We start from the raw sequence: 42,826 nt of genomic DNA, 5'->3' as shown, positions 1-42,826 counted from the left end.
GTTCCGGGGGGAACTGCGCCGTCCGGCCCGTGCCTCTCAGCGCACGCCCGCCGCCTTCAGGACCTTCAACGTACCGGTCATAAGGGTGGCCCAGGTCTCGGGTGCGATGCCGGCCGGCGGGGTGAACCCTTGGATGCGTTGGTGGGCGACGGTCTGGGGTTCGGTGTACTTGAGGATCCCGTCGGCGCCGTGGCGGCGCCCGAGTCCGGAGTCGCCCATGCCGCCCATCGGCGCGTCGATGCTTCCCCAGGCCGCGGCGAACGCCTCGTTGACGTTGACGGTGCCGGCGTGCACGCGGGCGGCCACGGCCCGCCCCCGCGCCCCGTCGCGGCTCCAGACACTGGCATTCAGCCCGTACGACGAGGAGTTGGCCAACTCGATGGCCTCCTCGACGTCACGGTAGGAGTAGACCGAGACGACGGGGCCGAACGTCTCGTGGTCGTGCAGCATCATGTCCGGGGTGACGTCGGTGAGGATCGTCGGCTCGTAGAACAGCGGCCCCAGATCCGGCCGAGCCTTCCCGCCCGCGAGCACCGTGGCCCCCTTGGACGCGGCGTCCTGCACGTGTGCGGTGACCGTGTCCAGTTGGGCCTGGTTGGTGAGGCTGCCGACGTCGCAGCTGTAGTCGTAGGCACCGCCGATCTTGAGCTGCCTGGTGCGGGCGACGAACGCGTCGACGAACCGGTCCCGGATCTCCTCGGCCACGTACAGCCGCTCGATGGACACGCACAATTGGCCGGCCGAGGGGAAGCAGGCGGCGACGGCGCCGTCGGCGGCCTTGTCGATGTCGGCGTCGTCGAGGACGATCATGGCGTTCTTGCCGCCGAGTTCGAGAGAGGCGCCGATGAGGCGTTCGCCGGCGTCGCGGGCGATCCTGCGCCCGGTGGCGGTGGAACCGGTGAACATCATGTAGTCGGCGTTGTCCATCAGCGCGCCGCCGATGGAACTGCCCCGGCCGACCACCATCTGCCACACCCCGGCCGGCAGGCCCGCCTCGTGCATCAGGCCCATGGCCCACAATGCGGTGAGCGCGGTCTGGGTGTCGGGCTTCTGCACGACGGCGTTGCCGGCCATGAGTGCCGCGAGGGCGTCACCGGCGGCCATGCTCAGCGGGTAGTTCCACGGGGAGATGATGGCCACGACGCCCTTGGGGTGGCGCAGTTCGGTGGTGTGGGTCAGCACCGGGATCGCGCCGCGGCGGCGCTTGGGTTTGAGGTACTTGGCGGCGCTGCGCGCGTAGTAGCGGGACGTGATCCCGGTGTCGAGCACTTCGAGGTAGGCGTCGCGGCGGGTCTTGCCGTTCTCGGCCTGCATCAGGTCCAGCGCCTCGTCCTGTCGGGCAAGGACGAGGTCGTGGAACCGCAGCATGATCTTCTTGCGCCGGCTCAGCGGGGTGGCGGCCCAGAACTTCTGGGCGATACGGGCACGGGCGAAGGCGCTCTCCACGTCCTCGGGGGTGGAGACCGGCAGGTCGGCCAGCGGGGCACCGGTGTACGGGGCCTTTGTGGTGACCCGCTCGGCGTTGGCTGCGGCCGTGACGCGCGCTGCCAGCTGCTCGATCCGGCCCGGAGTCAGGGAGTCGGGCAGGCCGGAGCCGCGCGCAGCGGAGGGAAGGGTGGCGTGGTCGGTGACCATGGCAGGAGGCTCCTCGTTCGTGTTACCGGCTTCGGACCGAGGTGGGCACCGGCATGTGCAGCGCGAGCTGGCCCTCGGTCACGACGTCGAGCTGGACGGTCCGCATCGGGTTGAGCGAGCGCACGTCGTCGGCCATGCGGCCCTTGCCGAGCTGGAGGTCGACGCCGCGCGGAAGGCGCGCGGTCCCCGCCGACAGGACGTTGGTCTGGCTCAGGGTCGAGTGCCAGGCGCCGTTGATCGTCGTGTACGAGGTGAGCGAGGAGACACGCTCACCACTGCGATGGACGTTCTGCGCCGGTGTGGGCACCGAGAGGGACAGGTCGGTGCCGCCGGAGTCGTTGGCCACGCGGGCGGTGGTGCGGCGGGAGTCGATGTCGACGTCGAGTGCGGTGACCCACTTGGGGAAGCCGTAGCCGTCGTGCCCGCGCACCTGGGCGATCTGCGTGCTCACCGGGAGGGACAGCACGTAGGAGTCCAGGTGCTCGTTCTTGAGGCCGGCGACCAGGTCGACGAAGCCGAGCTTGCCGTGGCGGGCCGGCTTCACCGCGATCCCGACGGCGGCTTCGGTGTAAAAGTCGATGTCGCACACGTCGTAGCGGAAGAACATCACCGAGACCAGGCCGAGTCCGGGCGCGACCTCCAGTGGCGCAAGCTCCTTGGGCAGACGACTGCGGATCGCCCGCGATCGGGCGAGCATCGTCAGCCGGGCCGTCGAGATGCGGTAGTAGAAGTTCGGGGTGAGCGTGGTTCCGATCGGGGAGTCGACCTTGGTCTTTGGCAGCCGGCGGAAGAAGTCCACGCCCCTGACCCGAGGATCGCGGGCGACCTCGTCGAGATCGGTGTCCATCCGGAACCGGTCGTACAGGCCGCCCTTCGGGACGGCGACCGCACGGCCACCCAAGTCGACCTCGATCGTTTCCTGCTGGGACGTAGACATCGCACGGCTCCCTTGCTTGGATGTTAACGGTGGAAACATGAGGCTAGCCATAGATGTAAGCACCGTCAACACTGTGGTGGGCGGGCCGTCTGTGCTGGCCACGAAATGGGCTTGCGGAATCGCCGGCCGAGACCCCGGGTTGGCGGCAACGGGGGAGCCGGGCGGCTCACGCGACGTGGATGGCCTGGCTCCGGCTCTGGGTGCGCCGTGCGCCGCCACGGCATGGATGCGCGCTGGTGCGAGGTGCTCAGGTGTCGTGGAGTGCCGGCTTGAGGGCGTCGACGGCGAGCTTGCGGGCGACATTGGCGGCGTGGGTGCCGCGAAGAGTGGGGCAGCGTGCGTACGCACATGATCCGGCCCCAGGGGTCGGCCGGGCACTGCCGGTGCTGTCCTGCAGCCACGGCGCCGACTGGCTCTTCGGCGACGACGAGACCCGCGACCGCCTCTTCCGCGAACTCGCCGCCGACGCCGGCGCCGTGTGCCTTCCCCTCTGCGGCCGGGACGTCACCGCGGTCCGGGGGCGCCGGCATGGCTCGCGGCTTCCTCGTCCTGGACGGCTGCGTCGAGTGCCGCCACGGCGTACGTGATGTGGCTGTTGTCTGTAAGGCCTGGGCCTGATCCGCTGACGTCACGTCCGCCGGGGTCAGCCGGGTGAGGGCTGGCCGTGGGCGTCGGTCCCGGATGGCCATATGGCCTCTTTCCGGGTCTGGCAGATCGACTGTTGCGGTGCAGCGGTCAGCGGTAGGCGGCGAGGAAGACGCGAGTGCCGGCGGCGGCGTAGTGGTCCAGGTCGGCGTCGGTGTGCTGGACGCTGCCGGTGAACATGGCCTTGTTCACCGGGATCCACAGCAGCAGGCCGGAGAAGTGGTTCGCGGCCAGGAGCGTGTCGTCGATGCGAAGCAGTCCCTGGTCGGCCAGGCGCTGGAAGGTCGCCGCCAGCGTGGCGAGTCCTCGCTCGAAGCCCCGCTCGTACCACTCGGTCCCCAGATCGGGGAAGACGTCGGCGTTGGCGATGATGAGGCGCCGCAGCTGGATCACTTGAGGGTCCGTGAGCGGGGTGAGGAACTGACGGGCGAGCCGGGTCAGGTTCTCTTCCAGATTGCCGTCGGTGGTCGGGAAGTCGGCCAGTAGGTCGATCGTGGCGTCGAGCCGGTCGGTCGTGGCCAGAACGATCTCGGCGAACAGCTTCTCCTTGTCGGAGAAGTGCTTGTAGACGGTCTGTTTGGACACCGCGGCCAGCTTGGCGATGTCATCCATGCTGGTCCCGGAGTACCCCTTGTCCAGGAAGACGCTGGTCGCGGCCTCCAGGATTGCTGCGTGCTTGCGCGCTGAACGGCTGTCCATCATCGACACCTTTTCCCATCTATCGCGTCCTTCGCCGAAGAGTACTGGACTGACTAGTACTCGAGCGAGTACTGTACGGTCTAGTTCCGAAGGGGGCGAGGGCACTGGCCCCCGCGTACCGCGAGTTGAGATTTGGAGTGATTCCTCATGGACAAGGTGCTCTCCGCCGACGGCACGGTCATCGCCTACGAGCGGCAGGGCTCGGGCCCCGTGGTGGTGCTCGTAGGTGGCGCTTTCATGGCGCGTGGTGATTCCGCTGAACTCGCCGGCCTGCTGGCCGAGCACTGCACCGTGATCACCTACGACCGGCGGGGCCGCGGTGACAGCGGGGACAACCCGGCCTACGACGTGCAGCGTGAAGTCGAGGATCTGGACGCGCTCATCGAGGGCGCGGGCGGGGAGGCGATGGTCTTCGGGATGTCCTCTGGTGCCGTTCTGGCACTGGAGGCCGTGGCCCGGGGTAGCGCCGTGACCCGACTCGCCCTGTATGAGCCGCCGTTCATCACCGACGACAGTCGGCCTCCGTTGCCGGCCGACTACGTCGCCCACCTGAACGACCTCGTGAAGCAAGGGGCGTACGGCGATGCGGCCGCCTACTTCATGACCGCGGCCGTGGGGATGCCTGCCGAGGCCGTCGCAGGGATGCGGCAGGCCCCCTTCTGGGCGGGCATGGAAGCCGCCGCCCGCACCCTGCCCTACGACGGCCAGGTCATGGGCGACACCATGTCGGGCCGACCGCTGCCGGCCGACCGTTGGGAGTCCGTGAAGGTGCCCGTGTTCGTCGGCAGCGGGGACGCGGGCGCGCCCCACATGCTCACTGGCGCTCGGGAACTCGCCGCCCTCGCGGACAACTTCACCTTGCACGTCTTCCCGGGCCAGGAGCACGCCATCACCCCGGAGCTCCTCGCCCCCGTCTTGACCGACTTCTTCACCAACACAGATCAGGCATAAACGCGGTCTTCGCCAGCCGGAGGATGTCCCTGGCCGGCTTCACTGCCAGCCCGAGCCCGAGCCCGAGCCCGACCCACAACCCGCACGGTGACGGCGGGACATGCATCCACGAATAGGTCTTCGGCGTCGAGAGCTGGGGCGAGCGCCAGAGCATCGGTGGCGGGCAGAGCAACAGGACGACGACATCGTCCAGGAGAACTTCGCCCGCACGGCGCCTACATCGTGCGACGGCAGATGTTCGACGAAGGGGAGGCCGGCTGGTCTGCTGACCTTGCCGCCTCCCTGAATCGCGAGACCGCCGGGTGACGACGAGTGGGAGGTGACCGACAGGGAGCCGGGTTTCCCGGGACGCAGGGCGGAGCGCTCAGCCCCCCACCCGGAGGTGAGGTCACCGCCAGGCAGGCGGGATGGCGCCGAGCTGCTCGAGAACGTCCCAGCCAGCCGGGCGAGCCGTGGGGTCGGTCCACGGGGCTCCAAGCCCGACCCAGTAACCGCGGCGGGTACGGATGGCCCGCATCGCCTCCCAATTTCCCGGGAGCCCCAGGTCGTCGATGCCGGACTCGCAGCCGCAGGACGGGCAGAGCGTCTCGGAGGGCACGCCGTCGCGCCAGAACAAAGGCCCGGCCAGACCGCAGATCCGGCACAGGCTCTCCGTACCCAGCGACCCGGACTCGGCCCGTTCAAGGACGCGCTGCTCGCGGTCGGCCGGGGGCGGCGGAGGGGTGCGCCACGGTGCGGGGATGTTCATCACTTGCCGGAGTACGTCCCAGTCCCGCGGCTTGCTGCGCGGCCACCACCACTGGGCACCGTGGCCGATCCACCACCCCCGGAAGTCGTGCAGGCCTCGAACACCACTCCATGAACCGGGCTCCGCTCCCATGTCCCCGATCCCGGACTCGCTTCCGCAGCAGTAACAGATGGCGGAGGTCGGCCAGCCGTTCTCCCAGAAGGTGTCGTCGTCCCACCCGCACATGCGGCAGAACTCCTCGGGGGGAACCGGTGTGCCCGACGTCGTGTCACTGTCCGGCATTTTCAGCGCCACTCCTCGGGGATGTTCTGTATCTGTCGCAGGAGGTCCCAGTCCTTCGGGCAGCGGTGGGGCTCTGCCCAGGGGGCACCGCGCCCGACCCAGTAGCCGCGAAGTTCGCGGCCTGGGTGAGGTTGTCGTCACCGATGCCAGATTCGGTGTAACAGCAGCTGCAGATGACATACAGGGGGAAGCCGTGGGCCCCCCACAGGATCTCGCCCTCGTCGTAGCCGCGGACGCGGCATGCGGTCTCATCTCTCTTGTCGGGCATACCGCGATTCTCCGCTCCGTCGCGCCGGCGGTCCGCAGCGGGCCGGACGATCGCTCATGCCTCATGCCTCATGCCTCATGCCAGTTCTCCGGCAGCCGGGGCCGCCGCGCAACAGGCCGACAGCAGACGCTTCCACTTCATGGGATGTTGATACACCGTCAATCCGGGACGCTTAGGTTCCCGAAGCGCCCCTCGCGCCCCCGCCGCCCGACCGGTGCGGCAGGGACGGTCACGAACCCCTGGAGTGATCAAGTGGAACGTCGTGGTTTCCTGCGTGGAGCAGTCGTCGGCGGCACAGCAGCGGCATTCGGCTACACGCTCATGCAGGGCGCGGCCTATGCGGCGCCGGCACAGAAGGGCCCTGGTCCGTACGGAGCGCTCGGCACGGCCGACGCCAACGGCGTCCAGCTGCCCAGCGGCTTCACCAGTCGGGTGATCGCCCGGTCCGGTCAGAAGGTCGGTTCCACCACCTACACCTGGCACGACGCCCCTGACGGCGGTGCCTGTTTCGCCGACGGCACGGGCTGGATCTACGTTTCCAACTCGGAGATCTCCTCCACCGGCGGCGCGGGCGCGATCAAGTTCAACTCGACGGGCTCCATCACCGGCTCGTACCGGATCCTGTCCAACACCAACCGCAACTGCGCCGGCGGGGCGACCCCCTGGAACACCTGGCTGTCCTGCGAGGAGGTCAGCACCGGCTACGTCTACGAGACCGACCCGTGGGGCGTGAAGGCCGCCGTACGCCGCGATGCCATGGGCCGCTTCAACCACGAGGCGGCCGCCGCCGACCCGGTCCGCAAGGTGATCTACCTGACGGAGGACGCCTCGGACGGCTGCTTCTATCGGTTCGTTCCGTCCACGTGGGGCAACCTGTCGGCGGGCACGCTCCAGGTACTCAAGGCCGGAACGGCCACCTCCGGCAGCTTCACCTGGGCGACTGTGCCCGACCCGGACGGCTCGCCCACCCCGACCCGCGACCAGGTCTCCGGCGCCAAACTGTTCAACGGCGGAGAGGGCTGCCACTACGCCAACGACACGGTCTGGTTCACCACCAAGGGCGATGGCCGCGTCTGGCAGCTCAACGTGGCCGCCAACACCTTTGAGCTGGCTTACGACGACTCCCTGGTCGTCGGTGGCGGAGCCCCGCTGACCGGCGTCGACAACGTCACCGGCTCGTCCTCCGGCGACCTGTACGTCGCGGAGGACGGCGGGAACATGGAGATCTGCATCATCACGCCGGACGACGTGGTCGCGACGTTCCTGCGGATCAACGGCCAGTCCTCCTCGGAGATCTGCGGCCCGGCCTTCTCGCCGGATGGCAAGCGCCTGTACTTCTCCAGCCAGCGTGGTACGAGCGGCAGCTCGTCCGGCGGCATCACCTACGAAGTCACAGGTCCTTTCCGCAGCTGATTGACCCAGTGTCACGAGCCGCGCAAGCCTGCCTCTATGAGCTCACCGCAGATGTTGACCAGGCGGCGTCGTTCCAGGCCGCGTTGAACGTCTCGGCGGGCACCCGCTCGCGCGTACGGATCACCGGGTCAGCCGACCGCCGGGGGAGGGGCAGGCACGCTTCGCACCACGTGTCGTCAGTCGGCGGCGTCCAGTGCGTGCATCGCGTGCTGTCTTATCCCTTGCTGTGCCACCAGCGTGGTGTGGTGGCACAGCTTGAACGGCAAGGGCCGCAACGCTTGGGACCACGCCGGGCGTTGGGGCCCACTCCCTGGGTCGAAACATCTGTGGAGGCAAGGCACACTCCGGGCTACTCATGACGCCGTGTAGCGACGATGATGGCGGCATGGCTGCCAGCGAAGAGCTGCTCTGGGACGCGGACGACAAGAGCACGCAGATGACTCCGCGGCTTCGGCGTATGGGGATTACGGCTGGCTGCCTCGGCTTCCTGGCTCTGCTGCTGTGGACGGGTACCAACGCCATATGGGCTCTCTACGCAGGTGCCTTCTACCTGTTCGGGGAGTTCGTGTACTGGGCGTGGGACCGACGGCGTCTGGTGGAGGCGCGCGTCGACCCGGGCGCAGCCGACGGCGAGGCCAGGCTCTGCCTGCGCCGCGTCGGAGGACAGATCACCGAATACGACCCCCACCAGGTGGTCCGGGTCCTGCTCATCCACGACAACGTCCACGACCTGGCGAGACTCCGCCTGAGCTTGCGCGGCAGGCTGCTCCTCTTCGGGCGTCCGGGCTGCCCTGTGGGGCTCACGGCGTGGCGCCATCTGTGTCCGAAAGCTGAAGTCGGCGACAGAGCAGCCCGATGGGGCATGCCAGGAATCCCCGACTGACGCCTGTCTGAGACCTCCGACCGGCTGACCACCGGCATCCGGCCTGTCTGCGTGCCGTAGCCCCAGTGGCATCCCGTAATTCAGGGACATCGCGGTGAACATCGGGCGTGCAGCGGGCTGCCACGGTCCGCGACGCTACACACACCTTGCAGGTCTGACAGTTCGTCCAGGCGTGACGGGCTTTGGCTGGCCGGGGTAGGGCGCGGTCACGCCTCGACCGGGCGGCGTGACCGCGCCGTTCACCTGCGCCGTTAGGACGCGTGCTGCTCCTGCTCCATGTGCCGCGCCGCGCTGCACAGTTGAGGCGTCGGCGAGGCGACGTGGTTGCTTCGGGTGGAGCCGACCGTTCGTGTTCGGGCAGGTCAGGCTGGGTCGCTCACTCGACGCCGGTCTCGTGACTGCGCTGGTCTCAGACCTCTACGATCACTCAAGCCGCAGCAGGGAAGATCGGCGAGACGGGGGAGTTAATGGGTGCACTTGAGCGAGTGTTTTGGGCGGTCGACCGTTACGTAGGAGTGGCTACGGCCCCGGGCCCGATGCCCCTCACTGCAGGGCTCCTGCGCGGCGGCCCTCGGTGAGCAGCGCTTTCACCAGTTGCGATTTCACGCCCGGTGCCACGAACGTGAGGGGTTTGGCGGTCTGGTTCCGGTGGATCTCCATGCGGTGCGCTCCCATGTAAAGATCCACGACCGTTGTCTGTTGGATACCGGTCACGTCGCTCCAGGCCACGGAATCGGTCACCCGGCCGAAGCGGTTGGTCACGGCCACCCCCTGCGCCAGGAGGTAGCACCGGTTCATGCCGAGCCGGGCGCTCAGCAGACGCCATCCGAACGTCACGGTGTAGACAGCGATCACCACCGCCGTCATCCAGACGAGGTTCCCGTCGACCTGGTCGGGGGTGAACACGGTTAAACCGGCCATGACGACCCAGAAGATCAGCAGGAATCCTCGATGTATCTGCAGCAGGGTCCCCGCGAGCGGGGTCATGAGGGCATAGTCCCCTCGGCTCGGACCGAGGCCCAGTCCGGACACGCGAGTGCGCACGATTCCCCCTCAGCCAGATCCGGTCCGAGCCCTGACGTGCGGTCGGCAAGGCAGGGCATACCCCTGCGCACGAGGGATCGAACAGGCTTGACCTGGATCGTGCCGGCTGGTCCCAGCTCAGGGGCACGGAGGCGGGACTGGCCGACGCGGTCGTCGCGGGCACACCATGTACGAGGCCGCCGTCTTCCCGCTCACGCCCATCCGGCGAAGGGGAGCCTTCACGTCTAGGCGCGGCGGAGCTCACGGTTTGTGGGTTACCCAGAGCAGTTCCGCCGGCCAGCGGTGTGCCCAGTCGGGTGGGTCGGTTTCGTTGTAGCCGTTGAGTGTTCCGGGTTCGGGCCGCGGCTCGATGAGGTCGTCGATGATGAGGCCCGCGCCGCGCAAGATCTTGACCCAACCGCCGTAGGTGAGCTGATAGCTGATCGCGCCGTCGTCTTCGGCGATGGTGTTCAGCCCGAAGTAGTCCTGCTGCAGTGTCGTGGTCACGCGGCTGGCGGCTTCGTCGTAGCAGGCTTCGAACCATGGGCTGGCGACGTTGAACACCAGGCGGCCGCCTTCGACCAAGACGCGTGCGGCCTGCGGGACGGCCAGCTGCGGGGGTGCCCAGCTGAGCCCGCCGAAGTCGCAGAACACCAGGTCGAAGCTGGCGGCGGCGAAGGGGAGTTGTTCGGCGGCGCCTTGCACGAGCGGGTAGCGGGCTGCTCCCATCGCGCTGGCCGCTGCGGCGAGTTGGGCTTCGGACAGGTCGAGCCCGATCACGGTGGCGCCTTCGGCGGCGAGCGCCCTGGACCACTGGCCGGCACCGCAGCCGAGTTCGAGGACGCGCTTGCCGGTGACGTCGCCCAGGGCGTGCAGGTGCGCGTCGGGGATGGAGTACATGCCCCACAGCCGGGGGGTGGCGCCGATTTGCGGGTCGTGCTTGTGCTGGTAGGCGCTGCTGATCTGGTTCCAGAGCCGCCGGTTGGCGGGGATGCTGTCCACGTGCCGACTCCAGCACTGCCTGCCGGGGGTGGTCAACACGATTAGGGCACTGGATGCCCTTGCCTCGGTCCGGCCCTGCCGAGGCCCCACGGTCCGGCCGGACGAGTAGCTAGTCGTGCAGAGGCGTATCCAGCCGTGTGGCGTAGGGAAGATGCGCAGGCGTTCACCCCTTCGATGTCCCTGGGTGCAGGAGGGTGGAGGGTAGGGCGTACCGCCCGCGATGAGCTCCCCTCCACGGTCGGTGCTGCCCGCCCGTGGGTGCCGGTGTTGCGGGTATGCGCCGGCACCCATGGTGGGGGTGGTGGTGGCGCTGAGGTCTGGATTGGTGCGCCCGGCCAGCATCCACCAGGATCCTTTCGGGTTACGGCACTTGGGGCTTGGCGCCGCCCGGTGCCGGATTGCGGGGCCTCGAAGTCGGTGTGCTGGAACGCTTTCCTCATCTTGCTCTGGGTGTCGGACAGCGGGCATGTCGCACTGCGTGGGGTTCGTTCACGCCCGTGTCTATCTCGACCACGCCTCGGCGCGGTTGAACGAAGCCCGTCGGCTGATGGAGCGCGGCCGCAGCCTGCCGCCCTCGTGTGCCGCCGTCTCACGCTCTTGGGGCCAAAGGGGGGGCTACTGTCCTGGTCTGCTTCTTCGTCTGCCCGCGGGCCGTGAACAGCCCGCCACCCCGAGGCCGCGGGATGGGCTTCTGTCGCTCCGCACCGGCAACCACTCACTTGCCGGGCGTGTTCCGGCCGGTAGGTGACCGGCTGCCGGTGGCCGAGGGCTGGGTCACGGGGCCGGGCGTGGTCTTGACGGGTGGCCTGCCGCGCGGTCGGTCAAGGACCGGCGATTCGGCCTCCTTTACCGTAATTGTGGCGTGATTAAGCATCTATTTCCCTTGTTTACCGGCCAGGTTGCATAAGGAATGGATGACCGTAAGTGCCTGTTACGGGGCAGCTGCAAGGCATTTAGGGTGAAGGTGCTCGATCAGAACGGACCCCCGCATACCCGCCCTCACCAGGAGAATTCCATGGCAGTTCTGCCCGACGGCGAGTACTTGATCAAGAACCCCGAGACGGACCTCTACATCGATCTGTTCAACGGCAGCCCTGAGCACAACACCCCGATCGTTGGGCTCCCGCTGACCAAGGAGCCCAACCAGAAGTGGAAGGTCACCACCACCAACGGCGTCAACGAGTTCATCATCAAGAGCTCGGTGAGCGGCGAGGCCTTCCTGGGGCTGAGCATCATCAGGATCTTCCCGCCCAGGATCGCGGCCGAGCCGATCCCGGTGCGCTGGTCGATCGAGCCGGTGGGCGATGGCCAGTACCGCATCGCGTTCCCGTTCGCGGACGGAGTGGTCTCGCTGCCCGAGTCTCGCCCGGGCAGCCAGCTGTTCAACGAGCCGTTCCACGGCAGCCCGATGCAGTTCTGGCACTTCGTCCAGGCCTGACCGGCTTGACCGGCCCTTGAGGCAGGGGCGCGCTCACCCCCCCCAACCGGGAGGCGTGAGCGCGCCGCATGCTTGCTGGACGGAGAGGGCTGACCGCCCGGTGACGGCCGATACGTTCGTCAGGCGGGTACGTCGACTGGATCAGACTCCCGAACGCGCTTTGGTCCCGTTCCGTTGAACGCCAGATTCAACCCGAAGGCCACCAACGTTGCACTCGTGACCGGCGAGCCCAGCACGATGCCCACCCCCTCGGGGAGTTTGCTGTACAGATCTGGGGCTACCTCGGGGGCCATTCCGGCACCGATCGAGACGGCCACGATCAACAGATTGTGCGTGCCGTCGAAGTCCACGGTACGGAGTGTGCCGATGCCGACGGTGGCGACCGTCGCGAACATCACCAGGCCTGCCGCGCCGACCACCGGCTGCGGCAATCCGGCGACCAGCGCGCCCAGTTTGGGGATCAGGCCGAGTACCAGCAGCATGCAGCCCGCGACGGTCGCGACGTGCCGGCTGCGGACCTTAGTCATGGTCACCAGGCCGACGTTCTGCGCGAACACGGTGTCCAGGAAGGCGTTCATGACACCGCCGAGGACACCGGAGAGGCCGTCCGCCGCCAGTCCACGTGCCATGTCCGCGGTCGTCAGCTTCCTGCCGGTCAGTTCCGCGACCGCGAGGAGGTCCGCCGTCGACTCGGCGAACAGCACCAGCATCACCACGCACATCGAGAGGACCGCGACCGCGGGGAACTGTGGTGCCCCGAAGTGGAAAGGAGCACTGACCCCGACCCAGTCCGCGGTCCGCGCGGCCGAGACGTCGACCAGACCGAACGGCACCGCGACCGCCGTACCGGCCAACACGCCCAGAAGGACGCCGGTTTGGGCGAGGAAGCCACGGCCGAAGCGGGCGACGAGGAGAATCACGATCACGACGAAGGCGGCGAGGGCGAGCCGCGAGGGCGCGGCGTAGTCGGGGGCCTTCGGGTCGCTGCCGACGACCAGGTTGACCCCGACCCCGATCAGCGCCAGCCCCACTACCGTGATCACCACGCCGCTCACCAGCGGCGGGAAGAAGCGCACCGCTTTCGCGAACGGGTAAGCGACCAGCAGGCCGAAGACGCCTGCTGCCAGCATCGACCCGTACACCGCTTGCAGGCCGTACTCCCCGGCGATCAGGATCATGGGGGTCACCGCGGTGAACGCCGCGCCCGCCATCACCGGCATCCGCACACCCAGGATCCGGCCGACCCCGGCTCCCTGGATGATCGTGACGATGCCCGCCACGAGCAGATCGGCGTTGATGAGCACGGCGATCGTCGCGGCGTCGAGGCCGGCTGCCGCACCGAACACCAGCGGCACCGTCACACACCCCGTGTACATCACGATCACGTGCTGCAGACCGAGCACCGCGAGCCGTCCGAAACCGGGACTCTTCATGGGCATCGTCACCTCAACCACCCTCTCTAGCGTGCGAAGTTGGCGGCTATGCGCTGCTGGATGTAGTCCGCGGCCGTGATCGGCGGATAGCGGCCGGTGGGCCCCTCGATCACCACATCACGGTCGGCCTGCGCGAAGAACGCGATGCTGTGGCGGGCCGACCGGTCGTCACCGGGGCCCGGCGACTTGGCCCGGTGGAAGTTCGACGGCAGCCGGTCGTCGCTCCACCGCATGAGCATGTCCCCGATGTTGCAGGTGATCACGGTGTCGGCCGGCTCCACCGGCGTCCACTCCTGCGCCTCGGCCTCCTTGCCGGGGCACACTTGCAGCCCGCCCTGCCCGTCGCGCTGGAACAGCAGCGTCAGACAGTCGAAGTCGGTGTGTGCGCCCGCCCGCCAGACGTTCGCCGGGATCTCGACGTCCTCGGGTACGGCGAAGTAGTGCAGCATCCGCAGCGTCGACTGGTACTGCTCACTGGCCGGGTCATGGGCGCGCGCGAAGAACCCGTCGGGCAGCCCCAGTTTGTCGGCGAAGCAGGAAAGGACACGCATCGCCAGCTCCCGGCAGTGCGCCTCGAACGCGAGCATGCGGTCCCGGAAACCGGGCAAGGCGTCGTCCGGCCACAGCCCGTCCATGTGCGGCCGGGTCAGCTGGTAGGACTCCTTCTGGTCGGGCGTCCCGATCGACGGACGGACCTGGGTCATGGACTCCCAGCCTGAGTTGAGCCCCTTCTTCAGGGCGTGGCGCGCCTTGGTCTCCTGTGGCAGGGCGAAGAACCGCCCTGCGTCGGCGAACGCCTCGTTCACGACGCCCTGTTCGATGCCGTGGTGCACGAGCTGGAAGAAGCCGATGTCGGTGGCGGCTGCCCACAGCTCCTCGGCGATCTCGGCCTTGCGGGCGTCGAAGTCGCTGAGGTCGATCCGGCGGATCTCCCGGGTGGAGGTCTCGGTGCCGGCCCCGCCCATGCGCGTCTCCTTGGCCAACTCGGCCAGGCCGTACGTCATTTCAGTCATCGCGGCTTTCGCTCCTCGAAGCGATCGTGGGTTTTTGGGGCGCAGTCACCGCCCCTGCGCTCCCCACCGCGGACACTCACAGGCCTGCGGGCACGGTCGCGGCGGACCCCTCAGGCCCGGCGCCGTGGGCTGGCGCGGGACCCAGCGACCCGGGTCCCGCACGCGATGCGTTCAGCCTGCCCGGGGCGTGTTACCACCGGCGATCACGGTGTTACGCGGCAGTAAATCCGAGCCCGGCCGCCAACTCCCGCGACGGCAAACGCACATGCTCCCCATCCCGTATCAGGACCTCGCCACCGACCATGACCACGGCTACGGTCCGGTTGCTTGCGCACGTCAGCAGCGTGGCCCCCGGATCGCGTACGGGAAGGCAGGCGTAGTCCTTCTCGAAGCGGTGCAGGACGAGGTCGGCCTGCATGCCCACCTGGATGCCGTCCGGGCGCTCCTGCAGGCCGAGAACCTGGTTCGCGCCGTTCGCGGCCAGCGCGAACATCTCGGCGAACCCGAGCAGATCGGCCTTGCGGTTCGCTGCCCGCTGCAGGTACGCGCCGATGCGCAGCGCCTCCAGTATGTCCTGGGTGTCGTTGCTGGCCGCGCCGTCGACGCCGAGCCCGACCCGCAACCCGGCGGCCAGCATGTCCGGCACCGGCGCGATTCCGCTGCCGAGGCGCATGTTGCTGAGCGGGTTGTACGAGATACCTACCCCGTGCCGGGCGAGCGTCGCGCGTCCCGCCGCGTCGAGCTCCACACAGTACACGGCGAGCAGCCGCTCCCACAGGAAATCGGCCCGCTCCAGATACTCCACGGCGCCGACCCCCGTGTGTGCGCGGCACATGATGTCGTCCGTCGTCGTCTCCAGGAGGTGGAGCGAGACGGGTAGCCCGCGCTCATCGGCGTAGGCGCGCACGGCCGCCATCCCCGCGGGGGTCAGGCATCGCGGATTGGGTACGGCGACACCGACCTCGACCCTGCTGCCGCGCGCCGCCGCGATCAGCTCGTCGGTGTGCGCGAGCGCGTCCTTCAGGGGCTGCATCAGACGCGGGTCGAAGCCCCACTTGCGGCCGCCGTCCGCGCGGTCGGCCACGCCCCGGCACAACACCGCGCGCACGCCACTGTCGCGCAGCGCACGCAGCACCGCGGCATGCACCTCTGGAGACGGATGCGGCCACATGTGCTCGACGAGCGTGGTGGTGCCGCTCCGCAGCGCCTCCGCTGCCGCGGCTGCCGCGGTCGCGTAGGCCCGCTCGGGAGTGAGCAGCGTGGCTTCCTCGCCGACCGCACTGAGCCACGCGAGCAGCGGCAGGCCCTCGCCGATGCCGCGCAGGCCTGCCTGGAAGAGGTGCGTGTGCGTGTTCACCAAGCCGGGGGTGAGATGGCCGCCGGAACCGTCCAGAACCCGCGGCCCACGGGGGAGTTGGCCAGCTGGTACGACGGCGCTGATCCGGCCGTCGGCCAGGTGGACGTCCGTCCCGGCGTGCCAGCTGTTCGCACGAAAGACGGTGACGTCGGAGATCGTGTCGATGTCGGGCGTCGTCATCAGGCGTGGTCCTTCCGGAGGCGGGGCGCGTGGTGGAACAGCAGGTTGAGGGCGAAGGCGACGATGCCGGCGACCGCGATGCCGCTGTCCAGGACCGTGCGTGCGTAGGAGGGGAGCGGCGCGTAGAAGTCCGGGGCGCCGACCGGAATCATCCCGAGACCGAAGGCGAGCGCCGCGGTCAGCAGATTGCGGGAGTCGGTGAGGTCGGCACGGGCCAGGATGCGCAGACCGACGGCGCCGACCATGGAGAACATGACGAGCGAGACTCCGCCGAGGACCGGTCCCGGCACGGCGGCGACGGCACGCCCCGAACACGGGAACGAACGCGAGCACCACCATCAACAGGCCGGACAGCGCCACGACATGACGACTGCGTACCCGCGTCACGCTGACCAGACCCACCGACTGCCCGAACGTCACGATGGGGAAGGAGGCGAGAGCTCCCGACGCGGCGGTCGCCACACCGTCCGCGCGCAGCGCCCGCACGACGGTGGGGGCGTCGTCCCCGCGCTCGACGATCTGCCCGACGGCGAGCGTGTCGCCGACGGACTCGACCATGTTCACGAGCTGTACGACGAGCATCGCCGCGATCGCCGGAACAACGAACGTGGGTGCTCCGAAAGCGGTCGGGTCCGGCGCCGTCACCGCGTGCGCGTCTGTCATGCCCGAACCGTCGAACAGACCGAGCGGCAGGGCGAGCACGGTCCCCGCGGCCATCGCGACGAGCACCGAGAACCGGGCCAGAGCGGGTGGCGCGAGACGCTCCACCACCACCACGACCAGGACGGTCGCCGCGGCGAGGGCAAGCCCGCGCCCGCCCCCGGCACCGTGGCCCCCGCTGATGAGCCCGGCCGCTGATGGCACCAGCGAGAAACCGATCACAGCGATGACGGTTCCGGTCACCAGCGGCGGAAAGAGATGCAGCCATCGTCCGAACCACGGTGCGACGGCCACGGTCACCAGACCTGACACGATCGTCGCCCCGAACACGGCGGCGAGGCCGTGCTCCTTGCCGATCAGCACGGCGGGCGTGATCGCGGTGAACGTCGACCCCATCACGATCGGCAGCCGGGCCCCGACGCGCTTCACGCCGAGCGACTGCAACAGAGTGGCCAGCCCGCTCACCAACAGATTGGCGCTGATGAGCAGTCGTATCCGGTCCTCGGGCAGATCCAGTGCGGTGCCCACCAACAACGGCATCGTCGCCATGCCCGCGTAGGCGACGAGCAGATGCTGCAGGCTCAGCGGCACCAGCTGGCGCATCGGCGGCCGGACATCGACGGGGTGCGGGCCCGGCTCGGGTGCGACGGCATGCGTGGGTACAGCCATCGTTCCTCCTGAAAGCTCGGCGGAAGACGGCTGGTTAGCGCCGAGGCCGGTGAGCGCCTTTGCGCACATCGGCCGTTGCAGCCATGACCGGTGTAGAGGAGACCGTAGGGACGGAGTGTTTCCCACTGGTTGCCGCCAGAAATCCGGTGCAGAACACGCCCCGGCGAGCAGTGCCCAAGCCTCATCGAGCAGTCCATGCAGGAGAAGCCGACGCGTACGCTCCCATCCCACTCAACGCCCGCGGTTCTCTGAGTGGTGGGCCGTGGCGGGAGACTTGCGGGATGCCGGGCGGGTGGGGCTGGGCTTGGGGTTCGCCGCCTGAGCTGCAAGGTGGTGAGCCGCGAGGTCAGAAAACAACGCCTGGCCGCCGTCGGCTATATGTGGGCATGCGTCTGACGAAGAGGTCACAAGGCCGGCCGGGTGGTGGTAGCTGCTATCACCTGCCGTCTTCCCAGCCGTCCCAGCCGTCCCAACCACCGCGCCCACCGCGGGGCCTGGTGTGCGCAGGGGCGTAGCGGTGCACGTGCGGGTGACGGGCCTTGCGCGCGCACCCCTGCGCTGCCTGATGCCGTGCTGCGCTGCGTAGAAGACGGGCGGGCCGAGGCGGGCGGGTGCACATCCCGTCCCGTCGCCGAGCGCGGTCAACGGAGCGACGACACTGCTGCGCAACGGTGGCTGCGCAGCCACCGACGCGCAGGGTGAGCGTCATGGGAAGGATGGGCCCGCCCGGCGTGCAGTGGTTCCCATGGTGCTGTGGCCTGCAGTGGTCGGGGGTTGCGGCGTGAGTGATCAGGTTGGTGTGGATGTGGTGGTCGGTATCTACCACCGGTGCGCAGGCCGGTCGGGAGCTGGCGCTGGGGCCTCTGCGCGGACGCGATGAGCCCGTACTCTCCTCGCGGCGTCGAACCCGTCGCGCGCGTGCAGCGATCCTGGCTGCGCAGGACCGCCGAGCACACCCCAGGTGATGGGCTGCCTCGGGCTGAGGTCTGACTCATGGCACGACTGACCAGCGTCCGAGCCACTCAGTGCCGGTTGTTGGCAGGGGGCAGGGGACAGTGCGTTGTCGGTGCCGGGCCGGCAGGGGCCTGGCGGTTGTTGTGGCGTCCTCACGTTTCTCACCGTCTGACGCAGCCCGGTGCCTGCAACGCGACACGTCATCGGACGGGAAGGGGAATCCGGCATGGTCGGTGCTCGCGCCGGGTCCGGGCAGTGAGTTGGCCCGCAGGCTGTGGGGGAGCAGGTGGACCGGGCGGACAGCCGGGAGGTCCTGGAGCGGGGCGTGCCCAGGTAGCGGCTACCGGAGGCGTCACTCGGCGGCGGGTTCCGTGTGCTGTGCGTCTTCGGTGGCGGCCCAGGCCGAAAGCAGCCGCAGGGTGTCGCGATCGCGGGTGTTGGGCTCGGCGCTGTATGCGGTCAGGGTCAATCCGGGCTGGGCGGGCAGCGCCATGGCGTCGAAGTCCAGGGTGAGTTCACCGACCTCGGGATGGCGGAAGGGCTTGCGGCCGGTGTGGTGCAGGCGCACGTTGTGCTTGGCCCAGGCGAGGCGGAAGGCGTCGCTACGGGTGACCAGCTCACCGATCAGGTTGGTGAGGTCGGAGTCGTGCGGGGCGCGCCCGACCTCGGTGCGCAGCAACGAGACCGTGGTGTTGAGGGCCGCGTCCCAGTCGGGGAAGAAGTCCTGCCCGGCAGGGTCCAGGACTTGGAAGCGGGCGATGTTGACCGGCTGCGGTGCCGCGTCGGTGAACAGTGGAGCATACAGGGCGCGGCCGAGCCGGTTGATGGCCAGGATGTCCAGACGCCCGTTGCGTACGAAGGCCGGGCTGTCGGTCATGGAGTCCAGGACCCGCTGGATGCTGGCCGGCACGGGAGTACGTGACCTCCTGACGCGGCGGGCGGGCCTGCTGCGCTGGGCGGCGGCCAAGTCGAAGAGGTGGGCGCGTTCGGCCTCGTCGAGCTGGAGCGCGTTGCAGACGGCGTCGAGGACCTCCTCGGAGGCGCCGGCGAGGTGGCCGCGCTCGAGGCGGACGTAGTAGTCGATGCTGACACCGGCGAGCAGGGCGACTTCCTCGCGGCGCAGTCCCGGCACGCGGCGGTTGCTGCCGAAGGCGGGCAGTCCGGCCTGCTGCGGGGTGATCTTGGCGCGGCGGCTGGCGAGGAATTCACGGATGTCGTGGGCGGTGTCCATACCGCCAGGCTAGGGCCGAAAGGTCTGATCTGGGGGGTCCTGCCAGTACCTGTAACGACAGTACCTTCCGTGCGCCGGTGACCTGCGGTTTCCTCGATATCGGTGGGACTGCGCGACGGTGGGGAACCGCTCGACCGCCACCCTCTGGGGCTGCCGGTTGGGCAGCTTCCGCAGACAGTGGTCCTACCGGAAGGCACTCGACTATTACAGGGAGTCATCACATGGCGAAGCAGTCCGCGCCCAAGGAGCTGGCGCCGATCGCGCCGAAGCTGGTCCAGATCACCGACGACGTGCTCTTTGGAGACGTGTGGGAGCGCAGCGAGCTCTCTCCACGGGACCGGAGCCTGGTGACGGTGAGCGTGCTGGCCGCGCTGTACCGCAGCGAGCAGTTGCCCTACCACCTGGGCAAGGCCCTGGAGAACGGGCTGACCGTGGAGGAGCTCTCCGAGGCCATCACCCACCTGGCGTTCTACGCGGGCTGGCCCAACGCGATGACCGCGATCAAACAGCTGAAGAAGATCGCCGACGAGAACGCGGTCTGAGGCCGCCGCACGCGTCACCGGGCCGAGCAAACCCGCCCTCATCCCCACGCAGAAGCCTCGTCGAATCCCCTCATCGGCCAAGGAACGCAGATCATGGAACACATCACCTCCACTCCCACCGCCAAGGCCCCGGCCGAGCGGTTCACCGGCGACGTCTACCTCAACCCCATCGAGATGCCCTCAAAGGCGGCCCGGTTGGCCTCCGCATTGGTCCGCTTCACGCCCGGTGCCCGTACGAACTGGCACTCGCACGCCAACGGTCAGGTCCTCTACATCACCGACGGCGTTGGCCTGGTCGGCATCCGCGACGGCAGTGTGGTGCGCGTGAGCGCCGGCCAGACCGTCAAGTGCCCTGCCGGCGAGGAGCACTGGCACGGCGCCACCCAGACGACCTTCATGGCGCATATCGCCATGGTCGTCGGCAACAGTGAAGGTGACGGCACCAGGTGGCTGGAGCCGGTCACCGACGAGCAGTACATCGCCTCCCAGGCCGCAGGCACCGGGTGACCGCCCCGGACACGGCCGTCTTCCGCATCCAGGCCGTCCGCCCGGGCAGACGCGCGCCCCGCTCAGCGGAGCGTTTATCAAGACCCTGCTGTGCCTCTGATCGCTGGCCTGGCCGCTGTCCGGGACACGAGCGGCGAGCAGCCCCCTCTGCATCCACGATTGCCCCGTCCGGCTTGCCGGAGGCAGGCAGTCGCATTCGACCCGAGCGACCTTCTCGTAAGCATTCTGGGCGGCTGCTCACCGAGCCACCCCGGCTGCATCCTGGGCCCCACCGCATCCCTACAGGAGTCGACACGAGCACCTGGGGCATCAAAGACCTTGACTAGATCGCGGCCGCGACGAGGTGCTGCACGTCACCGCGCAACGCGCCGATGGGGCCCTGCGCACCTTCCCCGCCACCTGGATGGTCAAGCTCGGCGCCATCGCCTCCGGCATCATCCGGTTCGCGGCCCCCGCCGGTGACTTTCCGGTCACCATCGACACCGCCAACTGAAACGCTCACCCAGTCCGGCCACGCCGACACGCTCGGCCGGCCGTACTGTCAGCACCCCATCCACGGCGAAGGAGACGCACTCCATGCACACACGCACACTCGGTCAGGGCCTCGTGGTCTCGGCGGTCGGTCTGGGATGCATGGGCATGTCCCAGAGCTACGGCCCCAATCCCGGCAGCCGTCAGGACATGATCCAGGTCCTGCGCTCCGCAGTCGACTCGGGTGTCACCTTCTTCGACACTGCCGAGGTCTACGGTCCCTACGTCAACGAAGAGCTCGTTGGTGAGGCCCTCGCGCCCGTACGGGACCAGGTGGTTCTGGCGACGAAGTTCGGCTGGCGCATCGAGAACGGTGCTTCTGCCGGACTCGACAGTCGCCCCGAACAGATCAGGCGTGTTGCCGAGGCTTCCCTGAGCCGTCTGCGCAGCGACACCATCGACCTGTTCTACCAACACCGCGTCGACCCCGACGTGCCCATCGAGGAAGTGGCCGGCGCAGTGGGGGAACTGGTCCAAGCCGGCAAGGTCCGCCACTTCGGGCTCTCCGAGGCATCTGCCGCCACGATCCGCCGGGCCCACGCGGTATACCCGGTGACGGCCGTGCAGAGCGAATACTCCCTGTGGACCCGCGACCCCGAGCCTGAGGTCCTGCCGGCCCTGGCCGAACTCGGCATCGGCTTCGTCCCGTTCAGCCCGCTCGGCAAAGGCTTTCTGACCGGCACGGTCGATGCAATGACACCCTTCGCCAAGGACGATATCCGCACCTCGATCCCGCGGTTCACCCAGGACAACCGGGTGGCCAACCAGACCCTGATCGACCACGTCGCCGCCCTCGCCAAGAACAAGAACGCCACCTCCGGACAGATCGCCCTGGCCTGGCTTTTGGCCCAGCACCCGTGGATCGTCCCGATTCCCGGAACCCGCCGGATTCAGCGCCTGGAGGAGAACGCCGGGGCGAGCCAGGTCGCCTTGTCGGCGGATGAGATCGCCGACCTGGACGGCGTAGCGACCCGCCTGCGCATTCACGGCGACCGCTACAACGCCCTGCACCTGGGCCTCGTTGACCGCTGAACCGGGACTCGCCAGCGCGTCGTTACCGAACCGACGCGGCTGACCGGGCTCGCCTTTGCATGAAGGCGATGTTTGTAGGGGGCCGCGGTGGGGCGGAGCCCTGGCGGGCGGCGGCATACGATGCGCCGAGATCGCCGTGCCAGGGCCCCGACGCGCAAGCTCGTCCTTGGCCGGCCAGCCGACCGACGGGCTCAGGCGTCGCGCACCGTCTTGCTCACTTGGTCGAGCAGCATCCGCAGCTGCGTGCTCTGGTCCGGTCCCAGGCCCTCGGTGATGTGATGCTCTATGTCGGCGATCACCTGGTCGGCGGCGCGCAGCGCTTCTCGTCCGACGTCGGTGAGGTGCAGTTCCTGCACGTGGCGGTGTCGCGGATGCTCGCGCCTCTCCAGCTGCCCACGGCCTTCCAGGCGTGCCACCAGCGAGGCCACGGCCTGGGGGGTCACGTTGAGGCGGCGCGCCAACTCGGCGCCGGCCAGCCCTGGTTCGCTGTGCACCGACATCAGCAAGGTGTAGTGCGCGGCGGCCATGCCCAGCGGGCGCAGTCGCTGTTCCTTGAGTGTCTGAACCGCCAACTCCGCGCGGCGCAAAGCCCAGGTCACCCGGTCGAGCGCGCCGAGCCCGACAGGCTCATCGTCATCGCGTGTCACCAGAACAAGGGTACGGCACTTCATGACTATCAAGCGTTTGACAGCTGGCTAACGCTTGAGGCATGCTCGAGGCATGACTCGTGATGCCGCTCTCATCACCGGTGCCTCTTCCGGCATCGGCGCCGAATTCGCCCGTCTCCTGGCGGACCACCACGACCTTGTCCTGGTGGCGCGCCGCGCGGACCGGCTCGCCGCCTTCGCCGGGGAGCTGCGCGCCCGGGGTGCAGCCGTGGAGGTGCTGCCCGCTGATCTCGGCACCCACGAGGGCATCACTGCTGTCGCCGGTCGCCTCGCCGCGGGGGACGTGCGCCTGTTGGTCAGCAACGCCGGCGCCGGCGGTTACGCCCCGCTCATCGACGTCGACCCCGCCGACATCGACCGCCTGCTCACCCTCAACGCCGTGGCACCCGTTCAACTGATCCGCGCCGCGCTTGCCGGAATGCTCGCCGCCGGAGAAGGCGGGATCATCACGGTGGCCTCGCTGTTGGCCTTCAGCGGTGGCCTCGACGATCCCCGCGCACCACGACGCACTCTCTACGCGGCGGCGAAGTCCGCCACCGTCGCCTTCACCCGAACCCTCGCAGGTGAGCTCGCCGACGCGCCCATCCGCACGCAACTGCTGCTGCCCGGCGTCGTGGCCACGGAGTGGAACCAAGGGGCCGGCCGCGACATCCCCTGGGCGATGACCCCGCAGGACGTCGCCTCGGCCAGCCTTGCCGGCCTGCGCCTCGGGGAGACCGTGTGCACACCTGGTCTGGAGGACCAGGACGCAGCCCTTGACGCCCTGCTGGCCGCGGAGTCCGCTCTGCTCACCGGCGGCAATCAGCCCACCCCCGCAACCCGCTACCGCGGCCCGCAGGCGTAGCAGCGGGCAGGCCCCCGTGAGTACGACGGGTGGACGCGCTCAACCCCAGCGTGGCATGGCCGTTGGGGGATCCCCCAGGGTGCGCCTGGATAGAAACCAACCACCGCCAGATCCGGTCGGCGTCACTCGCTGTCATCAATGCCGGTTGGTACCTCGATCCCGACGACTTCACCGGCTCCGATCATGCCATCAGGGTGTGGGACCTCCTCACCCTGAGCAGCACGGTGATCGACCTGCCGGCGGGCTGCACAGGCGTTGCCGCCGCCGGGCAACTCTTGGTGTGCACGTTCGGCAAGGACATCGCTACGTTCGAGCTCCGCTCGGGCAAGGCGCATCCGAGCGTGTGATGGAGTGTCATGCCCCTCCCTGATCTCCTCCGCCGAGCTGCTGCGCGAACCCAAGCGCACCACCACTGAGGCGCAGAGGTACGGGCATGCGCGCTTGCAGTTCTCGGGCCGGGAGCCTCCTTATGACTTTGGTGAGGGCCTGAGGGTGCCTTGACCGAGGGTCGGTGAGAGCGGACGACTTGCTGTGGTGGTGGCTGTGGTACGCCGTGGGGTCAGCGCCGCGCGCAGCGCGGGGGTGAGGACCTGGCGGGTCTGGGACGGGGTGAGGGCGGCGGGGGTGGGCAGCGGGTTGAGGTAGCGGGTGTAGATCAGGCCGCCGAGGATCGTCACCACGGCCGTGGCGCGGGCGGTCGCGTCCCGGCCGCCGAGAAATTCAACAAGCCGGGCCAGCAGCTCGCGTTCCAGGTATTCACGGATCACTTGGGCGGCCTGATCGCCCTGCGCGGTGAGCTGGCGGAAGTCGGCGTCCTCCCACAGGCCGGTCACTGCGTCGATCAGGCGGTCGGGGAGGGTGGCCGCATCGCCGCCCAGCACGTCGTCCACCGCCAGCGCATGGGCGCACTGGAACTGCATCACGTCCGCGAACAGGCCCTTCTTCGAGCCGAAGTGGTAGGCGATCAGCGCCGGGTCGACCCCGGCGGCCTCGGCCACCGCGCGCAGGGTGGCGCCTCGATAGCCACGCTCCAAGAACAGCGCACGGGCCGCCGAGACGATCGCCTCGCGGGTCGGCGGATTGCCGCGCGGGCGGCCTCGGGGACGGGCGGGGGCAGGGCCGACGTTATTCATCAGCGTTGAGCCTGCGTTTGACGATCGGCACAGTCAAGGGCGTTCCGAAAACCATAGGAAGGGATGCCCCGACACCATGCGTATCGCAGTCTTCGGCGCCAACGGCCCCACCGGCCGCCACCTCACCGACCAAGCCCTCGCCGCCGGCCATGAAGTCATCGCCGTGACCCGCCGCCCCGGCTCCCTGACCGCACGCCCCGGCCTGAGCGTGGCCGTCGCCGACGCCACCGACCCGGCGGCCGTCGACGCCGCGATCGAGAAGACAGACGCCGTCCTGTCCGCGCTCGGCGCCCGCTTCAGCAAGGAGACCATCACCCCCTACTCGGCCGGCGCCACGGCCATCACCGGGGCCATGGCCCGCCACGGCATCAAGCGGCTGCTCGCCGTCAGCTCCAGCATCACCGACGTGAACTGGCGCCCCACCGGCGCACACTTCTTCAACCATGTCCTTGACCCCCTGGTCAACCGGCGCCTGGGCCGCACCCTGCACGAGGACATGCGCCGCATGGAGACGCAGATCCGTCACTCGGACCTCGACTGGACGCTCGTGCGGCCCTCCGGCCTGTTCGAACATCCCGCAGTCACCAACTACCGCACCGCCCAGAGCAGCGCTGATGGCGTCTTCACCGCCCGTGCCGACCTCGCCGCGAGCATGCTGCGCGAGCTGGAGGAGCGGCGCTACGTCCGTGCGGCCATGGGCGTCGTCACCACGGACGTAAAGCCGAACATCGCCAAGCTGATCTGGAACGAGGGCGTGAAAAAGAAGTGAGCCGGGCGGCCCTCGAACTCCCCGCCGCCCTAGGGGCGTTCTGCACACGCCCCTGCACGGCCACCCTCACCACCCTGCGCCCCAACGGCAGCCCGCACGTCACCCCCGTCCGCTTCACCTTCGACGCGGCCACCGGCCTGGCCCGGGTCACCACCCGGGCCACAACGCGCAAGGCGCGCAACGTGCTGGCGGCCGGCCCAATGGCCCGGGCCGTGCTCTGCCAGGCCGACGGCTTCCGCTGGGCCACCCTCGAAGGCCCAGCCGCCCTCACCAACGACCCCGCACGCCTGGCCGAGGCCATCCACCGCTACACCGCCCGCTACCGCACCACCCCGCCCGCCCCGATGGACCTGCTCGTCATCGAGATCGCCGTGGACCGCGTCCTGAGCCTCAACCTCTGAAGACCCCCGGACAGAAAGCGAAGTGACACCGCCATGCCCACCCTCCCCGTCCTCGACAGCACCCTCCACTACCGCGAGTCCGGCGACCCCCACGGGCTGCCGTTCGTCTTCCTCCACGGCAACCCCACCTCCTCCCACCTGTGGCGCAAGGTCCTGCCCGGTGTGGCCGCACCCGGCCGCCGTCTCCTGGCCCCCGACCTCATCGGCATGGGCGACTCCGGCAAGCCCGACATCGCCTACTCCTTCGACGACCACGCCCGCTACCTCGACGCCTGGTTCGACACCCTGGGCCTCGCCGAGGCGGTCCTAGTCGGACACGACTGGGGCGGCGCGCTCGCCTTCGACCGAGCCGCACGTCTCCCTCACCGCATCCGCGGCCTCGCTTTCACCGAGACGATCATCAAGCCGCTCGTCGGCGACGAATTCCCCGCAGCCGGACGGGAGTTGTTCACTCTCCTGCGCACGCCCGGGGTAGGCGAGGAGATGATCCTGGAGAAGTCACTGTTCATCGAGGGGCTCCCGGACACGCTCGCCACTTCGCTCGACCCTGCCGACCTGGAGGCCTACCGCCGCCCCTTCCCGACCCCGCACAGCCGCCGCCCGATCCTCGCGTGGACGCGCATGATGCCGCTGGACGCCGAGCCCGCCGATGTCGTGGCCCGCATCGAGCACTACGACGCCTGGCTGGCCGCCAGCCCCGAAATCCCCAAGCTGCTGGCGGCGTTCGAACCAGGCCCGGGCGCAATGACCGACCAGAAGGCCGTGGCCTGGTGCAAGGCGAACATCGCCGCCCTGGAGGTCTCCCACCACGGCCTCGCCGGCCACCACACCCCAGAGGACCGCCCACAAGAGCTGGCCGCCGCGATCAACGCCTGGGCTGACCGCCACGGCCTGGCGCGCCAGTAGGATCCTCGACGCCGCTGACGCCGATCGCCTTGGGGTTGGCTGCGCTGTTGCCGACGGACGTACGCTCCGCCGCACGGGGTCCCCACGCATTGTGGCGTACGTCGGCACGACCGCACCGCCCTCGTAGCGACTGAGGACGGATCACGCCTACGGGTGCGTACACGCGGGCAGTTGCACCGTGATGCGCAGGCCGCCGGTGTCGCGCGGGGTGAGGGTGAGGGTGCCATCGTGTACGCGAGTGATGGTGGTGACGATGGCCAAGCCGAGGCCGACGCCTGCCTGGTCGGCGTGGATGCGCTCAGTGCCCCTCTGGAATGGCTCAATGAGCGTCGAGACCAGGTGCGGAGTCAGTTTCTCGCCAGTGTTTTCCACCGTGAGCATCACGGTGCCGGGGTGGGCGCTGGTAGTAACCCACACCATGCCCTGTGCGGCCAGATTGTGGACGATCGCGTTGTGTACAAGGTTCATGGTCAGTTGCAACAGGAGCGCCGGCGATCCGCTCGTGGGTGTGATGTCGCCGCGGGTCTCGATGGTGACACCGTTCTTTTCGGCGAGGGAGAGCAGCGTTTCGGTGGCTTCTTCCGCCATGAGGGACAGGTCGACCGGTTCGGGGGTGAAGGACCGCTGGCCGGCTCGGCTGAGCAAGAGCAGTGCTTCCGTGAGGTCGATCGCTCGGGTATTGACGGCGTGGAGGCGGTCAAGGACTTCGCCTGTGTCGTGTGAGGGATCGGTGCGGGCCACGTCGAGAAGTGACTTCGAGATGGCCAGGGGGGTGCGCAGTTCGTGCGAGGCGTTGGCCGCGAATCTCCGCTGCTCGGCCACGTGTGCTTCAAGCCGTTCGAGCATCGCGTCGAAGGCGTCGGCCAGTTCGCGGAATTCGTCCTGCCGACCGGGCAACCGGATGCGGTGCGAAAGCGACCCTGCCGCGGCGGTGCGGGTGGCGTCCGCAATACGGGTCAGGGGGGCGAGCATACGGCCGGCCAGGACCCATCCTCCAAGGAGGCCGAACACCAGGAGGAAGACCATGACCGCGGCCGCAATGGGAGTGAAGCCGCGCACGAAGGTGGTGCCCGGACTTGCTCTCCATGACCCCTTTTCGTTGGTTTGCAACCATCCCTCTTGCAAGAGCCACCAGCCCACGGCGGCGAGCAGCAAGGCACCGGCGAGCATGAGGAATCCGGCGTAGCTGAGGGTGAGCTTGAGGCGGGCGCTGAGGCCGGGGGACCTATCCACTGTCGCCTCCGATGCGATAGCCGACGCCGGGCACGGTGGCGATGATCGAGGGTTCGCCGAGCCGCTTGCGCAGCGCCGAGACGGTGATGCGCACGGCGTTGGTGAACGGGTCGGCGTTCTCGTCCCACGCGCGTTCGAGAAGTTCCTCGGCGCTGACGACACCGCCCTCGGCGGCGATGAGGACCTCGAGTACGGCGAACTGCTTGCGCGTCAGCGCGACATAGCGGCCGTCCCGGTAGACCTCGCGTCGGAACGGATCCAGCCGCAGCCCCGCGATCTCATGGACAGGAGGCCGGTTGTGGGCGCGCCTGCGGTCGAGCGCCCGGAGCCTGAGAACGAGTTCCCGCAGTTCGAACGGTTTCGTGAGGTAGTCGTCGGCGCCGAGTTCGAAGCCGGATGCCTTGTCGTCGAGACGGTCGGCCGCGGTCAGCATGAGGATCGGCATGCCGCTGCCCGAGGCCACGATGCGCTTGGCGATCTCGTCACCGGAAGGGCCGGGGATGTCGCGGTCGAGGACGGCGATGTCGTAGCTGTTGACGCTCAGCATTTCCAGGGCGATGTCGCCGTCGCCCGCGAGGTCGGCCGCGATTGCTTCCAGGCGCAGGCCATCGCGGATGGCTTCCGCCATGAAGGGCTCGTCCTCGACGATCAATACACGCATACTCTCGATGTTACGAGCGGGCACATATCGTCCGCGTATCAAAAACCGCATACGCGCCGACTGCACGATCCCCTGTGCCGCCGCAGACGCAGACGCAGACGCAGACGCAGACGCAGACGCAGACGCAGAGGACGAGGACGGCTGAGGGCCCAGAACACGGCGAGGCCGACGAGCACGTTGACCGTAGATGTTCTTGGACCGCGGGACTGAACCGCCTGCTCCCCGCCTTCGTCTCTCTCCGTGAGGCGACATACGATCGCCCGGTCGACGTGGAAGCGAGCGGCCCCTTTCCGGGCCTGGGTGGGTATGCAGAAAAAGACTCTGATCATCAGCGCAGCCTGCGTAGTAGGTCTCTGGGCCGTCGGCTCGGCCGTGACGCCCGTGCTGAAGGAACACAACGAAGATTTCCCGGACGTGTTCAACGACCATGTGCTCCACGAACGCGTCAAGACGTTCCCCACCGAGCACGAGGCCCGAAAGTCCGCAGACGGTGAATTCATCTTCCGGCTCCCCAAGTGGGTGCCCAGGGACGCGACGGACATCACGATCAAGGCGCAGACCACCGGCAACGCCAAGCTCATGCGCTTCACGCTCGCCGACACCCCGCTGAAGCTGACCGGTGAGGCAGGCTGCTCGGAAGGCGCCTTCGCCGACGGGCCCACGCTGGTAGCGAGCTGGTGGCCACAAGACGTGGGGGCCGACGACGGACGGCCCGACTGTTCCGGGCAGTACCAACTACGGGTTGCGGTCAAGGGAGACAAGGTCTACGCCTGGAGCAACGGCGACATGGTCGAAAGCTAGAGGATGCCTGAGACGTCCCGGTCAGAGCAGGCGAGTTGATCCGACGCGACCGCGGCGTCCACGTTCTCGCTGTGACTCAGCTTCTTCCTCAACTGCACTGTCTCAAGCGGGTGCGGTTCCTTTACCAGGGGCGGCCGGGGTCAGGTGGGGAGGCATCTCCCGGGTGACGGAGCGAGATCCCCCTGTGCGCGCGGCAGCCGGTATCGGAAGGTCGCCTGAACTCGTTCGGGCGGCCGCCGAAGGGGATCTTTAACCGGCTGTTTACGTTGTGCTGGTTTCTGCACACGCCTCGCGTCGTTGGTGCATTCATGTTGATCAACAACGGTGTGAACGTCCCGCACAGTCCACGCCTAGCCCCTCGCATTGACGCGCTGACCGAGGTCCTTTTCCAAGACGGTGATGCCGGACCTGACCTGCACGCCTCGTGGCGCAAGGCGGTCTCCACCGACCTGTTCCGCCACCGCACCGACCTGCATGTCCCCGAGCGGTGGCAGCAGTCCTACGACCGGCTGCGCGCCCTGAACGAAGAGGTCCTGTGCGTGCAGGATCTGGTCCAGGACCCGCGCGCGCTGGCCACGCTGCACGAGTGGACGTCGGTGGTGGACGGGGCCACGGCCACCGTGGCCGGCATCCACTACAACCTCTTCCTCGGCAGCCTCCTCGATGACCAGGTGTCGCCCGCCCGTGACCTGGCCGAGTTCGCCGCACTGGCGACCACCGGAACCTTCCTATGCACCGAACACGCGCACGGCAACGACGCCGCGGCGCTGGAGACCGTCGCCCGCTACGACCGTGAGCGGGACGAGTTCGTGCTGCACACCCCGCACGAGGGTGCGCAGAAGTACATGCCCAACACCAGTGCCGCGGGCGGGCCAAAGACCGCGGTCGTCGCGGCCCGACTCCTTGTCGGCGACCGGGACGAGGGCGTCTTCCTGTTTCTCACCCCGCTGAGTGACCGGCGCGGAACCCTGCCGGGCATCACCGTGACCATGCTGCCCGACCGGATCGGCAGCCCGGTGGACCACTGCGTCACCAGCTTCGACCACGTACGTCTGCCACGTACCGCACTGATCCAGGGCGAGCACGGACGGCTGACGGCGGATGGCACGTTCATCAGTACCGTGGGCAGTCCGCGCAAACGGTTCCTGCACGCGATCCGCCGGGTGACCGTCGGCAAACTGTGCATGAGCGCGAGCACCCTGGGAGGCAGCCGCGCGGCGCTGGCAATCGCGGTCCGTTACGCCTACCTGCGGCACATCTCGGGCCCCGTGGCCGGACGGCGCGTCCCGCTGGCCGCGCACCGCAGCCACTACGCCCGACTGCTCTCCTGTACCGCCACCGCATACGCCATGACTTTCTTGCACCGGGCCGTCACCGAACACTGGATCAGCCACGCCGTCGAAGAGCGAGCGCAGACGGAACGGCTGGTGGCGATGGCCAAGGGCTGGATCACCTGGCAGGCCCGCGCCATCACCATCGAGAGCCGCGAACGCTGCGGCGCCCGCGGGCTGTTCCCGGTGAACGGCCTCGCGGATTTCACCGCCAACGCCGACGGAGCCATCACCGCCGAGGGCGACAACCTGGCCGTCTGGTGCAAGGCCGGAGCCGAGATGATCTTTGGCCAGGAAGCCGCCCCGCAGCCCAAGACGCCGGCCAGGGGCGAGGAGTTGCTGACCAACCCCACCTTCCTGCGCCACGCCCTGGCCGCCGCCGAGCGCCACTGGCATCTGACCGCGCGCCGGGACGTGCGCGGTGGCACGGGCGACGCACTCGGTCGCTGGAACCATGCCTCGGCGGCGGCTCTCGCCCTGGTCGAGACCTACACGGTGGGTCAGGCCGCCGACGCCTTCGCCGCGGCCTGCGCCCAGGTCACTGCCCCAGGCACCCGCACGGCCCTGGACGATCTGCGCACACTGTTCCTGCTCGACCGGCTGGCCCCGCTCAGTGGACTCCTTTTGGCCGAAGGCGTCTTCACTGCCGATCACGTCCGCTCGCTTCCCGACACCCTGCGCAACCTGACAGGGCGACTCGCGCCGCACTTGGCAACCCTGACAGAGGCGTTCGACATCCCGGAGGAGCACTTGGCGTCGCTGCCGATGCTGACGCCGGCAGCGGAGTCCCGGTGCGACGCGCCAGCCGCCCTCACCGACTGATCGGTCACCGCAAAAGGGACCCACACCCATCTCAAGCTGAACAAGAACCTTAAAGAAGTCGTGGCGCATCCTTCTGACCGATTCGTATCCGGCGGAGTGTCGGCCGCCTGATCTGCCGGATCTGCCGGATCAGGAAACGCCCCTGGGGAGTCGGCAGCAGGTGGCTGTCGTTGGTGCCCGTTGGGCCTTCAGCGCGCAGTATCAGGGCCTGACGTTCGACGTGTACGGCGACATCACGGACCGCGGCGGTCGGCACCAGGACACCCCCGGCCTGGCCGCCATTCGTCTCACCCGCGACACCTAGGAGGGCGGGGGCCGTGCCCGGCCGCGGGCTGCTGATTGCGCTCGCGGACCATGGGCCAAACTCGGGCGCGGACGTCGGCGGTGTGCTCGGTCTCGCCGGTCCGATCGCATGACGGCCCGTCACGGCCCTGTGGTCATCACGCGGCGGGAGGCTGCGGCCTACCGGTCGGTGCACCGGAGCATCCGGTTGTGCCGAATTCATATAAACCGATGACTACCGGCGTACGGCCCATGTATGTAGCTCGCCTCCGCACGCTCCTCGGAAGGAGGCCTGATCAACTCCGGGGCTGTGTCTGTCGCCGTAGGGGTGATTGAGGTATTCGTATGGCGGGTTTGGTGACTGGGGCTGGTGGGTGGTGGGCATGTGCCGGGTGCCGTTCGGTGGTGTTCGTCCCCCACGGGCTGCCGAACGGCACCAGTCCGCCGCTCGCCGCCTGCGGCGGCTGGGGCTCTCTGCCCCGGCGTGCGCCGTATCGAATTCTTTCTGGGTGCAACGCAAGGGCGCTGGCCGTCGCGCGGTGCGAGTTCGATTTCACCAGCCGTCAGATCGGGGCTTCGTCGCTCAGCGAAGGCGCGGCGCACGGACGCAGGACCATGAGGGAGTCTTCCAAGGTCGCGGTCATGGCAAAGGGAAACCGGTCGAGCTCAAGACAGAGCGCGACGTCATCGGGGTGGACTCCTTGGCGCACACCCTCCGCCAGTTCGGCGGCGGCGCGTGACTTGGCAGCGCGACGGAGGAACCCAGCAGCATCCGCCCCGGCCTCGCTGGCCCTCTGAGCGATGTATTGGGCGCACGCCAGATCCTCATCGGCCTGCCCATCTTCGCCGGTGACCACGAACGTGACACGGTCGCTCTTGCGCGTCCGCAAGAGCCGAGCCGTTGCCTCCGCCACCACGAAGCTGGCGCACAGCACCAGCGACGCCTCCTTGACCGCGAGGGCGCCGACCGTCCCTGCGGTGGTCTTCTGCACAACGGTCCGTCCACGAAGGTCGGCAGACCGAAGCAGGCCCGGCGAGTTGACCATGTCGAACCCGGGCGCGGGCGGTCCATCTTTGAGCGCCGCCCAATCCGGGTGGCGAGCCTTGAGCGCCAGGGCATCGCTCAGCGACTCAGCAAGAACGATCTTTTCCGCCCCTCGGGCAAAGGCCCAAGGGGCCACCGTGAAAGCACGCATGACGTCGACTACGACCGCCACGGATGGGGTTTCGGCCAGCTCAGCGATGCCAAGGAAACGGGAGTCCATGCCGATCATGATCGTGGATGCCGGACCCTAAGCGCCCAGACAGTGGTCCGCATCACATCAACGGTCTCGGAACGCGGCATCTCCGGCTGTCTACGTCGCGAAAGTGGTCCGCAACAACACGTCTGCTCTATCGCCACCCACGGGGGCACCGCGCACGGCCTCTGCGGTCAATGGCGTTGTAGTGCGCCGCCTGCTCGCTGCGCTCGGCGTCACCGAGTCCCACGATCTCAGCACCTGCGTGGACCTCGCCGCTGGGTACACCGAACTGCGAACTCTCGCTGGGGACGTGATTCCGCTCGACTGGGACCGTCTGGTTAGCGACGAGGAGACCATGCCCGATCACCAGGAGAAGACGGTCTTTTATTTCTTCTGGTTGTCCCATGCCGTCCGATACCAGCCCCTGTAGGACGCCAGCAGCGCCGCGAGCGCGGCGCCGAGCCGGGGATCGCAGCCTGGATCATGGAGCAGTATGGCGTTGGACGAGGGTTTGTGCTCCATGGTCTTCCGGCCGTCCGCACGCCACCTCACGCGACGTGGAGCGCGCGGGAGGTCGCCGTTATCCAGCACGGCGGCGATGAGGGCGAAAGGAAGCAGAAAAGACAACAGCCAACAAACGGCCCACCAAAAGAGTCGTCCCTTGTAGCCCACGGCGTCTGGCCCGCCGGCCTGCGACACCGTCCAGCGGACACGCAACCCGCCGCCCCTGAACGCCTTGCGCCGCGTAATGGTGCCGATGATCTGCCCGTAGGCGTCAAGCACCTGGTAGGTCACACGGTGCCCCTCGATGGACTGCGTGACCAGATGGGCCAGCATCTGCGCCCGTTGCTCGTCGTCCCACAGGAGGAAGGAACGGGCCCCCTTCTTACGGTCGCTACGGTAGGCGGGGATGCCGCCGGGCGGCAGTTCGCGTTCCACGTGCGCCAAGACGTGGGGCTGCACTCCCGGCCCCGCGATGTGGACGGGATACATAGGCGGCACCCGGAGCCCGCCGGCTTGCGTGCTCCTACGCGGTCGCGGGGTGTCATACATGGTGAGACTGACGGTCATGGACCCTGCTTTCCCTAGTTGGCGTCCCGGCGGCGGCGTGTGCGGTGGTGTCCGGCCCGCTGCATCCGGCCCGGGGCTCCGCTAAGCAGTCGCCTCGCGCCTGAAAGCAGGAACTGTAGTGCGTCTGCGAAAGGGCGTTGGAAGGGGTAGGGCTGTGACACCTGTGAGCAGACGGCGCAGAACCCCGAGCCCTGGCAAGAGCAGCTCTCAGAGGTCGAGCACGGTCCGCAGTGCCTGAACCACCACCTGATACGCAGCCGGGAGCGGCGTGCTCTGCGCCTGACTGGCCCTGTGGGGACCCTTGCCCGCATGAAAGTGCCTGTGCCCGGTGCCGCGTGCCCCAGCTGAACCGGGCCCAGGAGCCGCGGTTGCGGAAATCGAGACCAACACCCGCCAGGCCTGCGAGAGGCTCATCGGATGCAGTGGCTAGGAGAGGTCGCCGGCCTGCAGGAGAGCCTGCGGCACATCGCCGACAAGAAACAGCAGGCCGAACGTCTGCGAGCCCCAGCCGGCCGAGGTGAGGACGGCGTCGATGCTCCGGGTTGGTTCACCAAGCCTCCGCGATCCAGATACTCCCTGGGGCGTCAGGCCACCGCCTCCTACGATCACCAGATGGCTGATCCCCTTTATCCCGCCAAGCCTCGCCCCGGAGACCGGGTCGCGGTGCTGTCTCCCTCCTCCGGCCTTCCAGGTCTCTTCCCTCTGCCCCATGAATTGGGCCTGCGCAGGCTCCTGGAAGACTTTGGTTTGCATCCGGTCGAGTACCCGACGACTCGAAAGATGGGTGCCAGACCTGAGGATCGGGCCGCCGACATTCACGCAGCCTTCGCGGATCCCGACATCAAGGCGGTGATCGCCAGCATCGGCGGCGACGACCAGATCACCGTCCTTGCGCACCTCGACCACGATCTCCTTCGCACCAACCCCAAGCCGTTCTTCGGCTACAGCGACAACACCAACCTGCTGCTGTTCCTACGGAGCTTGGGGATCGTCAGTTACCACGGCGGCTCAGTGATGGTCGAGCTCGGACGGCCCGGCGCGATGCACCCGAAGACCGAGGACTCCCTCCGGGCGGCATTGCTCACCTCGGGTGAGTACGAACTCACCCCGTCAACTACCTATGGGGACGTCAACTGCCCGTGGGAGGACCCGGGCACGTTCGAGTGTGAACCGGAGATGGAACCCGCCGATGGTTGGTGCTGGCACAACGGCGACCGGGTGGTCGACGGGATCGGCTGGGGCGGCAACCTGGAGATCATTTCCTGGCTGCTGATGGCCGACCGCGCAGTGCAACCGCTTGACGCCTACGCAGGCAACGTGTTGTTCCTGGAAACCTCCGAGGAAATGCCACGCTCCGAAGAGGTCTACCGGATCCTTCGGAACATGGGCGAACGCGGGATGCTGCAATAGTTCCCCGCGCTGCTGATGGGCAGGGCCAAGAGCTGGTCGTTCGAGAACCCGCTCAACACCCAGGAGAAGGCGCTCTTCCGACGGCAACAGCGAGAGGCCGTCCTACGGGCTCTCCAGCAGTACGCTCCCGACACCATGGCAGTGTTCGACGTCGACCTCGGCCACACCGACCCACAACTCGTGGTCCCTGTCGGAGGACGAATCCGGGTGGACGGCAGGGCACGCCGGATCACCGTCACATACTGAGCCTGAGCCGTCCGGGTCACCGTCGCAGTAACGGTGACCCGGAGGGCGCTCTCACAGATTGGCGACCAACTCGGCCCCTACCTCCTGGCGCGACCAGCTCGGCCACCAGCCGTACCATCAGCAGTTTCCGTTCGTGGACACCGGCGCCCGCTCCGCGATCTGCTTCATGCCGGTCGCGTTGATCCCTTGGACCGCGAACAGTCCGGCCGCAGCGGCCAGGCGCTTGAACACCTCGGCGAACAAGGGCTGGACGAGGAGACGACCGAACTGTTTCTGTTCGGCAACGCCCGACGCGCTTCAGTCTCTGGCGGTGCTGGGGCCGCGCTACTCCGTCCGACCAGCTGAGGCGGAGCTTGGATCGGCTTCAGCTTGAGGTATTTCCACGACTTCAGACTCGACTTGTCACCGACCGGGAGCGTGCTTGTGGTTGGGGTCGAGCCGGAAGTCGGGACAGTCGCGGCTTTGACATGCGCCCGGGCCCCACACGGGAACGAATACGCCGAGGGACTTGTGGCGGTGGACCGCGGCCGGCACGGGCTTCTTGCAGGTCGGGCACTCGTACACTTCAGGCTTACGCTTCATTTTGACCATATTTTTACTGTATGCCCATGTTGGTGTGCCGGGAAGTGGCGTGCTCCCTCGTTATGGGCGGCCCTCGTGGCGCGGTGGGTCGGCCGGGGGCTCAGGGTCGCGCGCCACAGGTGGCGAGCTGGGCTGCCCGGGGGGTCCGGAGACCTCCGCCTGCTCGTCGGTCTGCTCCGTGGAGCCTGCAGGGGCGGGCCTTTTGATGCTGAGCACCACGGACCCTGTCAGGACGATGACGATGACGGCGAGACTGATTGGTGAGGGAATTTCCGGGATGCTGGGGCTGATCATCTTGTGGGACGCCTGGAGGATGAGCTTGAGGCCGATGAAGGCGAGGATGATCGCCAGGCCCTTGCTCAGGTAGTGGAAGCGGTCCAGGAGCCCGGCCAGCATGAAGTACAGGGCTCGCAGGCCCAGGATGGCGAACGCGTTGCTGGTGTAGACGATGAACGCGTCGTCACTGACCGCCAGGACGGCGGGGACGCTGTCGACGGCGAAGATCAGGTCGGCGGCCTCGATCGCGGCGACCACCGCGAGCAGCGGCGTTCCCACACGTTTGCCGGCTTCCTTGACGAAGAACTTGGCCCCCGCGTACTCGTCCCGGACCGGGATGACCTTGCGGAGCATCCGTACGGCGAAGCTCTTGCCGGGGTCGAAGCTCTCGTCCTCGTCCTTGAGGAGCTTGTAGGTGCTGTAGAAGAGGACCGCTGCGAACGCGAACAGTACGGCGGTGAAGCGGCTGACCACGGCAACACCGAGGGAGAGGAAGATCCCGCGGAAGACGAGCGCGCCGATGACGCCGAAGAACAGCACTCGGTGCTGGTAGGCGCGTGGCACCTTGAAATACGCGAAGATCACGGCGAAGACGAACAGGTTGTCGACCGACAGGCTCTTCTCCAGCAGCCATGCCGTCGTGTATTCGGTGCCGGCCGTGGTGCCGAGAACGAGGAAGACGACCGCGCCGAAGATCATGGCCAGGCCCACCCACAGGCCGCTCCAGGCAGCGGCCTCCTTAAAGCCGATGACGTGCGCGGTGCGGTGGGACAGCAGGTCCACCGCCAGCGACACCACCACCGTCGCGGCGAACGCCCCCCACAGCCAGAGCGGAACCTCAAGCACGCCAAACACCCTCACTTGGCCCGCGCAAAACGCACAGGCCCCTAACAGCAGTGTCCGGCATTGCGCCCCCGGGGGCACGTGGAGCAATCGCGGTGGGGGAGAAACGTAGGTCAGCAGCCGCCACCCGCAAGGACTGACCGCGCTATCAACTGAACCGAGTGTTTTGCCCAGGTCAGGAACCGAAGGGCGAGGGCTCCGTGGTGACTCGTGACGCTCGCCCCGTACAGCGTGAGCTGTACGGGGCCAGTGCCGCACCGGCGAACACGCCACCTCGGATCCCTCACCGTCCATCATGTGACTGGCAGGGGCCGCCGAGCGTCCGGCCGGGTCTCAGCCGCTGGAGTCGGCGGCCGGACGCGCACGGAGGATCGCTCCGGTGGACAGCAGCGTCGACGTGAGGACCAGAGCGAAGGTCGCGGCGATCACCGTGACCAGGATCCACGGGGAACCACCCGGCAGCGCGGAGCCGAGGATGCTCAGGCTCAGCGGCACCAGTGTCGCGGCGGCGACGAGCAGACCAAGGAGCAGGCCGGCCAGTGAGATCATCAGCGCCTCCACCGTCATCATCCGCAGGACTTGCCGGCGGGTGGCGCCGATCAGACGCTGGAGCATGAATTCCCTGCGCCGCTCCGTTGTCGCCAGGATCTGCGTGTTGAGCAGGGAGATGACCGAATAGCCGACCACCACGCCGAGCACCAGGTACGCCATCCACGCCTGGGTGTCGTCCGACTCGGCCTGCGCGGCTCCCAGGTCCGCCCGGTCGGCGAGGTGCAGGCCGGGGTGGCGATGCGTCAGCTTCGTGAGCTCGGCGCTCAGCCGGCCGATGTCGGTGTCCGGGGCCGCGCTGATGAGGATCGTCGGGACCAGACCGGCGTTGGTGCGGCCGACCAGCAACGATGCCGGGACCAGCGCCGTCTCGTAACCACGTTTTCCGTCCACCGTGGCCACCAGCCGCAGCTGTACCCGGCTGCCGTCCCCGAGCCGCATCGCGATCGTGTCGCCGATTCTGTGGCCCTTTGCGGCGCGGGTCGGCAGGGCGACCGAGTCCCCGCGCAGCGCGTCGAGGTCACCGCTGGAGGCGCGGAAGGCCGTCGTATGCGCGGCTCCCTGGGGGGTGATGCCCTGGAGGGACAGCTCGGTGGGCTGTGGGCCCGCTGATTCCTGCTCGTCCTCCGATGTCCCTGTGTTCGTGGTGCTCGGGCCGGCCATGGGCTCGTCGGGTTCCAGGTAGCCGACGCTGGGAATCTGCGCGGTGGCCGCGGCAACGCCCGGCAGCTTCTTGATGGCGTCGACGGTCGACAGCGGCACCCCGCCGGAGTCCGAGGTGACCACCAGATCGGCCCGCAGGCTGTCGTCGAACGCCTGCTTCGCGCCGTCCGACTGCGTGGTCTGCAGGTAAGTGAGCCCGAGGGCCAGGCCGGAGGCGAGCATGACGGGCAGCGCCGCCGCCGTCAGCCGGGTGGCGCGCGCCGTGGCGTTACGGGTGGCGAGGTGACCCGCAAGACCGAGCCAGCGCTCGGCCGGACGGCGCAGTGCGGCGACCACGGCCCGTACGAGCACCGGACCAAGGAGCCCGAAGCCGGCCGCCCACGCCATGGCCGCCGGGGTGGCCACTCCCGCCGCGTCGGGCCCGGCCGAGCGGGCTGTGCCCATCGCCAGCGCGATCCCGCCGGCCACGCACAGCAGCCCCACGGCCAGCCGGAAGCGGCTGAACCAGCGGCGCTGAAGACCGGCTTCGGCGAGCGCCTCGGTCGGCCGGGTACGCACCGCGCCCTGCGCCGTGATGAGGGCCGCGCCGATCGCGGTGAGCAGCGCGGTCCCGGCGCCGACGATCAGCGGGATGGATCCGGCGCGGTACACGATGGCGTCGGGCACCGCGCCCGCGTCGCTGAACGCGGTGAGCAGCCACCGGCCGAACGCGGGACCGGGCAGGCAGGCGAGTGCGGTGGCGAGTACGGACAGGACCATCGTCTCGCCGAGGATCAGCCGGCGCAGTTGCCCCGGGGTGGCACCGATGGCGCGCAACAGGGCCATTTCGCGGCGCCGTTGCTGGATGGAGAGGCCGAGCGTGCCGGACACGACGAAGACGGTGACCATGACCGACAGCCCGCCGAAGGCGGCGGCCAGCGGGATGAGATCGCTGCCGTCGGCGAGGACCGCTGGATTCTCGGCCCGACCGCGGTCGTCGCCGGTCAGGACGGTGATCTGCTGTCCGGCGGCCCGCGGTCCCGCAGCCGGCTGCCGGGCGACCTTGTCGCGTATCCGCTCCGCGATCTCCTGCCGGTCGCTTCCGGCGGCGGGGAAGATGCCGATGGTGTCGATCGTGCCGGGGTGACCGGAGGCGCGGGCGGCCTCCGTGTCGGACAGGAAGACGTGCGCGGCGTCGTCGGGCCCGGTGGCCAGGCCGGAGATCTCGAAACTCCTGGCTTTGCCGCCCGTCGTCAGCTTGACGTGCTCGCCGGGCCGTAGCCCGGACCGTTCGGCGAGGCCGGCGCCCAGGACGATCCGGTCGGACCCGGTGGGCGCGGTGCCGGCGGAGAGCTCGTACGGTGCGAGCCTGGCGGACGACCAGCCGTGGCCGGTCACCTTCGTGTCGGGCGTGCGGGCGGGGTTCGTGTCGGGCGTGCGGGCGAGGCCGGCCGGGAACGACACGTCCTTCACCGCCGCGGCGACACCCGGCACCGACTGCAGTTCCTTGGCCAACTCGTCCTTCAGGCGGATGCGTTCAGGGAAGACGAGTTCGCGCTCGGTGCCGATGTAGCGCTGGTCGCCGGTGACCACGACGGGCGCCGCGGCCAGCCGCGCGGGCGGGGCCGCGTTGTGGATCCCGGTCTCCAGCAGCCCGCCGCAGCCGATCACGATCGTGGCGCCGAGGAAGAGTGCGATGAACGAGGCGATGAAGCCGTACTTGTTGAAGCGCAGGGTACGCAGCGCGAGCCTGATCATCGCTGGCCCCCGACTCCACGTGCCGCGAGCCGTACTGCGGAGCGGGGGGCCTGCCGGGCGGCGGCCCGCTCGTCGTCCCAGGCGCCGAGGTGCGTCATCTGTGCGGCCACCTGTTCGACGGTTGGTTGGTCCAGGGAGCCCGCCAGTCGGCCGTCAGCGAGGAACAGCACGCGGTCCGCGTGTGCGGCGGCCACCGGATCGTGGGTCACCATGACGATCGTCTGCCCCGCGTCCTCCACGGCCTCGCGGAGCAGCGACAGCACCTCACTCGCGGTACGGGTGTCCAGCGCACCGGTCGGTTCGTCGCCGAAGATCACGGCTGGGCGGGTGATCAGGGCCCGAGCGATGGCGACGCGCTGCTGCTGGCCGCCGGAGAGTTCACCGGGGCGGCTGTCGCGGCGGGTGCCGAGTCCGACCCGGCCCAGTACGTCGTCGACGGCGGCCCGTTTAGGACGGATCCCGGCCAGGCGCAGGGGCAGGGTGACGTTGTCGACAACAGTGAGCGCGGGCAGCAGGTTGAACGATTGGAAGATGAAGCCGATCCGTTCACGGCGCAGCTTGGTCAGCCGGCGTTCCTTGAGGCTCCCGAGGTCGGTTCCCTCGAGCCGTACCGTCCCCGCCGTGGGCCTGTCGAGTCCGGCCGCGCAGTGCAGGAGGGTGGTCTTGCCCGAACCCGACGGGCCCATCACCGCGGTGAAGGTGCCCTGTTCGAGGCCGATGCTCACGTCATCGAGGGCAGTGACCCGGTTCTTCGGCCCGCCATAGAGCCTGCTCACCGAATCGAGGCTGACGACCGGCTTCCCCTGCTGCTTCCCTGTCTCGTTCATGGTGTTCATGCTGGCCGCCGGGGTACGGGCGCCAACAGGCTCGACAGGTTGAACTCCGTGTCCACCAGTCGGTGGACACGGCACCGGTCACCGGTGGGACCGCGGTAGGCGGGCGGAGGCTGGGGGTGGGGCGGTTACGCGGTGGGGCGGGAGGCACGTGAGTCCCGCCCCGGGCGTACCAGCAGGCCCTGTTCCAGCGCCACGACCACCGCGTGGGTGCGGTCGCTGACGTCGAGTTTGGCGAAGACGCGCAGCAGATGGGTCTTCACCGTGGCCTCGGCGATGACCAGCCGTCGGCCGATGTCGACGTTGGAGAGCCCGTCGGCCACCGCGTGCAGGACGTCCAACTCCCGTGCGGTCAGGGTGACCTGGGCCGGGCGTCGCATCTGGGCGACGAGGCGCGCCGCGACCTGCGGCGCCAGTACGGTCTCGCCGCGGGCCGCCGCGTGGATGGCGTCGACGAGCTGGTCGCGGGTGGTGTCCTTGAGCAGATAGCCGATCGCCCCGGCCTCGATGGCGCGCTCGATCTCCACGTCGGTGTCGTACGTGGTGAGGATCAGCACTCGGGTCACGGCGCGTGCGGCGACGATCTCGGTGGTCGCCTGGACGCCGTCGAGCACGGGCATCCGCAGGTCGACGAGTGCGACGTCGGGGGCGAGGGAGGCGACGAGGTCGACGGCCTCTTTGCCGTTGCCCGCCTCACCGACGATGGCGATGCCGGGGGCGCCGGCCAGCAGCGCGGCGACTCCCGCGCGCATCACGGTGTGGTCGTCCGCCAGGACGACACGGATCGGACCCTCGTCCTTGGACATGCGTCACTCCTGACCGTTCATGGATTTGAGCGTTTCGGGTGACTGGTGCGCCGCGGTGGTCGCAGCTGTCACAGGCATGCCCGCTGTCACCGATGTCCCCGCTGTCTCCAACGCCGCCGCTGTCTCCGGTCCGCCCGACGCCTGGGGAGCCGGGAGCGAGGCGAGGACGCGCGTACCGTCACCGACAGAGCTGGTGACCCTGAGTTCGCCACCCATCTCCGCCAGCCGCTTGCGCATCCCGTCCAGGCCGAAGCCGAGCGACTCCTCGACCACGAAACCACACCCGTCGTCGGTGATCTCCAGCTCGACGATCTCCTGGTGCCGCGCGAGGACGACGCCGACCGCCGAAGCGGCAGCGTGCTTACGTATGTTGGCCAGCGACTCCTGCGTGCAGCGCAGCAACGCGATCCGCGCCGTCCTGTCACAGTCGATGTCCGGCAGTTCCGCGCTGACGGCAAGACCGGTGTCCTCGGTGAATCTGTCCAGGGTCCGGCCGAGCGTCTCGGCGAGCGAGCCCGCGGCGAGAGTCCCGCTCGGGGCGGAGCCGACCAGGATCCTGGCCTCGGTGAAGTTCTCGCGGGCGGTCCGCTCGATGGAGAGCAACTGCTGGGCACACCTTGCGGGATCGGAGCCGGCCGAGGACCGGGCCGCTTCCGCCAGCACGATGATCGACGCGAACCCCTGG

40 protein-coding genes and 2 pseudogenes (1 of these 42 running past the window's edge) are annotated in these 42,826 nt (G+C 68.6%); 18 read left to right on the top strand and 24 right to left on the bottom strand.

The window, feature by feature from the left end:
* Positions 1–36 precede the first annotated feature (36 nt).
* Positions 37–1,635: a succinic semialdehyde dehydrogenase gene (locus tag ACWGIH_RS33725; RefSeq protein ID WP_453448996.1), complete on the bottom strand. Its 1,599-nt coding sequence runs from the start codon at positions 1,633–1,635 to the stop codon at positions 37–39.
* 22 nt (positions 1,636–1,657) lie between these two features.
* Entirely contained in the window at positions 1,658–2,572 is a 915-nt protein-coding gene (locus ACWGIH_RS33720) for an acetoacetate decarboxylase family protein (protein WP_453448995.1), read from the bottom strand.
* Between the two features lie 326 nt (positions 2,573–2,898).
* Here ACWGIH_RS33720 and ACWGIH_RS33715 point away from each other — a divergent pair, with 326 nt between their 5' ends.
* Entirely contained in the window at positions 2,899–3,159 is a 261-nt protein-coding gene (locus ACWGIH_RS33715; protein ID WP_453448994.1) for a hypothetical protein, read from the top strand.
* Positions 3,160–3,307: 148 nt separating this feature from the next.
* On the opposite strand, the gene ACWGIH_RS33710 is transcribed toward ACWGIH_RS33715, so the two are convergent.
* Positions 3,308–3,916: a TetR/AcrR family transcriptional regulator gene (locus tag ACWGIH_RS33710; protein WP_453448993.1), complete on the bottom strand. Its 609-nt coding sequence runs from the start codon at positions 3,914–3,916 to the stop codon at positions 3,308–3,310.
* A 147-nt stretch (positions 3,917–4,063) separates the two neighbouring features.
* Here ACWGIH_RS33710 and ACWGIH_RS33705 point away from each other — a divergent pair, with 147 nt between their 5' ends.
* Complete coding sequence (locus tag ACWGIH_RS33705) at positions 4,064–4,867, top strand: alpha/beta fold hydrolase (protein ID WP_453448992.1); 804 nt, start codon at positions 4,064–4,066, stop codon at positions 4,865–4,867.
* A gap of 388 nt (positions 4,868–5,255) precedes the next feature.
* Here ACWGIH_RS33705 and ACWGIH_RS33700 read toward each other — a convergent pair whose 3' ends face one another.
* Entirely contained in the window at positions 5,256–5,897 is a 642-nt protein-coding gene (locus ACWGIH_RS33700; protein ID WP_453448991.1) for a hypothetical protein, read from the bottom strand.
* 520 nt (positions 5,898–6,417) lie between these two features.
* On the opposite strand from ACWGIH_RS33700, the gene ACWGIH_RS33695 reads away from it, so the two are divergent.
* Together ACWGIH_RS33695 and ACWGIH_RS33690 are read left to right on the top strand one after the other, a co-directional pair.
* Positions 6,418–7,578 carry an alkaline phosphatase PhoX gene (locus ACWGIH_RS33695; RefSeq protein ID WP_453448990.1) on the top strand — a complete coding sequence of 387 codons (1,161 nt, stop codon included), beginning with the start codon at positions 6,418–6,420 and terminating at the stop codon, positions 7,576–7,578.
* Between the two features lie 385 nt (positions 7,579–7,963).
* Positions 7,964–8,461, top strand: a complete 498-nt coding sequence (locus ACWGIH_RS33690; protein ID WP_453448989.1) for a hypothetical protein — start codon at positions 7,964–7,966, stop codon at positions 8,459–8,461.
* Between the two features lie 543 nt (positions 8,462–9,004).
* Here ACWGIH_RS33690 and ACWGIH_RS33685 read toward each other — a convergent pair.
* Together ACWGIH_RS33685 and ACWGIH_RS33680 are read right to left on the bottom strand one after the other, a co-directional pair.
* Complete coding sequence (locus ACWGIH_RS33685) at positions 9,005–9,448, bottom strand: hypothetical protein (RefSeq protein WP_453448988.1); 444 nt, start codon at positions 9,446–9,448, stop codon at positions 9,005–9,007.
* Between the two features lie 297 nt (positions 9,449–9,745).
* Positions 9,746–10,486 carry a class I SAM-dependent methyltransferase gene (locus ACWGIH_RS33680; RefSeq protein ID WP_453448987.1) on the bottom strand — a complete coding sequence of 247 codons (741 nt, stop codon included), beginning with the start codon at positions 10,484–10,486 and terminating at the stop codon, positions 9,746–9,748.
* Between the two features lie 1,015 nt (positions 10,487–11,501).
* On the opposite strand from ACWGIH_RS33680, the gene ACWGIH_RS33675 reads away from it, so the two are divergent.
* Positions 11,502–11,924, top strand: coding sequence for an RICIN domain-containing protein (locus ACWGIH_RS33675; protein WP_453448986.1), 423 nt, complete (start codon positions 11,502–11,504; stop codon positions 11,922–11,924).
* A 119-nt stretch (positions 11,925–12,043) separates the two neighbouring features.
* Here ACWGIH_RS33675 and ACWGIH_RS33670 read toward each other — a convergent pair whose 3' ends face one another.
* The 6 genes and pseudogenes from ACWGIH_RS33670 to ACWGIH_RS33645 form a co-directional block, all read right to left on the bottom strand.
* On the bottom strand, positions 12,044–13,357 hold the full coding sequence (locus ACWGIH_RS33670; RefSeq protein WP_453448985.1) for a nucleobase:cation symporter-2 family protein: 1,314 nt from the start codon (positions 13,355–13,357) through the stop codon (positions 12,044–12,046).
* 26 nt (positions 13,358–13,383) lie between these two features.
* Positions 13,384–14,370 (bottom strand): isopenicillin N synthase family dioxygenase, encoded by a 987-nt coding sequence (locus ACWGIH_RS33665; RefSeq protein ID WP_453448984.1) that lies wholly within the window; start codon positions 14,368–14,370, stop codon positions 13,384–13,386.
* A 211-nt stretch (positions 14,371–14,581) separates the two neighbouring features.
* Positions 14,582–15,907 (bottom strand): amidohydrolase family protein, encoded by a 1,326-nt coding sequence (locus tag ACWGIH_RS33660; RefSeq protein ID WP_453448998.1) that lies wholly within the window; start codon positions 15,905–15,907, stop codon positions 14,582–14,584.
* Positions 15,907–16,161, bottom strand: coding sequence for a hypothetical protein (locus ACWGIH_RS33655; RefSeq protein ID WP_453448997.1), 255 nt, complete (start codon positions 16,159–16,161; stop codon positions 15,907–15,909). The genes ACWGIH_RS33660 and ACWGIH_RS33655 overlap by 1 nt, the downstream gene beginning before the upstream one ends.
* A gap of 115 nt (positions 16,162–16,276) precedes the next feature.
* Positions 16,277–17,107, bottom strand: a pseudogene (locus ACWGIH_RS33650) (solute carrier family 23 protein); the annotation flags it as partial.
* Between the two features lie 1,435 nt (positions 17,108–18,542).
* A complete protein-coding gene (locus ACWGIH_RS33645; protein WP_453448983.1) occupies positions 18,543–19,421 on the bottom strand; it encodes a helix-turn-helix transcriptional regulator in 879 nt (292 codons plus the stop codon).
* A gap of 221 nt (positions 19,422–19,642) precedes the next feature.
* On the opposite strand from ACWGIH_RS33645, the gene ACWGIH_RS33640 reads away from it, so the two are divergent.
* From ACWGIH_RS33640 to ACWGIH_RS33625, 4 genes are all read left to right on the top strand, one after another.
* Positions 19,643–19,963, top strand: coding sequence for a carboxymuconolactone decarboxylase family protein (locus ACWGIH_RS33640; protein ID WP_453448982.1), 321 nt, complete (start codon positions 19,643–19,645; stop codon positions 19,961–19,963).
* Between the two features lie 93 nt (positions 19,964–20,056).
* Entirely contained in the window at positions 20,057–20,470 is a 414-nt protein-coding gene (locus ACWGIH_RS33635; protein ID WP_453448981.1) for a (R)-mandelonitrile lyase, read from the top strand.
* Positions 20,471–20,813: 343 nt separating this feature from the next.
* Positions 20,814–20,963: a hypothetical protein gene (locus tag ACWGIH_RS33630; protein ID WP_453448980.1), complete on the top strand. Its 150-nt coding sequence runs from the start codon at positions 20,814–20,816 to the stop codon at positions 20,961–20,963.
* Between the two features lie 83 nt (positions 20,964–21,046).
* Positions 21,047–22,033, top strand: a complete 987-nt coding sequence (locus ACWGIH_RS33625) for an aldo/keto reductase (protein ID WP_453448979.1) — start codon at positions 21,047–21,049, stop codon at positions 22,031–22,033.
* Between the two features lie 191 nt (positions 22,034–22,224).
* Here the strand turns inward: ACWGIH_RS33625 and ACWGIH_RS33620 are convergent, their stop codons facing one another.
* Positions 22,225–22,680, bottom strand: coding sequence for a MarR family winged helix-turn-helix transcriptional regulator (locus tag ACWGIH_RS33620; RefSeq protein ID WP_453448978.1), 456 nt, complete (start codon positions 22,678–22,680; stop codon positions 22,225–22,227).
* Positions 22,681–22,753: 73 nt separating this feature from the next.
* Between ACWGIH_RS33620 and ACWGIH_RS33615 the strand changes: the two genes are divergently transcribed.
* On the top strand, positions 22,754–23,545 hold the full coding sequence (locus tag ACWGIH_RS33615; RefSeq protein WP_453448977.1) for an SDR family NAD(P)-dependent oxidoreductase: 792 nt from the start codon (positions 22,754–22,756) through the stop codon (positions 23,543–23,545).
* Between the two features lie 29 nt (positions 23,546–23,574).
* On the top strand, positions 23,575–23,892 hold the full coding sequence (locus ACWGIH_RS33610) for a hypothetical protein (protein ID WP_453448976.1): 318 nt from the start codon (positions 23,575–23,577) through the stop codon (positions 23,890–23,892).
* Positions 23,893–24,012: 120 nt separating this feature from the next.
* Here ACWGIH_RS33610 and ACWGIH_RS33605 read toward each other — a convergent pair whose 3' ends face one another.
* The gene (locus tag ACWGIH_RS33605; protein WP_453448975.1) at positions 24,013–24,678 is read right to left on the bottom strand and encodes a TetR/AcrR family transcriptional regulator; all 666 of its coding nucleotides are present in this window, start codon (positions 24,676–24,678) and stop codon (positions 24,013–24,015) included.
* A 76-nt stretch (positions 24,679–24,754) separates the two neighbouring features.
* Between ACWGIH_RS33605 and ACWGIH_RS33600 the strand changes: the two genes are divergently transcribed.
* The 3 genes from ACWGIH_RS33600 to ACWGIH_RS33590 are packed head-to-tail and all read left to right on the top strand — an operon-like array spanning position 24,755 to position 26,754.
* The gene (locus ACWGIH_RS33600) at positions 24,755–25,447 is read left to right on the top strand and encodes an NAD(P)-dependent oxidoreductase (RefSeq protein WP_453448974.1); all 693 of its coding nucleotides are present in this window, start codon (positions 24,755–24,757) and stop codon (positions 25,445–25,447) included.
* Positions 25,444–25,848, top strand: a complete 405-nt coding sequence (locus ACWGIH_RS33595) for a pyridoxamine 5'-phosphate oxidase family protein (RefSeq protein WP_453448973.1) — start codon at positions 25,444–25,446, stop codon at positions 25,846–25,848. The genes ACWGIH_RS33600 and ACWGIH_RS33595 overlap by 4 nt, the downstream gene beginning before the upstream one ends.
* 33 nt (positions 25,849–25,881) lie before the next feature.
* Positions 25,882–26,754, top strand: coding sequence for a haloalkane dehalogenase (locus ACWGIH_RS33590; protein WP_453448972.1), 873 nt, complete (start codon positions 25,882–25,884; stop codon positions 26,752–26,754).
* A gap of 147 nt (positions 26,755–26,901) precedes the next feature.
* Here ACWGIH_RS33590 and ACWGIH_RS33585 read toward each other — a convergent pair whose 3' ends face one another.
* Entirely contained in the window at positions 26,902–27,987 is a 1,086-nt protein-coding gene (locus ACWGIH_RS33585; protein ID WP_453448971.1) for a sensor histidine kinase, read from the bottom strand.
* Positions 27,980–28,648, bottom strand: coding sequence for a response regulator transcription factor (locus tag ACWGIH_RS33580; RefSeq protein WP_453448970.1), 669 nt, complete (start codon positions 28,646–28,648; stop codon positions 27,980–27,982). Before ACWGIH_RS33580 ends, ACWGIH_RS33585 begins: the two co-directional genes overlap by 8 nt.
* A 306-nt stretch (positions 28,649–28,954) precedes the next feature.
* Between ACWGIH_RS33580 and ACWGIH_RS33575 the strand changes: the two genes are divergently transcribed.
* The 3 genes from ACWGIH_RS33575 (at position 28,955) to ACWGIH_RS33565 (ending at position 31,906) form a co-directional block, all read left to right on the top strand.
* Entirely contained in the window at positions 28,955–29,449 is a 495-nt protein-coding gene (locus ACWGIH_RS33575; RefSeq protein ID WP_453448969.1) for a hypothetical protein, read from the top strand.
* Positions 29,450–29,757: 308 nt separating this feature from the next.
* Positions 29,758–31,602 (top strand): acyl-CoA dehydrogenase family protein, encoded by a 1,845-nt coding sequence (locus ACWGIH_RS33570; RefSeq protein ID WP_453448968.1) that lies wholly within the window; start codon positions 29,758–29,760, stop codon positions 31,600–31,602.
* A 160-nt stretch (positions 31,603–31,762) separates the two neighbouring features.
* Positions 31,763–31,906, top strand: a complete 144-nt coding sequence (locus tag ACWGIH_RS33565; protein WP_453448967.1) for a hypothetical protein — start codon at positions 31,763–31,765, stop codon at positions 31,904–31,906.
* Between the two features lie 541 nt (positions 31,907–32,447).
* Here the strand turns inward: ACWGIH_RS33565 and ACWGIH_RS33560 are convergent.
* Together ACWGIH_RS33560 and ACWGIH_RS33555 are read right to left on the bottom strand one after the other, a co-directional pair.
* Positions 32,448–33,149, bottom strand: a complete 702-nt coding sequence (locus ACWGIH_RS33560) for a 2-phosphosulfolactate phosphatase (RefSeq protein ID WP_453448966.1) — start codon at positions 33,147–33,149, stop codon at positions 32,448–32,450.
* A 360-nt stretch (positions 33,150–33,509) separates the two neighbouring features.
* Positions 33,510–34,064, bottom strand: a complete 555-nt coding sequence (locus ACWGIH_RS33555) for a hypothetical protein (RefSeq protein ID WP_453448965.1) — start codon at positions 34,062–34,064, stop codon at positions 33,510–33,512.
* A 744-nt stretch (positions 34,065–34,808) separates the two neighbouring features.
* Between ACWGIH_RS33555 and ACWGIH_RS33550 the strand changes: the two are divergent.
* A pseudogene (locus tag ACWGIH_RS33550) lies at positions 34,809–35,852 on the top strand (S66 family peptidase).
* Between the two features lie 117 nt (positions 35,853–35,969).
* Here ACWGIH_RS33550 and ACWGIH_RS33545 read toward each other — a convergent pair.
* The 6 genes from ACWGIH_RS33545 to ACWGIH_RS33520 form a co-directional block, all read right to left on the bottom strand.
* The gene (locus tag ACWGIH_RS33545; protein WP_453448964.1) at positions 35,970–36,095 is read right to left on the bottom strand and encodes a TetR family transcriptional regulator; all 126 of its coding nucleotides are present in this window, start codon (positions 36,093–36,095) and stop codon (positions 35,970–35,972) included.
* Between the two features lie 399 nt (positions 36,096–36,494).
* Positions 36,495–37,556: a TerC family protein gene (locus ACWGIH_RS33540; RefSeq protein WP_453448963.1), complete on the bottom strand. Its 1,062-nt coding sequence runs from the start codon at positions 37,554–37,556 to the stop codon at positions 36,495–36,497.
* A 330-nt stretch (positions 37,557–37,886) separates the two neighbouring features.
* A complete protein-coding gene (locus ACWGIH_RS33535) occupies positions 37,887–40,502 on the bottom strand; it encodes an FtsX-like permease family protein (protein WP_453448962.1) in 2,616 nt (871 codons plus the stop codon).
* Positions 40,499–41,329, bottom strand: coding sequence for an ABC transporter ATP-binding protein (locus ACWGIH_RS33530; protein ID WP_453448961.1), 831 nt, complete (start codon positions 41,327–41,329; stop codon positions 40,499–40,501). The genes ACWGIH_RS33535 and ACWGIH_RS33530 overlap by 4 nt, the downstream gene beginning before the upstream one ends.
* Positions 41,330–41,463: 134 nt before the next feature.
* Positions 41,464–42,141: a response regulator gene (locus ACWGIH_RS33525; protein WP_453448960.1), complete on the bottom strand. Its 678-nt coding sequence runs from the start codon at positions 42,139–42,141 to the stop codon at positions 41,464–41,466.
* Positions 42,142–42,144: 3 nt separating this feature from the next.
* Positions 42,145–42,826 carry the 3' portion of a sensor histidine kinase gene (locus ACWGIH_RS33520; protein ID WP_453448959.1) on the bottom strand. The gene runs 632 nt beyond the window's last position, so the window shows 682 of its 1,314 coding nt (coding positions 633–1,314); the start codon falls outside the window, past its right edge; the stop codon is at positions 42,145–42,147.

The sequence above is a fragment of the Streptomyces sp. NPDC054872 genome, from assembly GCF_053610705.1.
The sequence above is the reverse complement of the archived record's forward strand: the minus strand, read 5'-3'. Positions and strand labels throughout refer to the sequence as shown.

Bases quoted from the DNA above. Each gene is read 5' to 3' on its own strand.
- ACWGIH_RS33725 (WP_453448996.1), bottom strand. From the start codon at position 1,635: ATGGTCACCGACCACGCCACCCTTCCCTCCGCTGCGCGCGGCTCCGGC.
- ACWGIH_RS33720 (WP_453448995.1), bottom strand. From the start codon at position 2,572: ATGTCTACGTCCCAGCAGGAAACGATCGAGGTCGACTTGGGTGGCCGT.
- ACWGIH_RS33710 (WP_453448993.1), bottom strand. From the start codon at position 3,916: ATGGACAGCCGTTCAGCGCGCAAGCACGCAGCAATCCTGGAGGCCGCG.
- ACWGIH_RS33705 (WP_453448992.1), top strand. From the start codon at position 4,064: ATGGACAAGGTGCTCTCCGCCGACGGCACGGTCATCGCCTACGAGCGG.
- ACWGIH_RS33700 (WP_453448991.1), bottom strand. From the start codon at position 5,897: ATGCCGGACAGTGACACGACGTCGGGCACACCGGTTCCCCCCGAGGAG.
- ACWGIH_RS33690 (WP_453448989.1), top strand. From the start codon at position 7,964: ATGGCTGCCAGCGAAGAGCTGCTCTGGGACGCGGACGACAAGAGCACG.
- ACWGIH_RS33685 (WP_453448988.1), bottom strand. From the start codon at position 9,448: ATGACCCCGCTCGCGGGGACCCTGCTGCAGATACATCGAGGATTCCTG.
- ACWGIH_RS33675 (WP_453448986.1), top strand. From the start codon at position 11,502: ATGGCAGTTCTGCCCGACGGCGAGTACTTGATCAAGAACCCCGAGACG.
- ACWGIH_RS33670 (WP_453448985.1), bottom strand. From the start codon at position 13,357: ATGAAGAGTCCCGGTTTCGGACGGCTCGCGGTGCTCGGTCTGCAGCAC.
- ACWGIH_RS33665 (WP_453448984.1), bottom strand. From the start codon at position 14,370: ATGACTGAAATGACGTACGGCCTGGCCGAGTTGGCCAAGGAGACGCGC.
- ACWGIH_RS33660 (WP_453448998.1), bottom strand. From the start codon at position 15,907: ATGACGACGCCCGACATCGACACGATCTCCGACGTCACCGTCTTTCGT.
- ACWGIH_RS33655 (WP_453448997.1), bottom strand. From the start codon at position 16,161: ATGTTCTCCATGGTCGGCGCCGTCGGTCTGCGCATCCTGGCCCGTGCC.
- ACWGIH_RS33645 (WP_453448983.1), bottom strand. From the start codon at position 19,421: ATGGACACCGCCCACGACATCCGTGAATTCCTCGCCAGCCGCCGCGCC.
- ACWGIH_RS33640 (WP_453448982.1), top strand. From the start codon at position 19,643: ATGGCGAAGCAGTCCGCGCCCAAGGAGCTGGCGCCGATCGCGCCGAAG.
- ACWGIH_RS33635 (WP_453448981.1), top strand. From the start codon at position 20,057: ATGGAACACATCACCTCCACTCCCACCGCCAAGGCCCCGGCCGAGCGG.
- ACWGIH_RS33625 (WP_453448979.1), top strand. From the start codon at position 21,047: ATGCACACACGCACACTCGGTCAGGGCCTCGTGGTCTCGGCGGTCGGT.
- ACWGIH_RS33615 (WP_453448977.1), top strand. From the start codon at position 22,754: ATGACTCGTGATGCCGCTCTCATCACCGGTGCCTCTTCCGGCATCGGC.
- ACWGIH_RS33605 (WP_453448975.1), bottom strand. From the start codon at position 24,678: ATGAATAACGTCGGCCCTGCCCCCGCCCGTCCCCGAGGCCGCCCGCGC.
- ACWGIH_RS33600 (WP_453448974.1), top strand. From the start codon at position 24,755: ATGCGTATCGCAGTCTTCGGCGCCAACGGCCCCACCGGCCGCCACCTC.
- ACWGIH_RS33590 (WP_453448972.1), top strand. From the start codon at position 25,882: ATGCCCACCCTCCCCGTCCTCGACAGCACCCTCCACTACCGCGAGTCC.
- ACWGIH_RS33580 (WP_453448970.1), bottom strand. From the start codon at position 28,648: ATGCGTGTATTGATCGTCGAGGACGAGCCCTTCATGGCGGAAGCCATC.
- ACWGIH_RS33575 (WP_453448969.1), top strand. From the start codon at position 28,955: ATGCAGAAAAAGACTCTGATCATCAGCGCAGCCTGCGTAGTAGGTCTC.
- ACWGIH_RS33570 (WP_453448968.1), top strand. From the start codon at position 29,758: ATGTTGATCAACAACGGTGTGAACGTCCCGCACAGTCCACGCCTAGCC.
- ACWGIH_RS33560 (WP_453448966.1), bottom strand. From the start codon at position 33,149: ATGGACTCCCGTTTCCTTGGCATCGCTGAGCTGGCCGAAACCCCATCC.
- ACWGIH_RS33535 (WP_453448962.1), bottom strand. From the start codon at position 40,502: ATGATCAGGCTCGCGCTGCGTACCCTGCGCTTCAACAAGTACGGCTTC.
- ACWGIH_RS33530 (WP_453448961.1), bottom strand. From the start codon at position 41,329: ATGAACGAGACAGGGAAGCAGCAGGGGAAGCCGGTCGTCAGCCTCGAT.
- ACWGIH_RS33525 (WP_453448960.1), bottom strand. From the start codon at position 42,141: ATGTCCAAGGACGAGGGTCCGATCCGTGTCGTCCTGGCGGACGACCAC.